This window comes from Sedimentitalea sp. XS_ASV28, assembly GCF_041224545.1.
Lineage (GTDB): Bacteria > Pseudomonadota > Alphaproteobacteria > Rhodobacterales > Rhodobacteraceae > Sedimentitalea.
On the sequence record NZ_JBGFGP010000162.1, the window covers coordinates 54,527 to 96,899 of the forward strand.

Below are 42,373 nucleotides of genomic sequence, written 5' to 3' on the forward strand. Positions count from 1 at the left end.
CCACGGTCGCCATTTGGCAAAGATCAGCGCCGCGAGTGCGATGAACCCGCGCCCGGCTGTCATATCCTTGACAAAGCCGGCCTGCAGCGCAGTGGCAAGATAGGCCCCCGCGATCCCGCAAAGGACGCCGCAGATGGCAACGGCCGCATAGCGCAGCCCGACGACCGAGACCCCGGCCGTGTCCACGGCGGCGGGGTTTTCTCCGACAGCCCGCAGGCGCAGGCCGAACCGCGTGCGGTACAGCACCCACCAGGTCGCGGGGACGGCGAGAAAGGCAAGATAGACGAGAATCGAGTGGCCCGACAGCAATTCGGAATAGATCGGTCCCAGGATGGGCACCGCCGCGACGCGATCGGCAAAGGGCAGCGTGATCGGCTCGAAACGTGCTCCTCCCATCAGGGACGGGGTCCGGCCGCCCTGACCGAACCAGTCCTGCGCAATCAGCACCGTCAACCCCGCCGCAAGGAAATTGATCGCGACGCCCGAGATAAGCTGGTTGCCGCGAAAGGTGATCGACGCGAGCCCGTGCAGCGCCGCCAGCGCCAGAGATGCCGCAATGCCGGCAGCAAGCCCCAGCCAGACCGACCCCGACACTGCCGCAACCGCCGCCGAAAAGAACGCTGCCGCCAGCATCTTGCCTTCGAGGCCGATGTCAAAGACGCCGGCACGTTCCGAAAACAGACCGGCGAGGCACGCCAGCAACAGGGGCGTGCCCAGGCGGACGGTGCTGTCGAGAATCTGGATGATCGTCAGAAAATCCATCAGCCATTCCCCCCGCGCAAACGAAGAAACAGACGTTCAAGCGGCATGCGCACCATATTGTCCAGCGCCCCGGTAAACAGGATCACCAGCGCCTGAATGACCACGATCAGTTCGCGTGGTATGTCAGTCCACAGGGCCAGTTCCGCACCGCCCTGATAGAGAAACCCGAAGAGGATCGCCGCGAGGAACACGCCAAACGGATGGCTGCGCCCCATCAAGGCGACGGCAATACCGATGAACCCGGCACCCTCGGTCGCGTTCAGGACCAGCCGCTCGGCCTCGCCCATCACGTTGTTTATGGCCATAAGGCCCGCCAGCGCCCCCGAGATCAGCATGGCGATCATGGTGATGCGAAACGGTGAAATTCCGGCATAGCGCGCGCCGGTCTCGGAATGTCCATAAGCGCGGATTTCATAACCCAGCCGTGTTCGCCAGATCAGCAGCCACACCACGACGCAGGCCGCCAGCGCGACAAAGAACGTGATATTCGCAGGTGCGCCGCGAAACAGGGCGCTGTCCGCCGTCGAGAACATGTCCTGAAAGGACGGAAGATGCACCGCTTCGGGAAAGCGCGCGGTGGCCGGGTCCATCGCGCCCTTGGGGCGCAGGACCATCACCAGCATGTAATTGAGCACCGCGGCGGCGATAAAGTTGAACATGATCGTCGTGATCACGATATGGCTGCCCCGACGTGCCTGAAGATAGGCCGGGATCGCGGCCCAGGCTGCGCCAAAGAGCGCGGCGGCCAGCGACGCGAAGATCAGCGCCAGCGTCCAATGGGGCCAGGGAACGTAGAGACATGCGAGCGCCACGCCCAACCCGCCCAGCATCGCCTGGCCTTCGCCGCCGATGTTGAACAGCCTTGCGTGAAAGGCGACCGACACGGCCAGCCCCGTGAACATGAAATTGGTGGCGTAGTAGAGCGTATAGCCCCAGCCATAGGTTGACCCCAGCGCGCCCTTGATCATCAGGGTGACGGCGGCGACCGGGTCCTCTCCGATGCCGACGATCACCAGCGCCGACAGGATCGCCGCCAGCGCCAGCGAGATCAGTGGGATCAGGACCACATCGGCCCATCTTGGCATCACCTCCATGTCACGCCGCCTCCCCGGATACGCCGGCCATCAACAGGCCAAGCTCCTTTTCATCGGTTTCACCCGGCAGGCGCTCGCCCATGATGTGACCGTCAAACATCACCGCGATCCGGTCCGAAAGCGAGAAGATCTCTTCCAGTTCCACCGACACCAGCAGGATGGCCTTGCCCTGATCGCGCAGCGCCACGATCTGTTTGTGGATGAATTCGATCGCGCCGATATCGACGCCCCGCGTCGGTTGACCGATCAGCAAAAGATCGGGGTTGCGCTCGATCTCGCGGGCCACGACGATCTTTTGCTGGTTGCCGCCGCTGAAATTCTTGGCCGCAAGCCATGGATCTGGGGGGCGCACGTCAAAGCGCTCCATCTTGCCCTCTGTGTCGCGGTGCAGCGCGGCGTTGTCCATCAACATGCCGTTGCGATAGATGTCGTCTCGGTGATAGCCGAAAGCGACATTCTCCCAGGCATAAAACTCCATGATGAGCCCTTCGCGCTGCCGGTCCTCGGGCACATGCGCGATGTGTCGCTGGCGGCGGGCCTGTCCGTCACAGCCCTGACCAGACAGCGACAGGGGCGCGCTGCTGACGCGGACGGTTCCGCGCCCCTCTCGCATTCCGCCCAGCACTTCCAGCAATTCGGACTGACCGTTGCCCGCAACGCCCGCAATGCCGAGGATCTCTCCGGCGCGCACGGTCAGGTCGATCCCCTTGAGCCGTTCCACGCCCTTGTCATCGACCACGCTGAGCTTCTCGATTTCCAGGACCGGCGCGCCGGGCTTTGCCGGTGCCTTGTCGACACGCAACAGGACCTTGCGCCCGACCATCAGTTCCGCGAGCTGCTCCGGGCTGGTTTCCGATGTGCGGACGGTGGCGGTCATTTCGCCGCGCCGCATCACGCTGACGGTATCGGTTGCGTTCATGATCTCGCGCAGCTTGTGGGTGATCAGGATGATCGTCTTGCCCTCGTCACGCAGCCGATGAAGGATGCGGAACAGCTGATCGGCTTCGGCGGGCGTCAGAACGCCCGTCGGCTCATCCAGGATCAGGATTTCGGCCTGCCGATACAGCGCCTTGAGGATCTCGACACGCTGCTGCTTGCCCACGCCGATATCCTCGATGCGCGCATCCGGATCCACGTTGAGCCCGTATTCCTGTTCAAGTTCGACCAGCACCTTGCGCGCCTTGGCCAATGACGGAGTCAGCATGACGCCGTCCTCGGCCCCCAGCACGATGTTCTCCAGCACCGTAAAGTTCTGCACCAGTTTGAAATGCTGGAATACCATGCCGATCCCTGCGGCGATGGCCGCCTGGCTGTCGGGGATCTGCGTCTGCTTGCCGGATATGAAGATCTCGCCTTTGTCGGCCTTGTAAAAGCCGTAGAGAATGCTCATCAGCGTGGATTTTCCCGCGCCGTTCTCGCCGATGATACCGTGGATCGTGCCTGGCATCACGCGAATGGAAATGTCCTTGTTGGCCTGTACGGGCCCAAACGCCTTGGAAATTCCGCGCAGTTCAATTGCCGGAGCAGGGGCGGCAGTGCCCTGCCGCCCCGGTTCGCGATGCGCCGCCATGCTCAGAAGCTCAGGGCGGGGCAGCTGTCGTTTTCGTAATAACTGACCACGTTGATCTCGCCGTCGATGATTTTCTGCCGCGCGTCGTCAACGGCGGCTTTCATCTCGTCGGTGACCAGTTCGGCGTTGTTTTCATCCAGCGCGTATCCGACACCGTTTTCGGCCAGTCCCATGGTGAACACGCCGGTTTCGACGTTTTCACCGGCCTTCATCGCCTCATAGACGGCGACGTCAACCCGCTTGAGCATCGAGGTCAGCACCTTGCCCGGGTGCAGATGGTTCTGGTTGCTGTCCACACCGATCGACAGCACGCCTTCGTCGGCTGCGGTTTGCAGCACGCCGACACCGGTGCCGCCCGCGGCGGCATAGATCACGTCGGCTCCCTGGCTGATCTGCGCCTTGGTCAGTTCGCTGCCCTTGACCGGGTCATTCCACGCCGCCGGGGTGGTACCGGTCATGTTGGCCACGATCTTGATGTCCGGATTCACCGCCTTGGCACCCTGCGCATAGCCGCATCCGAAATGGCGGATCAGCGGCACATCCATCCCGCCGATATAACCGATGGTGCCGGTCTTGCTTGCCATCGCCGCCATCATCCCGACAAGGTAGGACCCCTCGTGTTCGGCAAAGCTGACCTGGCGCAGGTTTTCGACGTCAAGCCAGCTCACATCGACCACGACAAATTTCGTGTCCGGATAATCGGGGGCCACGGTGCTCAGCGGATCGGCCATGGCAAATCCCATCGTGATGACCGGGTTGGCACCGGCCTCGGCGAAGCGGCGCAGCGCCTGCTCACGCTGGGCGTCGGACTGAAGTTCGATTTCAAGAAAGGATTCACCGGTTTCCTCGGCCCAGCGGGTGGCGCCGTTGAACGCCGCTTCGTTGAAGGATTTGTCGAACTTGCCGCCCAGGTCGAAAATCAGCGCCGGCTCGGCCAGTGCCGCGCCTGCGGTCAGGGCGAGCGTGGCAGCGGCCCCCATCAGGGATTTCATAAGGGTCATGTGGGATCTCCCGGTTTTTAAATTTTGAGGCCATCAGATCAAACCCTGCCGGCCCAGGTTCTTGTGTCGTAGAGTGCCTGTCACAAATTAGGCCGCAGGCGTGACACCGGGTCAACCGTTTTCCTGAGTCCGCCGGCGGATTGGGCGGCTTAACCTTGGGACAGGTTGCATGTCATCAGCAGCGCGTCACATGCCCCGGCGTCAGGACGCGGGTAGTAACCCGTGCGCCGCCCGCTCTGGACATAGCCGCAGCCCTCATAGAGCGCGCACGCGGGTGCATTGTCGGCTGCAACCTCAAGAACGGCATATGTCGCGCCAAGCTCCTGCGCCCGCTCGTGCCAGCGCGACATGCAGGCCCTTGCACGCCCCTGCCGGCGCGCCTCGGGATGGGTCGCAATGGTCAGCAACTCCGCCTCGTCCGCGATGACACGAAACAGGGCGAAACAGTCGCGGTCACCTTCCACATGGCAGAAGCGCTGCTCAAGCAGGGCAGCGAATTCCTCCGCGCTCCACGGGCGGGCCTGTGTGAACGCGGCGGCGTGTGTTGCGGCCATGTCGCCGGGAGAGATCAATCCAGCAACACCGGCGGCACGTCGCTGGACGGAGCCGCGTCCGCCGCGCGGGCGTAAAGCGGGGCAGGGGGCGCGATCGTGGTTTGCCAATTGGCAGCGGTGATCCACGCGATGGCTTCGGCGAGCCTCTTGGGACTGCTTTGGGCATCAAGGGCTTTGCCCGCAATCCTTTCCGCCTCGGTGCGTGGCATGAGGCGCGGCACCGAACAGGAATCGGTGGGATTGCAGAGATAGACCTGATCGCGCGGCGCGGGGATCGCCACGACGCTGTTCGGTGCCAGCCATCCGCGTGCCTGACAGCCGTTTACACCGACCGCCGGAATGCCAAGTCCGAGCGCAAGCCCGCGCGCGGCAGAGACCGCGATACGAATGCCGGTGAAATTACCGGGACCGACGCCGACGCCGATGGCGGTCAGATCGGCCCAGCTGACACCGCCATCCGCCAGCACCTCGTGCAGCAGCGGCATCAGCCGTTCCGCCTGTCCGCGCTGCATCGGCTCCAGCCGGGTCACGGTGATCCGCCCGCCCGACAGCAATGCGGCCGCGCAATGCGCGGCCGACGTATCGAATGCCAGAAATGTCCGGTCAGACGGCAACCGGACGGACCTCGGTCACTTCGGGGATATAGTGGCGCAACAGGTTCTCGATGCCCATCTTCAGGGTCAGTGTCGAGGACGGGCATCCGGCGCAGGCCCCTTGCATGTGCAGATAGACAACGCCGCGATCAAAGCCGTGAAAGGTGATGTCGCCGCCATCCTGCGCAACCGCCGGACGCACCCGACTGTCCAGCAGATCCTTGATCTGGTTGACGATCTCGGCGTCTTCGCCGCTGTGTTCGGCATGGCCCGAGGCCGCCTGTCCACCATCGTCGATCACCGGCTGGCCGGACTGGAAATGCTCCATCACCGCGCCAAGAATCGCCGGCTTCACGTGATCCCACTCGACGCCGTCCTCCTTGGTGACGGTCACGAAGTCATTGCCAAAGAATACGCCGGTCACACCCTGCACCGCAAAAATGCGCTGTGCGAGCGGGGATTTCCCGGCACTTTCAGCAGACGGAAAATCAGCCGTTCCAGCGTCCAGGACGGTCTGACCCGGCAGGAATTTCAACGTGGCGGGGTTCGGGGTGGATTCGGTCTGGATGAACATGGCGTGGCTCCGGTTGCGTGTTCTGGATATGCGCCCCGGGCGGCGGCAAGTCAAGGTTTGGAACGATTCTAAATCAATTGTTTGCACCGCCGGATGCGGCGCGCCTCAGGTGATCGCCTCGAGCTTTTCCTTGGTCAGATCTCCGGGCACGATGGTAATGGGGATGGGCAACGACCCGGCTGAGCGGGTCATTTGCGACACCAGCGGGCCGGGTCCCTTCTTGTCGGTGCCCGCCCCCAGGACCAGCACGCCGATCTCGGGATCTTCCTTGACCTGGGCCATGATTTCGGCCACCGCTTCGCCTTCGCGGATCACTAGCTCGGGGTCGATGCCCTGCCGGTCGCGCATCCATTTGGCGAACACCTCGAAATGGGCATGGATACGCTCGCGCGCCTCTTCGCGCATCACTTCTCCCACGCCGATCCAGTGGTTGAACTCGTCAGGCGGGATCACCGACAGGATCGCCACACCGCCGCCGGTATGCGACGCGCGCATCGCTGCGAAACGCATCGCGTTCAGACATTCGCGGCTGTCATCCAGAACCACCAGAAACTTGCGCATCGCATCATTCTCCCTTGGCCGCGATCATGCCGCGCACACGGCAGGCTGGCAACCTTGCAGTAACATCAAACATCATGGACCAGCAGTGGCAGATGACGGCCGGGAATAGACCCGGAGCGTGCCGTGCCGCAGAGCGTCGCCCCAGACAACTGGCGCAGCTTGTCAGCCATGCCCGGACGCCGCCCAGTCCCAGTACATCTCGCGCAGGCGCTTGGATACGGGGCTGGCCTGATACTGGATGTCGTCAAGCGCAGTGACCGGCGTGATCTTGGACATGTTGCCGGTCATGAAGACCTCGTCCGCCTGATTGAAGTCGTCAAAGGTCAGGACGGTCTCGTGGATCGGCACCCCGTCGGCCCTGAGGTGACTGATGTGGCGGGCGCGGGTGATCCCGGCAAGGAACGTGCCGTTGGGAACCGGCGTAAAGACCTCACCGTCGCGGACCATGAAGATGTTGGCGGTTGCGGTTTCCGCCACGTTGCCCATCGCGTCGGCGACCAGCGCATTCGAAAACCCCTTGCTGCGCGCTTCGACAAGCATCCGGGCATTGTTGGGATAGAGGCATCCTGCCTTGGCGTTGACCACCGCGTCATCGAGCACCGGTCGGCGAAACCGGGTGCGGGTCAGGGTCGCGGTCGCGCTTGGCGGGGCGAGGGGGATTTCTTCAAGGCAGATGGCAAAACCGGTCTTGTCCGCCTGCGGCACGATCGCGGTCACATCGCCGTCGATGCCCCAATACATCGGACGGATATAGACGGCCGCGTCGGCGGGATAGGCGGCGAGACCTTCGCGGGTGATCTCGACCATCTCTTCGGTGCTGACCGTCGGGGTCAGCATCAGGGCGCGCGCCGACCGGTTCACACGGTCGCAATGCGCATGCAGGTCCGGTGTCAGACCATTTACCATGCGGGCACCATCAAACACGCTGCTGCCCAGCCAGGAGCCATGATCGGCGGCGCGCATGATCGGCACGTCGCCGTCATGCCATGTCCCGTTGAAATAGGTGCGGATGTTGCTGCCGGTTGCCATATCGATCTGTCCCCTGTGTGGCGGCGACCGTAGGCGCGCTCTGAACGGGCGTCCAGACCCATTCTCGGACCTGCGGTCGTGCCGGACGCAGGTGTGGCCGGGCCATGCGCTCGCTGCATGGCGGCAAGACCGTTCCGGACATGGTTATTGCGACCGCCGCCGCTTAGGTGCCGTTGATCTGATGAGACGGCAGTGGGCGCAGGCTTTGGCTGCCGCAACCAAGAAGGACCACCAACATGGCATATGTACAGGCTTCCACCACCGGCGGCTTTGGCCTGAAAGGCCGTATTCGCGGCCTGATTTCCGCGATCAGGACCGCCCGTGCCCGGCGCGCGGCGTTTGACCGCGCCTATTCCGAATTGCGCCGGCTGGATGACCGGGAATTGAGGGATCTCGGCCTGAGCCGCTCGGATTTCGTTCATCTGGCAGAGGCGGAAGCGAACAAGATCGTGCCGCTCTGAACGGTGGTTCATCCGGGGCGCGGGCGGCATCGGGGCGACGAAACCCACATGACAGCGTGCAAGATTGCGTCACTTCGCGTCTTGATCGATCTGCGCTCCTCGCCTATACGCCCCCGGTGGACAGTTCGGTCCGCACGACTCAGACATGAACGCCGCGTTTGACCACTCCCGTCGCTGGGGGTCATTTCCGGCAAAAGGAGAAGCGACATGAAATTGCATGAACTGCGCGACAACGAAGGCGCAACCAAGAAGCGCAAGCGCATCGGCCGTGGTCCGGGTTCGGGCACCGGCAAGACCGGTGGCCGTGGTATCAAGGGTCAGAAATCCCGTTCGGGTGTTGCGATCAACGGGTACGAAGGCGGTCAGATGCCGCTCTATCAGCGCCTGCCCAAGCGTGGCTTCAACAAGCCGAACCGCAAATCCTTTGCCGTCGTGAACCTGGGCCTGATCCAGAAATTCATCGACGCCAAGAAGCTGGATGCGGGCAGCGCCATCACCGAGGACGCGCTGGTTGCCAGCGGTCTGGTGCGCCGCAAGCTGGATGGTATCCGGGTTCTGGCCAAAGGCGATATCACCGCCAAGGTGACGCTGGAAGTCACCGGTGCCAGCAGGTCGGCCGTCGAAGCGGTCGAAAAAGCGGGCGGCTCTCTGACGGTCACGAAAGCGACTGCAGCAGAATAACGGGTTGTGAGCGGCGCTTATGCCGCTTACATATCCCTCAGTTTTCCATGACGCCGCCCGAGCCGGAGAACGGCCCAGGGCGGCGTTGTCATAAAAGAGACCCCATTCATGGTATCAGCAGCAGAGCAAATGGCGGCAAACACGAGTTGGTCCGCGCTCGGCAAGGCAACGGATCTTCGCAACCGCATCCTGTTCACCCTCGGTCTATTGATCGTCTATCGTCTTGGCACCTTCATCCCGGTGCCGGGGATCGACGGCATCGCGCTGCGCGAGTTCATGGAGCAGGCCGGGCAGGGCATTGGCGGCATGGTGTCGATGTTCACCGGCGGTGCGCTGGGCCGAATGGGTATCTTTGCTCTGGGTATCATGCCCTATATCAGCGCCTCGATCATCGTTCAGCTGATGACCGCAATGGTGCCGCAGCTCGAGCAGCTCAAGAAAGAGGGCGAGCAGGGGCGCAAGAAGATCAACCAGTATACCCGCTATGGCACGGTGCTGCTGGCCACGGTGCAGGCCTATGGTCTGGCCGTGTCGCTTGAGTCCGGCGATCTCGCGCATGATCCGGGGATGTTCTTCCGCCTGTCCACCATGATCACCCTGGTCGGGGGCACGATGTTCTTGATGTGGCTGGGCGAGCAGATCACCGCGCGCGGGATCGGCAACGGCATCAGTCTCATCATCTTTGTGGGCATCGTCGCGGAGATTCCCGCCGCCATTGCGCAGTTTCTCGCAAGCGGGCGGTCCGGTGCGGTCAGCCCGGCGGTGATCGTCGGCGTGATCGTGATGGTGATGGCCGTCATCACCTTTGTGGTGTTCATGGAGCGCGCGCTGCGCAAGATCCATATCCAGTACCCGCGCCGCCAGGTCGGCATGAAGGTCTATGACGGCGGTTCGTCGCACCTGCCGGTCAAGGTCAACCCGGCCGGCGTGATACCCGCGATCTTTGCCAGCTCGCTGCTGCTGCTGCCGGTGACGATCTCAACCTTCTCGCAGGGCTCGGCCAGCGGGCCGGTGATGTCCTGGCTGCTTGCGAATTTCGGTCCGGGCCAGCCACTCTATTTGCTGTTCTTCGTTTCGATGATCGTGTTCTTTGCCTATTTCTATACGTTCAACGTTTCGTTCAAACCGGATGACGTGGCCGACAATCTCAAGAACCAGAACGGCTTTGTGCCGGGTATCCGCCCCGGCAAGAAAACGGCGGAATATCTCGAATATGTCGTGAACCGGATTCTGGTCCTGGGGTCTGCCTATCTCGCGGCGGTGTGTCTGCTTCCGGAAATCCTGAGGGCGCAGTTCGCCATTCCGTTCTACTTTGGTGGGACTTCTTTGCTGATCGTCGTCAGCGTAACCATGGACACGATCCAGCAGGCCCAGAGCCATCTTCTGGCGCATCAGTATGAAGGCCTGATCGAGAAGTCGCAGCTGCGCGGACGCAGCGGTGGCAAGAAACGGGGCAAGCGGGGACCTGCGCGTCGATGAATATCATATTGTTGGGACCGCCGGGCGCGGGCAAGGGTACACAGGCCCGTCACCTGGTCGAAGCCCGCGGCATGGTGCAGCTCAGCACCGGCGACATGCTTCGCGAAGCCAAGGACAGCGGCACCGAAATGGGCAACCGGGTTGCCGAGGTGATGGCCCGTGGCGAGTTGGTCACCGACGAGATCGTGATCGGCCTGATCCGTGAAAAGCTCGAAACCAGCAAGGGGAGCGGTTTCATCTTTGATGGCTTCCCGCGCACGCTGGCGCAGGCTGACGCGCTCGGGACGTTGCTGTCCGAAACCGGTCAGGGGCTGAATGCCGTGATCGAGATGGAGGTCGATGACGAGGCGCTTGTGGCCCGTATCACCGCGCGCTCGACCTGTGGCGCTTGTGGCGAGGTCTATAACGACATCACCAAACCGATTCCGGCGGACGGCAAATGCAGCCATTGCGGTGCATCCGATTTCAGACGCCGCGCCGACGACAACGAAGAGTCGCTGCGCACGCGCCTGATGGAATACTACAAGAAGACCTCGCCGCTGATTGGCTATTATTATGCCAAGGACAAGCTGACGAAGGTGAACGGCCTCGGTGAGATCGCCGAGGTGCAAACCTCCATCGCATCGGTTCTCGATGCCTGATGCTCGGTCGGGAGTGCAACATCCGGCGGCGTGTTGACGGATTGTTGTCGCGGGGGTTGACGCTCGTTCGGAAACGCCCTAACCACGCCCATCCCGCAAGGGAATCATTCGCGCGTGCAGGATTCGCACCTGCCGCATGACCACCTCGAAAATGTCGGACCCACTGGCGACACTGCCACGGTCAGACGTTGTGAAAAAAGGGTCTGGCGTTACGGACCCGCAACGAAAAGGAAAGTGACACGTGGCACGTATTGCCGGCGTAAATATCCCGACTGCCAAGCGGGTTCCGATCGCCCTCACCTACATCACCGGAATTGGCAACACCACCGCCAAGTCGATCTGCGAAGGCGTGGGCATCGACCAGGCCCGTCGCGTCAACGAACTGACCGATAGCGAGATCCTGCAGATCCGCGAATATATCGATGCCAACCTGACCGTCGAAGGCGACCTGCGCCGTGAAACGCAGATGAACATCAAGCGCCTGATGGACCTCGGCTGCTATCGCGGTCTGCGTCATCGTCGCAACCTGCCGGTGCGCGGTCAGCGGACCCACACCAACGCTCGCACGCGCAAGGGCCCCGCAAAGGCCATCGCAGGCAAGAAGAAGTAAGGGGCTCTGATCAATGGCACGTGACAAGACACGCATGAAGCGCAAAGAGCGCAAGAACATCGCCGCCGGTGTGGCGCATGTGAACAGCAGCTTCAACAACACCAAGATCCTGATCTCCGACGTTCAGGGCAATGCCATCAGCTGGTCGTCGGCTGGCACAATGGGCTTCAAGGGCTCGCGCAAGTCGACCCCCTATGCCGCGCAGATGGCTGCCGAAGACGCCGGGCGCAAGGCGCAGGACCACGGCGTCAAGACGCTGGAAGTAGAAGTGCAGGGCCCGGGTTCCGGCCGCGAGAGCGCCCTGCGCGCGCTGGCCGCTGTCGGTTTCAACATCACTTCGATTCGCGACGTGACCCCGATGGCGCATAACGGCTGCCGTCCGCCAAAGCGTCGCCGCGTCTGATTACCCACGATCTGGCTGGGGCAGTGCGTTATTGCACGGCCCCAGTTCGTCATTTTTAAACCTCGGGCGCCCGTATCTATTTGGACATGGGATACAGGCAGGAATGGAGGGACACATGATCCACAAGAATTGGGCAGAGTTGATCAAACCGACCCAGCTGGAGGTGAAGCCGGGTAATGATCCCGCGCGTCAGGCGACCGTCGTCGCCGAGCCGCTGGAACGCGGTTTCGGTCTGACCCTGGGCAATGCCCTTCGCCGTATCCTGATGAGCAGCCTGCAGGGCGCAGCGATCACCAGCGTTCAGATCGACAACGTTCTGCATGAATTCTCGAGCGTTGCCGGTGTCCGCGAGGACGTGACCGACATCATCCTGAATCTCAAGGGCGTCAGCCTGCGCATGGAAGTCGAAGGCCCCAAGCGCCTGTCGATCCAGGCCAAGGGCCCCGCGGTTGTCACCGCTGGCGACATCTCGGAATCTGCCGGTATCGAAGTGCTGAACCGTGATCACGTGATCTGCCACCTCGATGACGGCGCCGATCTGTTCATGGAACTCACCGTCAACACCGGCAAGGGGTATGTCTCGGCGGAGAAGAACAAGCCCGAGGACGCACCCATCGGTCTGATCCCGATCGACGCGATCTATTCGCCCGTCAAGAAGGTCAGCTATGACGTGCAGCCGACCCGCGAAGGTCAGGTTCTGGACTATGACAAGCTGACCATGAAGATCGAAACCGACGGCTCGCTGACCCCCGATGATGCCGTTGCCTTCGCCGCGCGTATCCTTCAGGATCAGCTGTCGATCTTCGTCAACTTTGACGAGCCCGAGTCCGCTGGCCGCCAGGACGATGATGATGGTCTCGAATTCAACCCGCTTCTGCTCAAGAAAGTGGACGAACTCGAATTGTCTGTGCGCTCTGCGAACTGCCTGAAGAACGACAACATCGTCTATATCGGCGATCTGATCCAGAAAACCGAAGCCGAGATGCTGCGCACCCCGAACTTCGGCCGCAAGTCGCTGAACGAGATCAAGGAAGTGCTCTCGGGCATGGGGCTGCATCTGGGTATGGACGTCGAGGACTGGCCGCCCGACAACATCGAGGATCTGGCCAAGAAATTCGAAGACGCGTTCTAGACGCGTCCCGAGGACAATGCCCGCGCTTGCGGGGAAATCAGGGCAATACCGCCCCAACAGAGCCCCTGACACGCATCAGGGGCCGTACAAAGCATAAACCTTTGAAAGGAATACTGAAATGCGTCACGCACGTGGTTATCGCCGCCTGAACCGGACACATGAACACCGCAAGGCGCTGTTCTCGAACATGGCCGGCTCGCTCATCGAGCACGAACAGATCAAAACGACCCTGCCCAAGGCCAAGGAACTGCGCCCGATCATCGAAAAGATGATCACGCTGGCCAAGCGCGGCGACATTCACGCCCGCCGTCAGGCTGCAAGCAAGCTCAAGGAAGAGAAAGACGTCGCGAAACTGTTCGACGTTCTCGGCCCGCGCTACAAGGATCGCCAGGGCGGTTACGTGCGCGTTCTCAAGGCCGGCTTCCGCTATGGCGACATGGCACCGATGGCGATCATCGAATTCGTCGATCGCGACCGCGACGCCAAGGGTGCCGCCGACAAGGCCCGCGAAGCTGCCGCCGAGGCTGCGGAAGAATAATCCGGACCCGTCCGACAGAATTCAGGAACCCCGCCTTGCAAGAGGCGGGGTTCTTTACTTTCGGGGCCGGAAACGCCGGGTCGTGGCAGAGGCCGCTCGCAGATGCGTGCGTGCGCGTGTCGGCTGCGGCGCTTGCAATCCCGCGGTTCGGGTCGCATATCCGGGGCATGTAACAGATCGGAGCCGCCCATGATCCGCCTCGGCATTCTTGCCCTCGCCATTCTCACCGCGCCCGTCGCGATTGCGGAGACCCGCATTCCGCAAAGCCAGGTCGAGGTTTCCCTGAGTTTTGTGCCGCTGGTCAAGCGGGCTGCGCCTGCGGTGGTCAATATCTATGCGCGCCGCGTCGTTGCCGCGCGGTCGACGCCGTTCATGAACGATCCGTTTTTCAAGGATTTCTTTCACGGCTTTGGCAACCCGCAGCCGCGGGTGCAGAATTCGCTGGGTTCGGGCGTCATCCTCTCAGAGGACGGGATCGTCGTGTCCAACTATCACGTGGTGGGCATGGCCACGGAGATCCGTGTCGTGCTTGCGGATCGGCGGGAATACGAAGCGCGGGTGCTGCTGGGCGATGAAGAGGCCGATGTTGCGATCCTGAAACTCGAAGAGGCCGAGGACCTGCCATTCCTGTCGCTGCGCGATTCCGATCAGGTCGAGGTCGGCGAACTGGCGATGGCGATCGGCAATCCGTTCGGGATCGGCCAGACCGTCACCAGCGGGATCGTATCAGGGCTGGCGCGTTCGGGTGCGGCAACCGGGCAGGCGCGGGGATACTTCATCCAGACCGACGCCGCGGTCAATCCGGGTAATTCGGGCGGGGCGTTGATCGATGTGAATGGCAGCCTTATTGGCATCAACACCTCGATCCTCAGCCGCTCTGGCGGCTCAAACGGTATCGGTTTTGCGATCCCGGCCAATCTCGTGGCGGAATTCGTGCATCAGGCCAGGCTGGGTAACGAACGGTTCGAGCGTCCCTGGGCGGGGATGTCCGGTCAGACCGTCAATTCCGATCTGGCGGAGTCCTTGGGGCTGGCGGTGCCCGACGGGATTGTGATTTCGGACCTTCATCCGGCCAGCCCCTTTGCCCGCGCCGGGATGACGGTCGGCGATGTCATCACCCATGTAGGCGGGCAGCCGGTGAACTCACCACAGGAAATGCTGTTTCGCATGACTGTCGCGGGGATGGGCGAAACCGCCGATGTCACCTGGATGCGCGAGAGCGAGGAGCGCCAGAGCACGGTTGCGATGCTCGCCGCCCCCGATGATCCACCGTCAGAGGAGGTGACGCTCGGCAAGCGCACTGTTCTGCCGGAACTCACGGTCGCGCGGGCCAATCCGGCGGTGATCGCGCGTTTCGGGTTGCCATTGAATACCGAGGGTGTGCTGGTCACCGATCCGGGGCCGCTCGGGTCGCGTGTCGGGCTTCAGATCGGCGATGTGATCCGCGAGATCAACGGAGACGAGATCGCGGCGAGCGGTGATGTCGAAACCGCGTTGACCCGTCCGGGGCGCAGCGTTCGGCTTGACCTGATGCGGCGGGGGCAACGGCTTAGCCTGCGGTTCCGGCTCTAGCCGTGGCGGACCTGTTCGATTCCGATCAACCCGCGCCGCCGGTGGCGCGCAATCGACCGTTGGCGGACCGGTTGCGCCCCGCCACGCTGGCCGAGGTGATCGGCCAGGAACAGGTGCTTGGCCCGGATGCGCCGCTTGGCGCCATGCTGGCGGCGGGCAGCCTGGGAAGCCTGATCCTCTGGGGTCCGCCCGGCGTGGGGAAAACAACGATCGCAAGGTTGCTGGCGGATGAGAGCGAACTGCATTTCGTGCAGATCAGCGCCATTTTCACCGGGGTGCCGGAACTGCGCAAGGTGTTCGAGGCCGCGAAAATCCGGCATCAGAACGGGCAGGGCACCCTGCTCTTCGTGGACGAGATTCACCGGTTCAACAAGGCCCAGCAAGACGGGTTCCTGCCGCATATGGAGGATGGCACGATCCTTCTGGTCGGGGCCACGACCGAAAACCCGTCTTTCGAATTGAACGCCGCGTTGCTCAGCCGGGCGCAGGTGCTGGTGCTGGAGCGGCTGTCGCTCGCAGATCTGGAGCGGTTGACCCAACGGGCGGAAAAGGAACTGGGCCGTGCCCTGCCATTGACGCCAGGCGCGCGCGATGCGCTGCACGAGATGGCCGATGGAGACGGTCGCGCGCTGCTCAACCTGATCGAACAGGTGACGGCATGGAAATCCGACGCGTCGCTGGACACCGAGGCGCTGGCGTCGCGCCTGATGCGACGGGCCAGCAAGTATGACAAGTCCGGAGATGAACATTACAACCTGATCTCTGCATTGCACAAATCGGTGCGGGGGTCCGATCCGGATGCGGCGCTGTACTGGCTGGCCCGGATGCTGACGGGGGGGGAAGACCCGCGTTACCTGGCGAGGCGCATCACCCGTATGGCGGTCGAGGATATCGGTCTTGCCGATCCGCAGGCGCAATCGATCTGCCTGCATGCCTGGGAAGTCTATGAGCGTCTGGGCAGCCCGGAAGGCGAGTTGGCATTGGCACAGGCGGTTGTGTATCTCGCGCTGGCGCCAAAATCGAACGGTGCCTATGTCGGATACAAGGCGGCGATGGCTCTGGCCAGGAAAACCGGCAGCGAGCCGCCGCCCAAGCATATCCTGAATGCCCCGACCTCGCTGATGAAAGATCAGGGTTACGGTGCGGGCTATGCCTATGACCACGATGCCGAAGACGCATTTTCGGGCCAGAACTATTTTCCCGACGGGGTCAAGCGCCCGGTCCTGTACCAGCCGGTCGAACGCGGCTTTGAACGGGAACTGAAGAAGCGGCTGGATTACTTTGCCAAGCTGCGAACGCAGCGCGGCACCTGATCCGGCCGGCGCTGCGCTACCGGTGCCCTTCGTCGGCGGCAGGTAGTGACGCTTTGCTTGACTCTCGCGGCGCACCGCGCGACATCCGCGCCATGATATCTACGGTTACTCTTGTTGCCCTGGGCGGGGCAATCGGCGCTGCGCTGCGCTACCTTGCGGGGCTGGGCATCGTGCGGCTGTTCGGCCCCGGTGACTTTCCCGTCGCGATCATCACGGTGAATGTCATCGGTTCTTTCCTGATGGGGGTTTTCGTGGTTGCCGCCGCGCAACGGGGGCTGGGCCATCTCAGCCCGCTGGTGATGACCGGTCTGCTGGGCGGATTCACGACGTTTTCCGCCTTTTCGCTGGAAACCATGATCCTGATCGAGCGCGGGGATGTCGGGCAGGCGGCGCTGTATGTTCTATTGTCGGTCGGGCTTTCTGTCGGGGCACTGGCGCTTGGCCTGATGCTGGCACGCGGAGTATTCGCATGAGCGGGGTTCAGACTATTACCGTGGAAGAGGCCGATGCCGATCAGCGTATCGATCGCTGGCTGCGCCGGTTGTTTCCGCATGTGAGCCAGGGGCGCATTGAAAAGATGTGTCGCAAGGGCGAGTTGCGCGTCGATGGCGGGCGGGTCAAGGCATCAAGCCGCGTCATGGCAGGGCAGGTTGTCCGAATTCCGCCACTGCCTGACAGCGAACACCGTCCCGCGCCCAGGCCCACGCGGATTTCCGATGCGGATGCCCGGATGATACAGGACTGCGTGATCTACCGCGATGATGACGTTCTGGCGCTGAACAAGCCCGCGGGGCTGCCGGTGCAGGGCGGGAGCGGGCAGACGCGGCATGTGGACGGCATGGCGGCTGCCCTGCGTTTTGACGCCGAGGAAGATCCGCGCCTCGTGCATCGGCTCGACAAGGACACGTCGGGTGTGTTGCTGCTGGCGCGCACGCGGCAGGCGGCCAAGGGGCTGACAGCGGCGTTTCGGCATCGCAACACGCGCAAGATCTACTGGGCGCTGGTCGCCGGAGTGCCGACGCCTTACCTGGGCGAAATCAAGACGGGTCTTGTCAAGGCACCGGGTCACGGTCGCGGCGGCGAGGGCGAAAAGATGATCGCGGTTCATCCGGACGAGATCAACGACACACCGGGTGCCAAGCGCGCGCATACGGTCTATGCCACGCTCTACCGGGTCGCCGGGCGCGCCTCGTGGGTGGCGATGGAGCCGATCACCGGGCGCACGCATCAGTTGCGCGCGCATATGTCGGAAATCGGCCATCCGATCATCGGGGATGGCAAATACGGTGGCTCGGGTCAGGAGAACATGGGCGATGGCTGGGGCGCGCAACTGGGCGGCATCATCAGCAAGAAGCTGCACCTGCATGCCCGCCGGCTTTCGTTCGAGCATCCGGTCAGTCGCAAGGTCGTGACCCTTACCGCACCGCTGCCCGCGCATATGAAAGACAGCTGGGACATCCTTGGCTGGACCGAGGATCTGGCGGCGGACGATCCCTTCGAGGAACTGTTTTGAGCGATCCGTTGCGGCTGGTGATTTTCGACGTCGACGGGACGCTGGTGGACAGCCAGGGCGCGATTGTCGCAGCGATGGGTGCGGCCTTTGTCGCGGCTGGCCTGCCGGTGCCTGCGCGCGGCGATATCCTGTCGACGGTGGGCCTGTCGCTGGATCGCACCATTCTGCGGCTAGCCCCCACGGCGTCGCCCGCGATGCAGGCGCGGCTGGTGGACAGTTACAAGCAAGCCTATCATGCCCATCGCGTCGCTCATGGGGCTGCGGCCGGATCACCGTTGTTTCCCGGTGCCCGGGACATGATCGCCCGATTGGCCACGCGGACCGATCTGGTTCTGGGAATTGCCACCGGCAAGTCCAGGCGGGGGCTTTCGGCATTGCTCGAGGCGCATGATCTGGAGCGGGCGTTCGTGACGAAACAGAATGCCGATGATCATCCCTCCAAACCGCACCCGTCGATGATCCTGGCGGCGATGGCCGAGATCGGAGCCGAAGCGCGCGACACGATCATGATCGGCGACACCAGTTATGACATGGAAATGGCCCGCGCCGCGCGAATCCCGGCGATCGGAGTCAGCTGGGGGTATCACGGGGTGCAACAGTTGCAGCTTGCGGATCATATTGTTCACACATTCGATGATCTGACCTGTGCAATGGACAGTATCTGGAAAGTGACGACATGAGCGCAAGCAGGCAAAAGCGTTTCTGGACGACGACAGCGGTCGCCGAAGCCGCCGAGGGGTTTGCGATCGAACTCGACCAGCGCCGGATCAAGACTCCGGCCAAGGCAGCACTGCTGTTGCCGACGCGGGCGATGGCCGATGCGGTGGCCGCCGAATGGGACGCGCAACAGGATGAGATCGACCCGCTGAGCATGCCGGTCACGCGCTCGGCCAATGCCGCCATCGACAAGGTCCGCCATCAGCATGCCGAGGTGGCCGATATGCTCGCCGCTTACGGAGACACGGATCTCTTGTGTTATCGGGCAGAGGCCCCGGCCGAACTGGTTGCGCGCCAGTCCGAGCACTGGGATCCGGTGCTGGATTGGGCGCATGACACGTTTGGTGCGCGCCTGATCCCGTGCAGTGGCGTGATCCATCAGCCCCAGGCGGCGGACGCACTCGCAAGGCTGCGCGACCGGGTGCACGAAATGACCGATTTCGAACTGGCGGCCTTTCACGATCTCGTCAGCCTGTCCGGCTCGCTCGTCCTGGGGTTTGCCGCCGCCGAACGCTGGCGCGGGGCAGAGGAGATCTGGCAATTGTCGCGGCTGGACGAGACCTGGCAGGAGGAGCAGTGGGGCGTGGACGACGAGGCGCGGCATCAGGCTGACGTCAGGCGCGATGCCTTCCTGCACGCGAGGCGGTTCATGGATCTGTGTCAGACACCGATGCTCTGAAGGCCGCCAGGGCTGTGCAGATTGAATTGTTGGTCCCGAGACTTGACGTTTGAGGATGAATGCGCCCAAACTTGGCCTCACTGAAGGGGGCAGCCCTTTCTTCGGTGTATCCATCGGTATGACATATACCGGGCAAACCGCTCAGGATTCGGGCGGAAAATCAGGAAGAGGTAATCATGAAAAAATCCGTACTACTTGGCGCACTATCGGTCGCCGGCGTCGCTGCGGGAGTCGCTTCGGCGGGTACGTTGGATGACGTCAAGGCACGTGGCAAGCTGAACTGCGGTGTGACCACCGGTCTGGTCGGCTTTGCGGCGCCGGACGCAAATGGCGAATGGAAAGGCTTTGACGTCGATGTCTGCCGCGCGGTGGCTGCGGCGGTTCTGGGCGATGGTACTGCCGTCGAATTCGTTCCCACGACCGGCAAGACGCGCTTTACCGCGCTGGCCTCGGGCGAGATCGACTTGCTGGCCCGAAACACCACCTGGACTTTTTCGCGGGACGTTGACCTCAAGTTCGAATTCGTCGGCGTGAACTATTACGACGGCCAGGGCTTCCTGGTTCCCAAGGAACTGGGCGTGAGCTCTGCCAAGGAACTCGACGGCGCGACTGTCTGTATCCAGACCGGCACCACGACCGAACTGAACCTCGCGGATTTCTTCCGCTCCAACAACATCAGCTACGAGCCGGTTCCGATCGAGACCAACGCTGAAGGCCAGCAACAGTACCTGGCCGGTGCCTGCGACGCATACACCACCGACGCGTCCGGTCTGGCCTCGACGCGTGCGACCTTCGAGGATCCGAGCGCACATGTGATTCTGCCCGAAATCATCTCGAAAGAGCCGCTGGCGCCGCTGGTGCGGCATGGCGACAACGAGTGGGCCGACGTGGTGCGCTGGACGCTCAACGCTCTGATCGCGGCAGAAGAACTGAACGTGACCTCGGCCAATGTCGGCGAGCTTGCCGCCGGTACCGAAAATCCCGAAATCAACCGGCTGCTGGGCACAGAAGGCACTCTTGGCGAGATGCTCGGTCTGGATGCAGATTGGGCCCAAAAGGCGATCACCGCCGGCGGCAACTATGGGGAGATCTTTGCCAAGAACATCGGTGAAACCACGCCGATCGGTCTGGCGCGCGGCCTGAACGCGCAATGGACGGATGGTGGCCTGCTATACGCACCGCCATTCCGCTAAGACACACGGAAACGGGGCGCAGGACATCCTGCGCCCCGTTTTTTATCCGGAACAATCCTTGATCGCGGGCGAGCGCGGAGCAACCGCGCCGAATGAACAGATCAAGGAAAACAGGGATACAATTCATGACGACAATCTCGGATCCTCCGACCGAGCAGTTTCGCCTGTCGATGCTGCTCAACGACACGCGGTATCGCTCGGCCACCTTTCAGGCCATTGCGGTAATCCTGCTCGTCGCCTCCATCGCCTATCTTGGCTCGAACCTTGCCAAGAACCTGCGCGAGGCCGGGCTGGACATCTCGTTCGGCTTTCTCAGCACGCCTGCGGGCTATGATATCAACCAGACGCTGATCCCCTACAACAACCAGGATACCAACCTGCGCGCCGCGCTGGTGGGTATCCTCAACACGCTTCTGGTCTCGTTCCTGGCCTGCGCCACGGCGACCATCCTCGGAGTTTTCGCGGGTGTGCTGCGCCTGTCGCAGAACTGGCTGGTGCGCAAGCTCATGTCGTTCTATGTCGAGATCTTCCGGAATATCCCGGTGCTGATCTGGATCCTCATCATCTATGGCATCATGACGGTGTCGATGCCCGGTCCGCGCGATTTCCGTGGCGAGAATGCCAGCGCGTCGATGATTCTTGATGCGGTGGCCGTGACCAATCGTGGTGTCTATATCCCCGCGCCGGTCTGGGGGCCGGGGTCGATGGTGGTGGTCGCGGTTTTCGTCCTTTCGGTCATCGGCGTCTTTGCCTATCGCCGATATGCGACCAGGCTGCTGTATGACACCGGTCGCCTGCTGCCGACGACGTGGCCTTCGATCGCGATCTTCTTTGTTCCTACGTTGCTCGCGTTCTTCGTCATGGGTGCGCCCATCGGACTGGAGTACCCGGAACTCAAGGGGTTCAACTTTCAGGGCGGTATCAAGGTTGGCGCTCCGCTGATCGCGCTGTGGCTCGCGCTTTCGGTCTACACCGGTGCCTTTATCGCCGAGAACGTGCGCGCGGGTATCCAGGCGGTGAGCAAGGGACAGACCGAAGCCGCCGCCGCGCTTGGCCTGCGGCCGGGGCGCATCATGAACCTCGTCGTACTGCCGCAGGCACTGAGGGTGATCATTCCGCCACTGATCTCGCAATATCTCAATATCACCAAGAACTCGTCGCTGGCGATCCTGGTGGGATACGCGGACATCACCGCGACGCTGGGCGGGATCACGATGAACCAGACCGGCCGCGCCATCGAATGTGTCGTGCTGCTGATGCTGTTCTATCTGGTGATTTCTCTCTGCATCTCGCTGGTGATGAATATCTACAACAGCACAACCAGGCTGAAGGAGCGGTGAGCGATGGCTGATCAGAACAACAAACCTGCTGTTGCCTTTGTGCGGGAACAACCCATTCCCGCTTCGCCACCGCCGACAAGCGCCTCCGGTCCGGTCCGCTGGTTGCAGGAAAACCTGTTTCCGACCTGGGGGAACGCGCTGCTGACGGTTGTCTCGCTCTACGTGATCTACGTGGTTCTGAGCTCGACACTTCCCTGGATACTGGGCGGTGTGTGGAATACCAACTCGCTGTCGGAGTGTCGCGAGGTGCTCGATGGCCGGTCTGCCGCCTGTTTCTCGGTGCTCAGAGAGCGCTGGAACCAGTTGATGTTCGGCTTCAAATACCCGCCCGAATTCTACTGGCGTCCGATCCTGGCATTCTTCCTGATGCTGGTGGCCGCGGCGCCGGTGCTGTTTCCCGATCTGCCGCGCAAGATGCTGGTGTTCACGGGGCTTTACCCGTTCATCGCGTTCTGGCTGATCTGGGGTGGCACGATCCTGTCGCCGCTGTTGGCTCTGGCTGGTTGCTTGTTCGGCTATCTGGCCTATTCGAAATGGGTCAGCCGCAGCTTTGCGGCCGGCTTTTTCGGCGGTATCGCGGTTGCATTCGTCGTCTGGTGGCTCGGTGGAATGCTTATCCCCGAGGGCGCTTCGGACAATGCGATGCTGCCGGCGGTGGCCAGTCGTGACCTGGGGGGCTTTATGCTCAACATGATGCTTGGCGTGACCTGTGTGTCGCTTTCGGTGCCGCTGGGCATCGCGCTTGCGCTCGGGCGACAGTCCGGCCTGCCGATCGTCAAGGGCATCTGTGTGATCTTCATCGAGTTCATCCGGGGCGTGCCGCTTATCACCCTGCTCTTCGTTGCAAGCGTGATGCTGGCCTACCTGTTCCCGCCCGATGCCACCGTGGACCTGTTCCTGCGTGTCGTCATCATGATCACCATGTTCTCTGCGGCCTATATCGCAGAGGTGATCCGGGGCGGCCTTGCGGCGTTGCCCAAGGGGCAGAAAGAGGCGGCGGACAGCCTGGGACTGGACTATGCCCAGGCGATGCGGCTGATCATCCTGCCGCAGGCGCTCAAGATCTCGATCCCCGGCATCGTCAACGTCGCGGTGGGCCTGTTCAAGGACACCACGCTGGTGTCGGTTATCTCGATGTTCGACATCGTCGGCATGATCCGGGGGCCAATCCTGGCATCGACGGAATGGAACGGCGTGTACTGGGAGTTGTTCTTGTTCGCCGCAGTTCTGTTCTTCGTCGTTTGTTACAGCATTTCACAGTACTCGCAGTGGCTTGAACGCCGCCTCGAGACAGATCACCGATAAAGAGAGGGCTTGAAAAATGGCCGAATCCGCACGTTTGCAAGTATCCGACGAAGTCGCGATCAGCATCACGAACATGAACAAGTGGTACGGAACATTCCATGTGCTGCGCGATATTGACCTGACCGTCTACCGGGGCGAGCGCATCGTTATATGTGGGCCGTCCGGGTCGGGTAAATCCACCCTGATCCGCTGTATCAATGCGCTGGAAGAGCATCAGAAGGGCAAGATCGTCGTCGACGGGACCGAGTTGTCATCCGATCTCAAGAATATCGACAAGATCCGCTCCGAGGTCGGCATGTGCTTTCAGCACTTCAACCTGTTTCCGCATCTGACGATCCTTGAAAACTGCACGTTGGCGCCGATCTGGGTTCGCAAGATTCCCCAGAAGGAAGCGCAGGAAACGGCGATGCATTTCCTTGAAAAGGTGAAGATCCCTGATCAGGCAGACAAGTATCCGGGGCAATTGTCCGGTGGCCAGCAGCAGCGCGTGGCCATTGCGCGGTCGCTGTGCATGAAGCCGCGGGTCATGCTGTTTGACGAACCGACATCGGCGCTCGATCCCGAGATGATCAAGGAGGTTCTGGACACCATGATCGAACTGGCCGAAGAGGGCATGACGATGCTCTGCGTCACCCACGAGATGGGCTTTGCGCGCCAGGTGGCGAACCGCGTCATTTTCATGGACGCGGGACAGATCGTTGAACAGAACGAGCCGGAAGAGTTCTTCAACAATCCGCAGAGCGAGCGCACCCAGTTGTTCCTGAGCCAGATCCTGGGACACTGAGAGAACCCGAACGGAGGTTCGAACGGGGGGCGGAGCAGGTTCTGTTCCGCCCTTTGTAGCTTGTGGGTGGTGCGTTTCGGTCAGGCCATCAATTCGCGTGGAATCACAAAATCCAGAACCTTGCCTGTGCCGCGCTCGACATCGTCCCAGCTTTGGATATCGAACTCCATCACCACGGTCGCGCCGGTCGGGAAATCGGAAAATTTCGGGTGTTCGGGCGCGGTTGCGGCCATGTCCTGCGCAAACAGGCTGATGCCGGGATTGTGCCCGATCATCAGCACGGTTTCGCCGGTGCCGGTTTCAAGGACCAGCTGCATTTCGGTGGCATCCGCATGGTAGAGGGTGCGGGTGAAATCGGCCGTCAGCGACAGGCCCAAACCGGCAAAGGTCTCTTGCGTCCTTCTCGCGTTCGAGACCAGCGCCTGATCGGGTTGCCAGGGCTTGCGGGCCAGCCATTCGCCAAGCGCCTTTGCCGAGCGGCGGCCCCGCTTGTTCAGCGGGCGGTCATGATCTGCCAGCTTGTAATCGTCCCAACTGGACTTGGCGTGGCGCATCAGGATCAGGGTACGGGTCATTTCGGATGGAACGCTTTCATGTGTAGGGCGGATTGGGCCGGAAGGCGGTTGGCCCCGGCGCTGATCGGGCAGGCGCGTCTGGCGGCACAGCCATTCTGCATGCAGTCCTGACCGGCCACCGTGTCGAGATAAGCATGACAGGTGGCAAGATCATAGGGGTGTGTGTCGCTCAGCGCGCCAACCGGGCAGGCTGTGGTGCAGGGACGGGCGCTGCACGTATTGCAGGGCGTTTCATCCGCGCAGTCGGGCAGGGGCAGTTCGGTCGGAAAATGCAGCGCGCCGCGAAACGAGATCATCAGGCCAACCGTATCGTGAACCAGCATCCCGGTCGGGCTGGAATGCGAACGGCCAGACCGTGTCGCCCAATTGATGAAGGGCGCATAGGGCGGACCGCCGAATGGAAAATATGCCACCGCCCCGTAACGGTCGGCCAGCCGCGTCACGACGCGCAGGGACCAGCGATCAACGGGATCGGCGCGACCGTCCTTCGCCTCGGGGGACGCGGTGAATGCCTGCCAGAAATCCGGCCCGCATCCCAGCAGGATCAAGGTCCCGTCTGACAGATCCTGCAGCGATACCCGCGACGGATGGGCGGCCCCCATAAGCAGGAGGCCGAATTCGATCAGGTCATGGCCCAACCGCTCCAGCACTGTGGCCTGATCCGATGCCGTTGCGTCGGGGCCGTGCATGGCTTCAGCCCGGTCGAATGATGGAACCGGCGCCATGTTCGGTGAACAGTTCCAGCAGGCAGGCGTTCGGCGCCCGTCCATCCAGAATGACCGCAGCCCGAACACCGCGTTCGATCGCATCCAGCGCCGTTTCGGTTTTGGGGATCATCCCGCCGGCGATCACGCCATCGCGGGTCATCTCGCGAATCTGCTCGGTCCTGAGTTCTGTCACGACCTCGCCATCGGCATTCTTGACCCCCGACACATCGGTCAGCAGCAACAGGCGGTCCGCCTTGAGTGCGCCGGCAATGGCGCCCGCGGCGGTGTCGCCATTGACGTTGAAGGTCTCGCCATCCGCACCCGCGCCGAGCGGCGCGATCACCGGGATCATGTCGCGTTCGAACAGCGTGTGCAGAATCTTGACGTCCATCTTCGACGGCGTTCCGACAAACCCGAGTGACGGGTCGGTCTGCTCGCAGATCATCAGGTTTGCGTCCTTGCCGGAGATCCCGACCGCGCGGCCGCCCTGCCGGTTGATCGCCTGAACGATCCGCTTGTTGACCAGCCCGGACAGCACCATCTCGACCACCTCGACGGTGGCGGTGTCGGTGACGCGCTTGCCGTTGACGAACTCGGATTTGATTTCGAGCTTGTCGAGCAGCGCGTTGATCATCGGCCCGCCGCCATGCACGATGACGGGGTTCACGCCGACCTGCTGCATCAGCACGATGTCGCGCGCAAAGCTGTCCATCGCCTCATCGCTGCCCATGGCGTGACCGCCCAGCTTGATGACAATGATGGCGTCCGTATAGCGTTGCAGATAGGGCAGGGCGCTCGACAGCGTCGACGCCGTGGAAATCCAGTCGCGGTTCATTTGCCGTGTCTTCATATTGCTCGTCCGATCGCTAAAGGGATGTCATGGTTTGCCGCCCGGCTGCAAGGGCTCAGATCAGGCCAGCGATGATGGCGCGAAGGGTTTCGATCCCGTCGCCCTTTTCCGACGAGGTCAGGACGATTTCCGGAAAGGCGGCGGGATGTTTCGCCAGCGCGCCCCGGACCTGGCCGAGCACGCGCGCACGATCCGCGGCCTTGACCTTGTCGGTCTTGGTCAGAACGCATTGAAACGTCACCGCCGCACCATCCAGAAGCGCCATGATCTCCGCGTCCACCGGTTTGACCCCGTGCCGCGAGTCGATCAGCACGAAGGCGCGGCGCAGGGTCTGGCGGCCCGACAGGTATTGTTTGAGCAGCCTTTGCCATTTTTCCACCACCGGCACCGGTGCGTTGGCAAAACCATAGCCCGGCAGATCGACGAGATAGAGATCGGGACCTTGGGAAAAGAAATTGATCTCTTGCGTGCGGCCCGGCGTGTTCGATGCGCGCGCCAGCGCCCTGGTGCCGGTCAGTGCGTTGATCAGGGTCGATTTCCCGACATTCGAACGCCCGGCGAAACAGACTTCGACCCGGTCGGCCGGCGGCAGGCCCGACATGGCGACGACACCCTTGACGAACTCTGACTCTCGCGCAAAGAGCAACCGCCCGGCTTCGGCGGTCGCTGCATCTGGTGCCTCCGCCAGGGGAAATGTCATCTGCATCGGGGGAGCCGCCTTGTGTTGTTGCGCGCCTGCGCTGTGCGCGGCCCCGGCATCGCCGCTTTGCGGTCCGGGACGCGCAGGACCGGCATCTTCAGCAGGCTGTGGCCCGCGCCGATCATTCCTTTTCCGACTTGGCCTTCCGGCTGAAGCCCGCCTTGATATTGCCGAACACGTCCGGCTTGTAGCCCTGGCTGCGCATGATCAGGTATTGCTGCGTGAAGGTGATGGTATTGTTCGCAATCCAGTAGACCACGAGGCCGCTGGCAAAGCTGCCGAGCATGAACATGAAGACCCAGGGCATCCACGCAAAGATCATCTGCTGTGTCGGGTCGGTGGGCGCCGGATTCAGCTTTTGTTGCAGCCACATGGAAATGCCAAGCAGCAGGGGCAGGATGCCGATAAAGATCGTCGCCATCAGCGTTCCCGGCTCGGGTCCGGCAATCGGCAACAGGCCAAACAGGTTCATGATCGATGTCGGATCGGGTGCCGAAAGATCCTGGAACGGACCGAACCAGGGGGCCTGACGCAGTTCGATGGTGACGAAGATCACCTTGTAGAGCGAAAAGAAGATCGGGATCTGCAAGAGGATGGGCAGGCAGCCGGCGGCTGGGTTCACCTTTTCCTTCTTGTAAAGTTCCATCATGCCCTGCTGCAGCTTTTGGCGGTCATCACCGGCAGATTCCTTCAGCTTTTCCATCTGCGGTTGCAGTTCCTTCATCTTGGCCATCGAGACGTAGGACTTGTAGGCCAGCGGGAACAGAACCGCCTTGATGATCAGGGTGAGGCCGATGATCGACCAACCCATGTTGCCGATCAGCAGGTTGATATTGTGCAGCAGCCAGAAGATCGGTTTGGTCAGGAAAAAGAACCAGCCCCAGTCGATGCTGTCGATGAAGTTCTGGATGCCGCCCTTTTCGTAGTTGCGCAGGACGTTCCATTCCTTGGCTCCGGCAAAGAGCTGTGTGGTCACATCCACCGTCTGGCCATCGGCCACGGTTTGCGTCGAGAGCTTGGCGGTGGTCTGGTAGATGTCGCGCGATGTGTCGTGCAGTGCGCTGACCTTGAAAGGCGTGCCCGGTTCGGGAATGAGCGTCGACATCCAGAAGTGGTCGGTAAAGCCGATCCAGCCATTTTCTGTGATGGCGGTTTCTGCCGCTTCGGCGGCCGGGGACATGTCGTCATAGTCGATTTCCTCCAGCGTGCCGTCGGCCATCGAAACGACGCCTTCGTGTAGGATGAAGAAATTCTTAAGGTCCGCGGGTTCGCCGTGCCGGGCAAGAATCCCATAGGGGGCGAGGCTGACCGTGCCGCCCGAGCCGTTTTCGACCGACTGGCTGACAGTGAACATGTACTCGTCGTCAACCGACAATTCGCGGCGGAAGGTCAGGCCGTTGCCGTTTTCCCATGCGAGCGTCACCGGCGAACCGACTGCCAGCGTATCGCCGGATTCGACCGTCCATTCCGTGTTGGCACCGGGAACGTCGTCCAGCGTCAGCCCGGCTCCGGGCGCCCAGCCGTAGAGGGCGTAATAGGCAGACGGGGTGCCGACAGGCGACAGCAGCTTGACGATCGGCGAGTCAGGATCACGCGTGACGCGATAATCCTTGAGCGAGAGGTCGTCGATACGGCCACCGAGAAGCGATATGCTGCCGGTCAGGCGCGGTGTGTCGATCTTGATCCGGGGGGCCTCGGCGAGCGCTTCTTCACGCACCTGCGTCTGGGCGGCGGGCGAGGCGGCGACATCCGCAGTGGTCGGGGCGGCGGCCAGAGCTTCGCCCTCGATGTCCTGAGCCATTGCATCGGGTTCCGGGGCAGGCTCGGGTTCAGGGGGCGGGAACAGAACGAACCACACGAGGATCACCACGAAACTGAGCGCGGTTGCGAGAATGAGATTCTTGTTCTGATCGTCCATCGGGGACAGCCACCTTGTACAGTCTATGACAGGGTGGGTTCAACAGAGTAGCGCCGGGAAGGTCAAGCGGATTCGCCCGGTTTTCCCCCCTTGCAGGTCCTGTCGCGCGGCAAACTAGCCGATGTCGCGCCCGATTCTGGGCGCTTCGCGCAATTTGGCCGTGTGGCTGGCGGCCCATTCGAGCGTCTGTTCAAAAGGCATGGGGCGGGCGATGCCAAAACCCTGCACGTGATCGCATCCGAGCTGGGCGAGCAGGGCGTGTTCGCCGACGGTTTCCACGCCTTCCGCAAGCGTCTCCATGTCCAGTCGCTCGGCCATCGACAGGATCGCGCCGACGAGGCGCTGCTGGTCCGGGTCGCGGTCGGCCTTGGTGACAAATGAGCGGTCGATCTTGATGCGCGAGACGGCAAAGCGACGGATGGCCGCGATCGAAGCCTGACCGGTGCCAAAGTCATCCAGATCGATACGACACCCCAGACTGGCCAGACCTGCTATGTTGCGGGTAACGGTATCGTCCGGGCAATCGGAAACCACGGTTTCCAGGATCTCGACCGACAGCCGCTCGGGCGCCAGATCGAACCGGTCGAGTTCCCAGCGTATGCTATCGACAAGTCGCGGATTGCGAAGCTCGTCAGTGGCGAAGTTCACCGCCACGCAGGGAACCTGAAGCCCGGCCTTGTCCCAGGCCTTGAGCGCCGTCAGGGATTGATAAAGCATGACCTGACCAAGCCGTTGCATCAGCCCGGCCTCTTCCAGGATTGGCAGGAACGTGTCCGGGGCGATCAGCCCATGGGTCTGGTGTGTCCAGCGGGCGAGCGCCTCAAAGCCCGTCACCCTGCCGGTATCGGTGGAAATCTGCGGCTGAAACCACGGTTGGATCCTGCCGTTTTCGAGCGCGCTGGCAGCGGCATCGCGCAATTCCGAACGCAGGTTCGATTTCTTGCGGGTCTCGGCAGAATAGGCGCGGATGGAAGAGGACGAAATCTGCTTTGCCTCCGCGAGCGCGTCCGATGCGGCGGTCAACCACTCCTGCGCGGTGTCGCCCGGCGCGCGGCTGCGCAGACAAAAACCGATCGAACAGGACAGGTATACCGACAGCCCGTCGACCGAAACCGGTTCTTCCAGCGCGGATTGCAGCCGGCCCGAGATCTGGATGCAGAGTTCGAGATCGAGTTGGCGCACCGGCATCAGACAGACCGCGAAGCGCGAATCTCCCATGCGCGCCACGGTGTCGCCCTCGCGCAGCGTCGACAGCAGCCGCGTGCCGCTGCGTTGCAGGAGCAGGTCGGCTGCCGCCTGGCCGTGCCGGTCGACCGTCTTGCCATGATCGTCGAGTTCCAGCACGAAACAGGCCGAGCGCAGACCGGGCGTCGCGGCGGCCTTGTAGACATGCTCGAGCGTCGCATCGAACCCGTCGCGCAGCATCAGCCCGGTGACGCTGTCGCGCGGCACACGCGCCCGCCCGGACCGGGGGCCGATGAACGCCCCGGTCGAGGCAATCAGCAGCGGAAAGCCGAGCGAGACGAGGAGCAGCGCCAGTTCGCCGCCAAACCAGAACGCCGCGAGCGTGATCGCCGGCAAGAATGCCAGGATCGGCGGACCGGTCAGGATCGGTGCGATCCGGTCCTGCAACCGGGTCAGCAGTCCGGGCAGTGGATTGGTCATGACTTTACCTTTCGCAAACTGGCAGCGCTGGCTCAGTGCAAACTAGGTTCCGGTCTCTGACCTTGCGGTTAACGCAGCAGCGGAATTTCCTGCGGATTTTCGCTATTCTTGTCCGGATCGCGTAAAAGTCCGGCGAAATCAAACAGTTTCGGATCGAGGAGATGGGATGGACGCGCATTCATCAGCGCGCGAAACATCACCTGGCGACGCCCCGGACTATTGGCTTCCCAGCCATCGAGAATCTGTTTGACCTGCTGGCGTTGCAACCCGTCCTGACTGCCGCAGAGATCGCAGGGGATGATCGGATACTGCATGGCGGCAGCGAATTTCTCGCAATCGGCCTCGGCGACATAGGCGAGAGGGCGGAGCACGAAGAGATCGCCCTCTTCGTTGAGCAGCTTGGGTGGCATCGTGGCCAGGCGACCGCCGTGAAACAGGTTCATGAAAAAGGTTTCGAGAATGTCGTCGCGATGATGCCCCAGCACGACTGCGGAACATCCTTCTTCGCGCGCAATGCGATAGAGATTGCCGCGCCGCAGGCGCGAGCAGAGCGCGCAGAACGTGCGCCCGGCGGGCACCTTGTCGACCACGATGGAATAGGTGTCCTGGTATTCGATGCGGTGCGGCACACCCATGCGTTCCAGAAATTCGGGCAATACCGTAGCGGGAAAGCCGGGTTGCCCCTGATCAAGATTGCAGGCCAGGATGTCGACCGGCAGCAGGCCGCGCCATTGCAACTCGTGCAGCACGGCCAGCAAGGTATAGCTGTCTTTCCCACCGGACAGGCACACCAGCCAGCGGGGACGGGGCGCTTGCGGATCGCCCTCCCGGTTATCGATCATGCCATAAGCATCAATCGCTTCGCGGGTCTGGCGAACGATGCGCTTGCGCAGCTTTTTGAACGCGGTGTTGGCAGGAGCGCCGGAGAAAAGCGGATGGATTTCGTCGTCATGATCTAACATGCGACCGCATTATGCCATTTCGTGGCGGGTTTGAACGGGATTCTGCATCCGGCCTGCGGATTGCCGAACGTCGGACGCATCGCGTGTCACCGGTCGGTGCGCTCGCCTCAGACGGCGAGGCCGAGCCGGTCCAGGCTTTTGTCAAGCTGCGCGTTCCAGGATGCGCCGAGTTCACCGTTGCTGCGGTGACGCAGGCCCCAGTTGCGCAATTGCTCGAACCGCTCCTGCGGGACATCCCCGAACATCGGCTCCACGCGGGGACGCCAATAGGCGACCGAGGTTGCGATGGCGTCGCTCTGCCCTTGCTCGACAAGCCGGGCGAGCCCTTCCTCGGCCAGTTCGACATGGCGTGTTTCAATCGGGGCAACCCGGCGAATGGCGTCTGCGAGGGGCTGATACGAGACCTGTTGCAGTTCGCCAAGCTGCTGACCGACCGCAAGCCCCATGCAGAGGTTCATGGTGACCGCATCAACCCAGCCGTCAAGCGGGTAGTTCAGGACCGACAGGCGCATGTCATGTTCGCTGCGCCGACTGCCGATCTCGCTGTCGCGGGGCAGGCGCGAGGTCCAGGGATGGCTTGTGGCATAGCGCGCGGTATCCGCGCCGAATTCCCCCAGCAACCGGAGAACCGCGTCGGCATTGTCGGTCTTTTCCAGAACGATCTTGGCGGCTGCGATGCGTTCCTTGATGCCGGGTCCGGCGTTGATGACATCGGCAAATCCGGCGGCACCGGCCAGTTCGCTGTCGACGAAGGTCGCCATCATCTTCATCAATTCGGCGCGGTAGCGCGGGGGCACGTTGGTCGGATTGCTCAGCTTGCCGCCCTGGGACAGATAGCTTTCGATGCTCATGTCTTCGGCCATGGCGGTTTCCTCACTGATCGAAATCGACGACAACCCGGTCGGTGACCGGAAACGACTGGCAGGACAGCACGTAGCCGCGCTGCACTTCGTAATCTTCCAGGGCGTGGTTCGCGACCATCTCGACCTCGCCTTCAAGCACCTTGCAGCGGCAGGTCGAGCACACCCCGGCCTTGCAGGCATATGGCGCGTCGATCGCATTTTCCAGCGCCGCGTCCAGCACGGTCTGGTCCTTGTCCATGGTAAAGCTGCGCGCCGATCCGTCCAGCGTCACACTGGCCTCGGTGGTCTTGGCGCTGCCGGCGTCACCTGTGGCGGTGGCCTTGCGTTTCAGGCGTCCGGGCTGGGCACTGGCGAAGAGTTCGAACTTGATCTGCGCATCGTCGAGCCCGTGCTCGCGCAGCGCCGACGCGATGCCCAGCATCATCGGTTCGGGGCCGCAGATGAACGCGGTGTCGATCGAGGTGATGTCGATCCAGTGCCGGAACAGCGCGGCACATTTCTCGGCATCGACGCGCCCGGTGAACAGGTCGATATCCTGCGCGTCGGACTCAAGCACATGGATGACGGTCAGCCGGCCCATATATTCGTTCTTGAGATCCTCGAGCTCTTCGCGAAACATGATCGTGTTCACGCTGCGGTTGGCATAGACCAGCGTGAACGTGCTGCGCGGCTCCGCCCTGAGCGTCGTCTTGAGAATCGACAGCACCGGCGTAATGCCCGAGCCACCGGCAAAACCGAGGTAGTTCCGGGCCTGTGCGGGGTCCAGCGGGGTAAAGAAACTGCCCATCGGCTCCATCGCTTCGAGCGTGTCGCCGGGTTGCAGGTCTTCGTTGGCCCAGGTCGAGAACGCGCCGCCGTCGACCTTCTTGATGCCGACCTGCAAGAGTCCGTCCGACCTGGCCGCGCAGATCGAGTAGGAACGGCGCAGTTCGGTGCCGTCGAATTCGCGCCGGAAGGTCAGGTACTGGCCCTGGGTAAAGTCGAAATCGCCGCCATCGGCGGGTTGCAGCGAGACCACGACCGCATCACGGATCGTCTTGCGCACATCGGTGACGGTAAGCGGGTGAAAACGCGCCATGGGTGATCTCCTCAGATGCACTTGAAATAGTCAAAAGGTTCCATGCAGTCCCGGCAGCGCCACTGGGCCTTGCAGGGGGTCGAACCGAACTGGCTGATCCGTTCGACATTGCTGCTTTTGCAGCGCGGGCAGGCGTCGGGGCCGCCGGCGGGGCGGGGCGGTGCGATCCCGTATTCCACCAGTTTCGCGCGCCCCTTGTCCGAGAGCCAGTCGGTTGTCCACGGCGGGCTGATCCGGGTCTTGATGCGGATGTCCGTCAGGCCCCGGTCGCGCATCGCGGTCTCGATATCCATCGATATCACGCTGGTCGCGGGACAGCCGGAATAGGTTGGCGTCACGGCGATTTCCAATGCGTCATCGTCCCAGCGGACTTCTCGCACAATGCCCAGATCCACGACCGAGATCACCGGGATCTCGGGATCGGGCACTTGGTCGAGCCAGTCCCAGACTTGGTCAACGGCGGGTTTCATGTCACCAGCTTGCGCCGGGATAGGCGCGTTGCAGCCACTGCATCTGGGTCAGCAGGTGGCCAAGATGCTCGGAATGGCGAAAGCCGCTCTTGCCGCCCTTGTGGGCAAAATCGCTCTCGGGAATGGTGAGCGTCGCTTCGGACATCACATCGGCAACGCGCCGGTCGAACGCGGCGCGCAGCGACGCCGGATCGGGGGCGATCCCGGCCTCGGCCATGGCGTTGTCAACCTCATCCGCGACAAAGAACTCGCCGACATAGGGCCAGAGCAGGTCAAGCGCCGCCTGCATGCGACGATGGCTCTCGGACGTGCCGTCTCCGAGCCGGATCACCGTGTCGCCCGAACGCTCGACATGATAGGCGGCCTCCTTGACGGATTTGGCGGCAATCTCGGCGACGCGCGCTTCGCTGGACTGTTGCAGGGCGTCGAGCATCGCTATGTGCCAGGCATCAAACAGGAACTGGCGCATCATGGTCTGGCCGAAATCGCCATTCGGTTGCTCTGCCAGCAGGACATTGCGGAAATCCCAGGCATCGCGCAGCATGGCGAGATCGTCTGCGCTGCGCCCCTTGCCCTCGATTTCACCGGCGAGGCCAAGCCACATCTGGGTCTGTCCGATCAGGTCGAGCGCGGTGTTGGCCAGCGCGATATCCTCTTCCAGCACCGGCGCATGGCCGCACCACTCGCTGACCCGGTGACCCAGCACGAGGGTGTTGTCCCCCATTCGGCAGAGAAATTCGAAGAAGGCGGGATTGGACATCACATCGCCCCCACGTCTTCGGGGATGTCGTAAAAGGTCGGGTGCCGGTAGACCTTGGATTCCGACGGTTCGTAAAGCGGGCCCTTTTCCGACGGCGACGATGCCGCGATGTGCCGCGCTTCGACGGCCCAGATGCTGACGCCTTCGTTGCGACGGGTATAGACATCGCGGGCGTTCATGATGGCCATTTCGGCGTCCGGCGCGTGCAGGCTGCCGACATGGCGGTGGCTCATCCCGTGCTGACCGCGGATGAAGATCTCCCAAAGCGGCCATTCGTGGCGGCGCGGGGGCGTTTCACTGTCCGGGGTGTCGGGATATGCGGAGTTCGGAGAGCTCATTCTGCGGCGACCTTTCTGCTTGCGCGTTTCTCGGCATGGGCCAGCAGCCCGTCACGTACCCATTTTCCCTCGTCCCAGGCGTTGTTGCGCGCGGCGAGGCGTTCGGTGTTGCAGGGGCCGTTGCCCTTGAGCACGTCAAAGAACTCGGACCAGTCGGGTTCGGCAAAATCGTACCCGCCCTTTTCCTCGTTCCATGTCAGCGTGTCGTCCGGCACCGTCAGCCCGAGGAATTCGGCCTGCGGAACGGTCTGGTCGACGAACTTCTGACGCAGTTCGTCATTCGTGTTCATCTTGATCTTCCACGCCATGGACTGCGCGGAATGCACGCTGTCCTTGTCACTGGGACCAAACATCATCAGCGACGGGTACCAGAAGCGGTTGAGCGCATCCTGCGCCATCTTTTTCTGCGCAGGCGTGCCATTGGCCATCTTCATCATGATGTCATAGCCCTGACGCTGGTGAAACGACTCTTCCTTGCAGATGCGGATCATCGCGCGGGAATACGGGCCGAACGAGGTGCGTTGCAGCGGCACCTGATTCATGATCGCCGCACCGTCGACCAGCCAGCCGACCGCGCCCATATCGGCCCATGTGAGGGTGGGATAGTTGAAGATGGAGCTGTATTTCATGCGACCGTCGAGCAACATCTCGGTCAGCTCGTCGCGGGTGACGCCGAGCGTTTCGGCGGCGCAGTAGAGATAGAGCCCGTGCCCGGCCTCGTCCTGAACCTTGGCCAGCAGGATCGCCTTGCGTTCCAGCGTCGGCGCGCGGGTGATCCAGTTGCCTTCGGGCAATTGGCCGACGATCTCGGAATGGGCGTGCTGTCCGATCTGGCGGATCAGGTTCTTGCGATAGCCGGCGGGCATCCAGTCTTTGGGTTCGATCTTTTCACCGGCGTTGATGCGCTCCTGAAAGGCGCGCTCCTGCGGGTCCATCTCGTCCAGTGACTTGACCCCGCTACCGGTCGATTTCACCATCTGTGCATACATCTTCATACCTCATTTCGCGCGCGGTGTGCTGGCCGCCTGAGTCGAGCTTAGCATATTCGTCGGGTTGCCGGTATCGCCCGGTCCTGCGTCTCCTCGGTGGGTCGGATCAATGAAAACATTGCCGACCGCATGGTCGGTATATGCGGTCTGGTGATTCTTCGCAAGAAAAAGTTACGGAATATGAATTTTGACTGTTTTTTGTAACAATTCGGGAGCGTGACGGCGCCGGGTCACACAGGTTTCACATTCGCGGTCTAGGATGGATGGTCAGAGACATCGCTTCGCACCCGTGCAGCGCCAACGCGGGGAGAGAGGCCAGGTGAACACCATGTTTATCAAGCAACTGCCCCCGCAATGTGATTCCATCCGCAAGAGCGATGCGCGCAACCAGTTCGCGGCGTTGTGTTACCGCGTCATCGAAAACCGGGTCGAGGTGCTGATGATCACGACGCGGCGATCGAGGCGCTGGATCGTGCCAAAGGGCTGGCCGATGGATGGCATGACCCCTGCGGAATGCGCGGCGCAGGAAGCGTGGGAAGAGGCCGGCGTTCGCGGGGACATCCATGAGCGCTGTGTGGGCATGTTTTCGTACGGCAAGCTGATGGATACGGGCGACGTGGTTGCATGCCTTGCGATGGTGTACCCGGTTCGGGTCAGGGGGGTGTCGGATGACTTTCCCGAGGTAAACCAGCGTCGTCGCAAATGGTGCTCTCGCAAGAAGGCCGCGCGCTTGGTCATGGAGCCGGAGCTTGCGCGTATTCTGCGGGATTTCGATCCTCGATCTCTCGGATAAACCGCCTGCGGCTTGAAATCGCTGCTGTTGCGGATATTTAATGCCTGAGATCGTGACGAGGTACCGAATGATCCAGTACGCTCTGAAATGCGCGGAAGGCCACAGTTTTGACAGCTGGTTCCAGTCGGCCAGCGCCTTTGACAAGCTCATGCAGGCAGGAATGGTTTCCTGCGTGGTATGTGGCAGTTCGGACGTTGAAAAGGCCATCATGGCCCCGAGCGTGCAGAGCGCGCGCAAATCCGATGGGCGCCGTGCGCTTTCGGCCCCGGCCAGCCCGGCGGAACAGGCGCTTGCCGAATTGCGGCGGAAGGTCGAGGAAAACTCGGATTATGTCGGGATGAACTTTGCCGCCGAGGCCCGTGCGATGTACGAAGGCACCGCGCCCGCGCGATCCATATACGGTGAAGCCCGTATGGACGAGGCACGCAAGCTGCTGGAAGACGGTGTCCCGGTGGCGCCCTTGCCGTTCACCCCGAATCGCAAGACCAACTAGCCCGAGCAGGCCGATTTCGACGCGCCGGATAGGCGGTTTGTACACTTGCCCTTGGCAAACCCCTATCATATAGGCGGGCGAACTGACGGCTAAGGTGCACGGAAAGGCCCATCATGCCCGTACTTGTGATGAAATTCGGCGGAACCTCGGTTGCCAATCTCGACCGCATCCGGCGCGCGGCGAAACGCGTGGGTGTCGAGGTGGCCAAGGGGTATGATGTGATCGTCATCGTTTCTGCGATGTCCGGCAAGACCAACGAACTGGTGGGCTGGGTCGAGGAAACCTCGCCGCTGTTTGACGCACGTGAATATGATGCCGTGGTCTCGTCGGGCGAGAATGTGACCGCCGGGCTGATGGCGCTGACCCTGCAGGAAATGGATGTGCCCGCGCGCAGCTGGCAGGGCTGGCAGGTACCCTTGCGGACCACGGATGCCCACGCCAGCGCGCGGATCAAGGAGATCCCGACCGACAATATCAATGCCAAGTTTTCCGAGGGCATGCGCGTGGCGGTGGTTGCGGGGTTTCAGGGGATCGGCCCGGACGGACGCATCACCACGCTGGGCCGGGGGGGATCGGACACCACCGCAGTTGCCTTTGCCGCTGCGTTCGGTGCCGAGCGTTGTGATATCTATACCGATGTCGACGGCGTCTATACGACCGATCCGCGGATTACCGACAAGGCGCGCAAGCTGGACAAGATCGCCTTTGAGGAAATGCTGGAGCTTGCCAGTCTCGGCGCCAAGGTGTTGCAGACCCGTTCGGTCGAACTCGCCATGCGCTATAATGTCAGGCTGCGGGTGCTGAGCAGCTTTGAGGAACAATCCGACACGGCGGGAACGCTGGTCTGCGATGAGGAGGATATCATGGAATCCAAGGTTGTGGCCGGCGTGGCCTATTCCCGTGACGAAGCCAAGATGACGCTGTTGTCTGTCGCAGACCGTCCCGGCATTGCATCGACGATCTTTACCGCCCTGTCCGAGGCCGGCGTGAACGTGGACATGATCGTTCAGAACATCTCGGAAGAAGGCCGCACGGACATGACATTCTCCTGTCCGATCAATCAGGTGGCCCGCGCGGAACAGGCGATGGATGAGGCCCGCAAGGCGGGCGCGCTGAATTTCGCGGAATTGCTGGTCGACAAGGACGTGGCCAAGGTGTCCGTGGTGGGAATCGGTATGCGCAGCCACACGGGCGTTGCCGCCAAGATGTTCCGCGTGTTGTCCACCGAGGGGATCAACATCAAGGTCATCACAACCTCCGAGATAAAAATTTCGGTTCTGATCGACCGGAAATACATGGAACTTGCCGTTCAAGCCCTGCATGATGCCTTTGAACTGGACAAGGCGGCCTGAGCACGATCCGCTTGGGCTATCTGCTTGAGAGGAACTGAACCGGGCGCATGGTGGAACGGACCGAAACTGAAAGTCGCAAACTGCTCGGCCGGCTGCGCAATGCTATGGCCAACAACGTGGCCGGCCAGGCACGGCTGGACAAGATCACCCATCTGATTGCCGACAGCATGGGCACCGAGGTGTGCTCGGTCTATCTGTTCCGCGATGAAGAAACGCTGGAGCTTTGCGCGACCGAAGGTCTCGAGGCGGAAGCGGTCCACCAGACGCGGATGCGCCTGGGCGAGGGTCTGGTCGGTCGGGTGGCGCGCACCGGGACCATTGTCAACACACCGAACGCGCCCGCCGAAAAGGGGTTCCGCTACATGGCGGAAACCGGCGAAGAGCGGTATTCCTCGTTCCTTGGTGTCCCGATCCAGCGGTTGGGCGAAAAGCTGGGTGTGCTGGTCGTGCAATCCCGCGATGCGCGGGTATACACCGCCGACGAGGTCTACGGGCTCGAAGTCGTCGCAATGGTGATTGCCGAGATGACCGAACTGGGCGCCTTTGTCGGCGAGGGCGCGGCCCTGTCCGCGCGCCATCAGCAGCCGGTGCTGTTTCGCGGAACCACCGGTCAGGAAGGCGCAGCAGAGGGCCATGTCTGGCTGCACGAACCCCGCGTGGTGGTTGCCAATCCGATTGCCGATGATCCGCACCGCGAACTGGAACGCCTGCACGAGGCGATCGAACAGCTGCGCGTCGGCGTCGATGAGATGCTCGAAATGTCCCGCACGGGCGACAGCGAACAGCTGCAAGTTCTCGAAACCTATCGCATGTTCGCCAATTCCAAGGGATGGATGCGGCGTATGGAAGAGGACATCAGCCGCGGGCTCTCGGCCGAAGCGGCTGTCGAGAAAGAGCAATCGCAGGCCCGTGTGCGCATGTCGCAGGTGACCGATTCCTACCTGCGCGAACGGTTGAGCGATCTTGACGACCTGTCAAATCGCCTGCTGCGCATCCTGACGGGGCAGGGGCGCGAGACCGGCGCGGAAATGCCGCCCGATCCGATCCTGGTCGCGCGCAATGTCGGGCCGGCGGAACTTCTCGAATACGGACGCAGCCTGCGCGGCATCGTGCTTGAAGAGGGTGCCGTGGGCAGCCATGCGGCCATCGTCGCGCGGGCGCTCGCGATCCCCTTGCTGGTCCATGCCGGGCGGATCACCACCGAGGCGCTGAACGGCGACCATATCATGGTGGACAGCGATCAGGGCGTGGCCCATCTGCGCCCGGACGACAATGTCGTCACCGCGTTTCGTGACAAGATCGCGATGCAGGCGGATGCCCAGGAACGCTATGCTTCGATTCGCAACAAGCCCGCGACGACCGAGTGTGGCGAGACGATTGAAATGCTCATGAACGCGGGCCTGATGGCCGACCTGCCGTCGCTCGAAGGGTCCGGCGCCGAAGGGGTCGGGCTGTTCCGGACCGAACTGCAATTCCTGATCCGCAACCAGATGCCCAAGCGGACCGAGCTGGCCGAGCTGTATTCGCGGGTGTTGGATTCGGCACATGGAAAACGGGTGGTGTTCCGGACGCTGGACATCGGATCGGACAAAGTTCTGCCCTACATGAAGCCGAATGACGAACCCAACCCGGCCCTGGGCTGGCGTGCGATCCGCGTCGGGCTGGACAAGCCGGGCGTCATGCGAATGCAGTTGCAGGCGCTGATCCGGGGGGCCAATGGCCGTCCGCTGTCGATCATGTTTCCCTTCATCGCGCAGTTCGAGGAATACCGCGCGGCGCGGGCCGAGGTCGACAAGACCATCGCGCGGGAAGAGCGGCTGGGACATGTGCTGCCCGAGACGCTCGAGGTCGGGGCAATGCTCGAAACGCCCTCGATGGTGTTTGCGCCCGAGGCGTTTTTCGAAGAGGTCGAATTCCTCTCCATCGGAGGCAATGATCTCAAGCAGTTCTTCTTTGCCGCCGACCGCGAGAACGAGCGTGTGCGACGGCGTTACGATACCCTGAATGTCAGCTTCCTGAGTCTGATCGAGCGGATCGTTGAACGCTGTGCCCGAACCGGCACCCGGCTGAGTTTCTGCGGCGAAGACGCTGGCCGGCCGATCGAGGCGCTATGCCTCGCCGCCATCGGCATCCGGTCCCTCTCGATGCGCCCGGCCTCCATCGGCCCCGTCAAGAGCCTCTTGCGCCGCTCCAACCTCGAAGAGGTGCGCGACGTCATCACCGTAGCGCGTGAAAACGGCGAGCAAAGCGTGCGCCCCGCCGTCATGGAACTCCTGAGGAACCGCGCCGCAGGCCGCCCCGTCGGGAACGCACCCGGAACGACGTCAACGTCATAGGCCTGATTTTCCGAACGAGCTTTCAGGTGAATGCCAACCAGCCTCGGTTCGGATAGTAAACCGATTTTATATGACGCGCCGAACTTGTGCAACTCGCTGAGAACAATCAAAAGGTCGTTATACTGGATCTTAAAGCGCTATGCGTTTGATCTGAATCGATAAGGGGATTCACAGGAGGCCATTTGTTTGATTCACTTCTTTCTGGAGGTGGATCATGGGCAAGCCTTACTCTTTAGAGCGTTCTGCATTTACGTTGCATCGGGGGCTTTCCATGGGGGCCTGATTGTGATTCATCCTTTTCAGGAGGATCGCACCATGCCTGCACCGCTTTCGCTTGATATTCGCCGACGCTTTCAACGCTGTATCGAGGATGGCCTGAGTGGCCGGGAGGCGGCGCGTCGGCTGATGATCTCGCCCGCGACGGGTGCGCGATTGGCGAGACGGGTCCGCTCAGGCGAACGAGATCCTGAAGAAGGCGAGCGCTTATTTTGCCCAGGCGGAGCTCCACCGCCAGTTTCGCAAATGACTGCCTTCATTGACGAATTCCGGGAGGAGTTCAGGGTCGAGCCGATCTGCCGCGTGCTGCCGATCGCCCCTTCCACCTATCACGCACAGAAGGCAATTGCCCGGGAACCCTCCCTCGCATCCAGGCGGGCGCGGCGGGACCTGGAGTTGAAGAACGAGATCCACAAGATCTGGTCTGAGAACCGCAAATTCTACGGCGCTCGGAAGATCTGGCATGTCCTGAAGCGCGGCAACTTGGCCGCCGCGCGCTGCACCGTGGAGAGATTGATGCGTGAGATGGGGCTGCAGGGTGTCGTGCGCGGCAAGAAGACCGTCACGACAAATCCCGACACCGCGAGGCCCTGCCCAGACGACAAGGTCAACCGCGCGGTCCATGCCGATCGGCCAAACCGGCTCTGGGTGTCAGATTTCACATATGTGCCGACCTGGTCGGGCACCGTCTACGTCGCTTTCGTGATCGACGTTTTCGCGCGGCGGATTGTGGGTTGGCGTGTATCCAACTCGATGACAACCCAGTTCGTACTCGATGCGCTCGAGCAAGCGCTTTGGCAGAGAAAGCCTCTTGGAAACAAGAGCTTGAGCCATCACTCGGACCGCGGATAGCAATACCTATCCATCAGGTATACCGAGCGGCTGGCCGAAGCTGGTATTGAACCATCGGTCGGCAGTGTCGGGGATTCCTACGACAATGCCCTCGCCGAGACGATTAACGGTCTCTACAAAACCGAGTTGGTTCATCGCCAGGGCCCTTGGCGCAACAGGCAGGATCTGGAAATGATGGTGTGGATGGCTCCCCCGACGGCATCGCAATGTGCCATGCTGGTGCTGTCAAAGGACCAACAAAGGAATGGGAGCCATCCACATGGAGATTACAACACTCGGGATCGATATCGCCAAGTC

The 42,373-nt window shown here is 62.1% G+C and carries 44 protein-coding genes, 1 pseudogene and 1 other annotated feature (1 of these 46 only partly in view); of the genes and pseudogenes, 23 read left to right on the forward strand and 22 right to left on the reverse strand.

What is annotated here, in order from left to right; all coding sequences use genetic code 11:
• The 9 genes from AB9K34_RS17805 to AB9K34_RS17845 form a co-directional block, all read right to left on the reverse strand.
• Positions 1-762, reverse strand: partial view of an ABC transporter permease gene (locus AB9K34_RS17805; protein WP_369955773.1) — the 5' portion only. 204 nt of this gene lie to the left of the window's left edge; 762 of the gene's 966 nt are visible here — the first part of the coding sequence; its start codon is at positions 760-762; its stop codon lies off the left edge, out of view.
• The gene (locus tag AB9K34_RS17810) at positions 762-1,856 is read right to left on the reverse strand and encodes an ABC transporter permease (protein WP_369955774.1); all 1,095 of its coding nucleotides are present in this window, start codon (positions 1,854-1,856) and stop codon (positions 762-764) included. The genes AB9K34_RS17805 and AB9K34_RS17810 overlap by 1 nt, the downstream gene beginning before the upstream one ends.
• 1 nt (position 1,857) lies before the next feature.
• The gene (locus AB9K34_RS17815) at positions 1,858-3,426 is read right to left on the reverse strand and encodes an ABC transporter ATP-binding protein (protein ID WP_369955775.1); all 1,569 of its coding nucleotides are present in this window, start codon (positions 3,424-3,426) and stop codon (positions 1,858-1,860) included.
• Positions 3,427-3,428: 2 nt separating this feature from the next.
• Positions 3,429-4,427, reverse strand: a complete 999-nt coding sequence (locus tag AB9K34_RS17820; protein ID WP_369955776.1) for a BMP family protein — start codon at positions 4,425-4,427, stop codon at positions 3,429-3,431.
• A 149-nt stretch (positions 4,428-4,576) separates the two neighbouring features.
• Positions 4,577-4,981 carry a GNAT family N-acetyltransferase gene (locus tag AB9K34_RS17825; RefSeq protein ID WP_369955777.1) on the reverse strand — a complete coding sequence of 135 codons (405 nt, stop codon included), beginning with the start codon at positions 4,979-4,981 and terminating at the stop codon, positions 4,577-4,579.
• A 14-nt stretch (positions 4,982-4,995) separates the two neighbouring features.
• Complete coding sequence (gene tsaB, locus AB9K34_RS17830) at positions 4,996-5,595, reverse strand: tRNA (adenosine(37)-N6)-threonylcarbamoyltransferase complex dimerization subunit type 1 TsaB (RefSeq protein WP_369955778.1); 600 nt, start codon at positions 5,593-5,595, stop codon at positions 4,996-4,998.
• Positions 5,585-6,148 carry a NifU family protein gene (locus tag AB9K34_RS17835; protein ID WP_369955779.1) on the reverse strand — a complete coding sequence of 188 codons (564 nt, stop codon included), beginning with the start codon at positions 6,146-6,148 and terminating at the stop codon, positions 5,585-5,587. Before AB9K34_RS17835 ends, tsaB begins: the two co-directional genes overlap by 11 nt.
• A 105-nt stretch (positions 6,149-6,253) precedes the next feature.
• The gene (locus AB9K34_RS17840; RefSeq protein WP_369955780.1) at positions 6,254-6,709 is read right to left on the reverse strand and encodes a universal stress protein; all 456 of its coding nucleotides are present in this window, start codon (positions 6,707-6,709) and stop codon (positions 6,254-6,256) included.
• A 162-nt stretch (positions 6,710-6,871) separates the two neighbouring features.
• Positions 6,872-7,738, reverse strand: a complete 867-nt coding sequence (locus AB9K34_RS17845; protein ID WP_369955781.1) for a branched-chain amino acid aminotransferase — start codon at positions 7,736-7,738, stop codon at positions 6,872-6,874.
• 236 nt (positions 7,739-7,974) lie between these two features.
• On the opposite strand from AB9K34_RS17845, the gene AB9K34_RS17850 reads away from it, so the two are divergent.
• The 18 genes from AB9K34_RS17850 (at position 7,975) to AB9K34_RS17935 (ending at position 24,099) form a co-directional block, all read left to right on the forward strand.
• A complete protein-coding gene (locus AB9K34_RS17850; protein WP_369955782.1) occupies positions 7,975-8,199 on the forward strand; it encodes a DUF1127 domain-containing protein in 225 nt (74 codons plus the stop codon).
• A gap of 207 nt (positions 8,200-8,406) precedes the next feature.
• Entirely contained in the window at positions 8,407-8,880 is a 474-nt protein-coding gene (gene rplO / locus AB9K34_RS17855) for a 50S ribosomal protein L15 (RefSeq protein WP_369955783.1), read from the forward strand.
• Between the two features lie 108 nt (positions 8,881-8,988).
• Positions 8,989-10,359 carry a preprotein translocase subunit SecY gene (secY, locus tag AB9K34_RS17860; RefSeq protein WP_369955784.1) on the forward strand — a complete coding sequence of 457 codons (1,371 nt, stop codon included), beginning with the start codon at positions 8,989-8,991 and terminating at the stop codon, positions 10,357-10,359.
• Positions 10,356-11,000 carry an adenylate kinase gene (locus AB9K34_RS17865; RefSeq protein WP_369955785.1) on the forward strand — a complete coding sequence of 215 codons (645 nt, stop codon included), beginning with the start codon at positions 10,356-10,358 and terminating at the stop codon, positions 10,998-11,000. The genes secY and AB9K34_RS17865 overlap by 4 nt, the downstream gene beginning before the upstream one ends.
• A 241-nt stretch (positions 11,001-11,241) precedes the next feature.
• Positions 11,242-11,610 carry a 30S ribosomal protein S13 gene (rpsM, locus tag AB9K34_RS17870; RefSeq protein ID WP_369955786.1) on the forward strand — a complete coding sequence of 123 codons (369 nt, stop codon included), beginning with the start codon at positions 11,242-11,244 and terminating at the stop codon, positions 11,608-11,610.
• A gap of 13 nt (positions 11,611-11,623) precedes the next feature.
• Positions 11,624-12,013 (forward strand): 30S ribosomal protein S11, encoded by a 390-nt coding sequence (gene rpsK, locus AB9K34_RS17875; protein ID WP_369955787.1) that lies wholly within the window; start codon positions 11,624-11,626, stop codon positions 12,011-12,013.
• A gap of 115 nt (positions 12,014-12,128) precedes the next feature.
• Entirely contained in the window at positions 12,129-13,145 is a 1,017-nt protein-coding gene (locus AB9K34_RS17880; RefSeq protein WP_369955788.1) for a DNA-directed RNA polymerase subunit alpha, read from the forward strand.
• 118 nt (positions 13,146-13,263) lie between these two features.
• Entirely contained in the window at positions 13,264-13,683 is a 420-nt protein-coding gene (rplQ, locus tag AB9K34_RS17885; protein ID WP_369955789.1) for a 50S ribosomal protein L17, read from the forward strand.
• A gap of 189 nt (positions 13,684-13,872) precedes the next feature.
• A complete protein-coding gene (locus AB9K34_RS17890) occupies positions 13,873-15,255 on the forward strand; it encodes a trypsin-like peptidase domain-containing protein (RefSeq protein WP_369955790.1) in 1,383 nt (460 codons plus the stop codon).
• 2 nt (positions 15,256-15,257) lie between these two features.
• A complete protein-coding gene (locus AB9K34_RS17895) occupies positions 15,258-16,568 on the forward strand; it encodes a replication-associated recombination protein A (protein ID WP_369955791.1) in 1,311 nt (436 codons plus the stop codon).
• Between the two features lie 92 nt (positions 16,569-16,660).
• Complete coding sequence (crcB, locus tag AB9K34_RS17900) at positions 16,661-17,041, forward strand: fluoride efflux transporter CrcB (protein WP_369955792.1); 381 nt, start codon at positions 16,661-16,663, stop codon at positions 17,039-17,041.
• Positions 17,038-18,081: an RluA family pseudouridine synthase gene (locus tag AB9K34_RS17905; RefSeq protein WP_369955793.1), complete on the forward strand. Its 1,044-nt coding sequence runs from the start codon at positions 17,038-17,040 to the stop codon at positions 18,079-18,081. Before crcB ends, AB9K34_RS17905 begins: the two co-directional genes overlap by 4 nt.
• Positions 18,078-18,761 (forward strand): HAD-IA family hydrolase, encoded by a 684-nt coding sequence (locus AB9K34_RS17910; protein ID WP_369955794.1) that lies wholly within the window; start codon positions 18,078-18,080, stop codon positions 18,759-18,761. The genes AB9K34_RS17905 and AB9K34_RS17910 overlap by 4 nt, the downstream gene beginning before the upstream one ends.
• Positions 18,758-19,477 carry an ATP12 family chaperone protein gene (locus tag AB9K34_RS17915; protein ID WP_369955795.1) on the forward strand — a complete coding sequence of 240 codons (720 nt, stop codon included), beginning with the start codon at positions 18,758-18,760 and terminating at the stop codon, positions 19,475-19,477. The genes AB9K34_RS17910 and AB9K34_RS17915 overlap by 4 nt, the downstream gene beginning before the upstream one ends.
• Positions 19,478-19,653: 176 nt before the next feature.
• A complete protein-coding gene (locus AB9K34_RS17920) occupies positions 19,654-20,670 on the forward strand; it encodes an amino acid ABC transporter substrate-binding protein (protein ID WP_369955796.1) in 1,017 nt (338 codons plus the stop codon).
• A 125-nt stretch (positions 20,671-20,795) separates the two neighbouring features.
• Positions 20,796-22,010 (forward strand): amino acid ABC transporter permease, encoded by a 1,215-nt coding sequence (locus tag AB9K34_RS17925; RefSeq protein ID WP_369955797.1) that lies wholly within the window; start codon positions 20,796-20,798, stop codon positions 22,008-22,010.
• Positions 22,011-22,013: 3 nt separating this feature from the next.
• On the forward strand, positions 22,014-23,315 hold the full coding sequence (locus AB9K34_RS17930) for an amino acid ABC transporter permease (protein ID WP_369955798.1): 1,302 nt from the start codon (positions 22,014-22,016) through the stop codon (positions 23,313-23,315).
• A 16-nt stretch (positions 23,316-23,331) separates the two neighbouring features.
• Positions 23,332-24,099, forward strand: a complete 768-nt coding sequence (locus AB9K34_RS17935; RefSeq protein ID WP_369955799.1) for an amino acid ABC transporter ATP-binding protein — start codon at positions 23,332-23,334, stop codon at positions 24,097-24,099.
• An 80-nt stretch (positions 24,100-24,179) separates the two neighbouring features.
• On the opposite strand, the gene AB9K34_RS17940 is transcribed toward AB9K34_RS17935, so the two are convergent.
• The 13 genes from AB9K34_RS17940 to paaA all read right to left on the reverse strand — a co-directional run bounded on the left by AB9K34_RS17940 (position 24,180) and on the right by paaA (position 35,974).
• Positions 24,180-24,674: a histidine phosphatase family protein gene (locus AB9K34_RS17940; protein WP_369955800.1), complete on the reverse strand. Its 495-nt coding sequence runs from the start codon at positions 24,672-24,674 to the stop codon at positions 24,180-24,182.
• Positions 24,671-25,363, reverse strand: coding sequence for a ferredoxin (locus AB9K34_RS17945; protein WP_369955801.1), 693 nt, complete (start codon positions 25,361-25,363; stop codon positions 24,671-24,673). Before AB9K34_RS17945 ends, AB9K34_RS17940 begins: the two co-directional genes overlap by 4 nt.
• 4 nt (positions 25,364-25,367) lie before the next feature.
• The gene (argB, locus tag AB9K34_RS17950) at positions 25,368-26,231 is read right to left on the reverse strand and encodes an acetylglutamate kinase (protein ID WP_369955802.1); all 864 of its coding nucleotides are present in this window, start codon (positions 26,229-26,231) and stop codon (positions 25,368-25,370) included.
• Positions 26,232-26,286: 55 nt separating this feature from the next.
• Positions 26,287-26,937 (reverse strand): ribosome biogenesis GTP-binding protein YihA/YsxC, encoded by a 651-nt coding sequence (yihA, locus tag AB9K34_RS17955; RefSeq protein WP_369955803.1) that lies wholly within the window; start codon positions 26,935-26,937, stop codon positions 26,287-26,289.
• Between the two features lie 115 nt (positions 26,938-27,052).
• Positions 27,053-28,849 carry a membrane protein insertase YidC gene (yidC, locus tag AB9K34_RS17960; RefSeq protein WP_369955804.1) on the reverse strand — a complete coding sequence of 599 codons (1,797 nt, stop codon included), beginning with the start codon at positions 28,847-28,849 and terminating at the stop codon, positions 27,053-27,055.
• Between the two features lie 114 nt (positions 28,850-28,963).
• Complete coding sequence (locus AB9K34_RS17965) at positions 28,964-30,514, reverse strand: putative bifunctional diguanylate cyclase/phosphodiesterase (protein ID WP_369955805.1); 1,551 nt, start codon at positions 30,512-30,514, stop codon at positions 28,964-28,966.
• A gap of 68 nt (positions 30,515-30,582) precedes the next feature.
• Positions 30,583-31,476 (reverse strand): tRNA 2-thiocytidine(32) synthetase TtcA, encoded by an 894-nt coding sequence (gene ttcA, locus AB9K34_RS17970; RefSeq protein ID WP_369955806.1) that lies wholly within the window; start codon positions 31,474-31,476, stop codon positions 30,583-30,585.
• 107 nt (positions 31,477-31,583) lie between these two features.
• Positions 31,584-32,339, reverse strand: coding sequence for a Phenylacetic acid catabolic protein (locus AB9K34_RS17975; protein ID WP_369955807.1), 756 nt, complete (start codon positions 32,337-32,339; stop codon positions 31,584-31,586).
• A 10-nt stretch (positions 32,340-32,349) separates the two neighbouring features.
• Positions 32,350-33,417, reverse strand: coding sequence for a 1,2-phenylacetyl-CoA epoxidase subunit PaaE (gene paaE / locus AB9K34_RS17980; RefSeq protein ID WP_369955808.1), 1,068 nt, complete (start codon positions 33,415-33,417; stop codon positions 32,350-32,352).
• 11 nt (positions 33,418-33,428) lie between these two features.
• Positions 33,429-33,887 (reverse strand): 1,2-phenylacetyl-CoA epoxidase subunit PaaD, encoded by a 459-nt coding sequence (gene paaD / locus AB9K34_RS17985; RefSeq protein ID WP_369955809.1) that lies wholly within the window; start codon positions 33,885-33,887, stop codon positions 33,429-33,431.
• Position 33,888: 1 nt separating this feature from the next.
• A complete protein-coding gene (gene paaC / locus AB9K34_RS17990) occupies positions 33,889-34,647 on the reverse strand; it encodes a 1,2-phenylacetyl-CoA epoxidase subunit PaaC (protein WP_369955810.1) in 759 nt (252 codons plus the stop codon).
• The gene (gene paaB, locus AB9K34_RS17995) at positions 34,647-34,985 is read right to left on the reverse strand and encodes a 1,2-phenylacetyl-CoA epoxidase subunit PaaB (protein ID WP_348132444.1); all 339 of its coding nucleotides are present in this window, start codon (positions 34,983-34,985) and stop codon (positions 34,647-34,649) included. Before paaB ends, paaC begins: the two co-directional genes overlap by 1 nt.
• Complete coding sequence (paaA, locus tag AB9K34_RS18000; protein WP_369955815.1) at positions 34,982-35,974, reverse strand: 1,2-phenylacetyl-CoA epoxidase subunit PaaA; 993 nt, start codon at positions 35,972-35,974, stop codon at positions 34,982-34,984. The genes paaB and paaA overlap by 4 nt, the downstream gene beginning before the upstream one ends.
• Before the next feature lie 328 nt (positions 35,975-36,302).
• On the opposite strand from paaA, the gene AB9K34_RS18005 reads away from it, so the two are divergent.
• The 5 genes and pseudogenes from AB9K34_RS18005 to AB9K34_RS18025 all read left to right on the forward strand — a co-directional run.
• On the forward strand, positions 36,303-36,767 hold the full coding sequence (locus AB9K34_RS18005; protein ID WP_369955811.1) for an NUDIX hydrolase: 465 nt from the start codon (positions 36,303-36,305) through the stop codon (positions 36,765-36,767).
• Positions 36,768-36,834: 67 nt separating this feature from the next.
• The gene (locus AB9K34_RS18010; protein WP_369955812.1) at positions 36,835-37,260 is read left to right on the forward strand and encodes a DUF1178 family protein; all 426 of its coding nucleotides are present in this window, start codon (positions 36,835-36,837) and stop codon (positions 37,258-37,260) included.
• 113 nt (positions 37,261-37,373) lie between these two features.
• The gene (locus AB9K34_RS18015; RefSeq protein WP_369955813.1) at positions 37,374-38,612 is read left to right on the forward strand and encodes an aspartate kinase; all 1,239 of its coding nucleotides are present in this window, start codon (positions 37,374-37,376) and stop codon (positions 38,610-38,612) included.
• A gap of 47 nt (positions 38,613-38,659) precedes the next feature.
• Entirely contained in the window at positions 38,660-40,948 is a 2,289-nt protein-coding gene (gene ptsP / locus AB9K34_RS18020) for a phosphoenolpyruvate--protein phosphotransferase (RefSeq protein WP_369955814.1), read from the forward strand.
• Between the two features lie 451 nt (positions 40,949-41,399).
• A pseudogene (locus AB9K34_RS18025) lies at positions 41,400-42,373 on the forward strand (IS3 family transposase); the annotation flags it as partial.
• Positions 41,429-41,545: a sequence feature (AL1L pseudoknot), on the forward strand. It overlaps the preceding pseudogene by 117 nt.

Coding starts and splice junctions, on each gene's coding strand:
- AB9K34_RS17810 (WP_369955774.1), bottom strand. CDS start 1,856: ATGGAGGTGATGCCAAGATGGGCCGATGTGGTCCTGATCCCACTGATC.
- AB9K34_RS17815 (WP_369955775.1), bottom strand. CDS start 3,426: ATGGCGGCGCATCGCGAACCGGGGCGGCAGGGCACTGCCGCCCCTGCT.
- AB9K34_RS17820 (WP_369955776.1), bottom strand. CDS start 4,427: ATGACCCTTATGAAATCCCTGATGGGGGCCGCTGCCACGCTCGCCCTG.
- AB9K34_RS17825 (WP_369955777.1), bottom strand. CDS start 4,981: ATGGCCGCAACACACGCCGCCGCGTTCACACAGGCCCGCCCGTGGAGC.
- AB9K34_RS17835 (WP_369955779.1), bottom strand. CDS start 6,148: ATGTTCATCCAGACCGAATCCACCCCGAACCCCGCCACGTTGAAATTC.
- AB9K34_RS17840 (WP_369955780.1), bottom strand. CDS start 6,709: ATGCGCAAGTTTCTGGTGGTTCTGGATGACAGCCGCGAATGTCTGAAC.
- AB9K34_RS17845 (WP_369955781.1), bottom strand. CDS start 7,738: ATGGCAACCGGCAGCAACATCCGCACCTATTTCAACGGGACATGGCAT.
- AB9K34_RS17850 (WP_369955782.1), top strand. CDS start 7,975: ATGGCATATGTACAGGCTTCCACCACCGGCGGCTTTGGCCTGAAAGGC.
- rplO (WP_369955783.1), top strand. CDS start 8,407: ATGAAATTGCATGAACTGCGCGACAACGAAGGCGCAACCAAGAAGCGC.
- secY (WP_369955784.1), top strand. CDS start 8,989: ATGGTATCAGCAGCAGAGCAAATGGCGGCAAACACGAGTTGGTCCGCG.
- AB9K34_RS17865 (WP_369955785.1), top strand. CDS start 10,356: ATGAATATCATATTGTTGGGACCGCCGGGCGCGGGCAAGGGTACACAG.
- rpsK (WP_369955787.1), top strand. CDS start 11,624: ATGGCACGTGACAAGACACGCATGAAGCGCAAAGAGCGCAAGAACATC.
- AB9K34_RS17880 (WP_369955788.1), top strand. CDS start 12,129: ATGATCCACAAGAATTGGGCAGAGTTGATCAAACCGACCCAGCTGGAG.
- rplQ (WP_369955789.1), top strand. CDS start 13,264: ATGCGTCACGCACGTGGTTATCGCCGCCTGAACCGGACACATGAACAC.
- AB9K34_RS17890 (WP_369955790.1), top strand. CDS start 13,873: ATGATCCGCCTCGGCATTCTTGCCCTCGCCATTCTCACCGCGCCCGTC.
- crcB (WP_369955792.1), top strand. CDS start 16,661: ATGATATCTACGGTTACTCTTGTTGCCCTGGGCGGGGCAATCGGCGCT.
- AB9K34_RS17905 (WP_369955793.1), top strand. CDS start 17,038: ATGAGCGGGGTTCAGACTATTACCGTGGAAGAGGCCGATGCCGATCAG.
- AB9K34_RS17915 (WP_369955795.1), top strand. CDS start 18,758: ATGAGCGCAAGCAGGCAAAAGCGTTTCTGGACGACGACAGCGGTCGCC.
- AB9K34_RS17920 (WP_369955796.1), top strand. CDS start 19,654: ATGAAAAAATCCGTACTACTTGGCGCACTATCGGTCGCCGGCGTCGCT.
- AB9K34_RS17925 (WP_369955797.1), top strand. CDS start 20,796: ATGACGACAATCTCGGATCCTCCGACCGAGCAGTTTCGCCTGTCGATG.
- AB9K34_RS17930 (WP_369955798.1), top strand. CDS start 22,014: ATGGCTGATCAGAACAACAAACCTGCTGTTGCCTTTGTGCGGGAACAA.
- AB9K34_RS17935 (WP_369955799.1), top strand. CDS start 23,332: ATGGCCGAATCCGCACGTTTGCAAGTATCCGACGAAGTCGCGATCAGC.
- AB9K34_RS17940 (WP_369955800.1), bottom strand. CDS start 24,674: ATGACCCGTACCCTGATCCTGATGCGCCACGCCAAGTCCAGTTGGGAC.
- AB9K34_RS17945 (WP_369955801.1), bottom strand. CDS start 25,363: ATGCACGGCCCCGACGCAACGGCATCGGATCAGGCCACAGTGCTGGAG.
- argB (WP_369955802.1), bottom strand. CDS start 26,231: ATGAAGACACGGCAAATGAACCGCGACTGGATTTCCACGGCGTCGACG.
- yihA (WP_369955803.1), bottom strand. CDS start 26,937: ATGCAGATGACATTTCCCCTGGCGGAGGCACCAGATGCAGCGACCGCC.
- yidC (WP_369955804.1), bottom strand. CDS start 28,849: ATGGACGATCAGAACAAGAATCTCATTCTCGCAACCGCGCTCAGTTTC.
- AB9K34_RS17965 (WP_369955805.1), bottom strand. CDS start 30,514: ATGACCAATCCACTGCCCGGACTGCTGACCCGGTTGCAGGACCGGATC.
- ttcA (WP_369955806.1), bottom strand. CDS start 31,476: ATGTTAGATCATGACGACGAAATCCATCCGCTTTTCTCCGGCGCTCCT.
- AB9K34_RS17975 (WP_369955807.1), bottom strand. CDS start 32,339: ATGGCCGAAGACATGAGCATCGAAAGCTATCTGTCCCAGGGCGGCAAG.
- paaE (WP_369955808.1), bottom strand. CDS start 33,417: ATGGCGCGTTTTCACCCGCTTACCGTCACCGATGTGCGCAAGACGATC.
- paaD (WP_369955809.1), bottom strand. CDS start 33,887: ATGAAACCCGCCGTTGACCAAGTCTGGGACTGGCTCGACCAAGTGCCC.
- paaC (WP_369955810.1), bottom strand. CDS start 34,647: ATGTCCAATCCCGCCTTCTTCGAATTTCTCTGCCGAATGGGGGACAAC.
- paaB (WP_348132444.1), bottom strand. CDS start 34,985: ATGAGCTCTCCGAACTCCGCATATCCCGACACCCCGGACAGTGAAACG.
- paaA (WP_369955815.1), bottom strand. CDS start 35,974: ATGTATGCACAGATGGTGAAATCGACCGGTAGCGGGGTCAAGTCACTG.
- AB9K34_RS18005 (WP_369955811.1), top strand. CDS start 36,303: ATGTTTATCAAGCAACTGCCCCCGCAATGTGATTCCATCCGCAAGAGC.
- AB9K34_RS18010 (WP_369955812.1), top strand. CDS start 36,835: ATGATCCAGTACGCTCTGAAATGCGCGGAAGGCCACAGTTTTGACAGC.
- AB9K34_RS18015 (WP_369955813.1), top strand. CDS start 37,374: ATGCCCGTACTTGTGATGAAATTCGGCGGAACCTCGGTTGCCAATCTC.
- ptsP (WP_369955814.1), top strand. CDS start 38,660: ATGGTGGAACGGACCGAAACTGAAAGTCGCAAACTGCTCGGCCGGCTG.